Below are 57,671 nucleotides of genomic sequence, written 5' to 3'. Positions count from 1 at the left end.
AATGTTACAAATTCTCTTTGTCTATGTTTCAAGGTTTAGATCCCCCCCAGCCCCCCTTAAAAATGGGGGAGAATTTTCTTCTTCCCCATTTTTAAGGGGGATTGAGGGGGATCATTCTTATTTTCTTTGGTGGGGAATTGTGAATGAAAACGTACTTCCTTCTGATAATTTACTTTCAACCCATATTTTGCCACCATGTTGCTGCACAATACTTTGACAGATAGCTAAACCTAATCCTGTGCCTCCCATCTGTCGAGAATCGGAAGCATCGACTTGATTAAAACGCCCAAAAATACTTTCTAGATGCTCTACGGGAATGCCCCGACCTCGATCGCTGATATGAAAAATAATTTCCTCCGCAAGAGATTCTATTCGGATTTCCAGTTGGCTTTGTGGTGGTGAGAACTTAATCGCGTTACCTAGTAAATTAACAAGGGTTTGGACAAGGCGATCGCTATCAGCAAAAATTTGGAAGGATTTACACTCAGCTAAGATTTGGATCTGGCTTTCGGTGGCGATCGCTTGCATGGTTTCGGTGGCTTGGCGACATAGCGCTGAGGTGTCATACCATTGGCGATCGAGGTTTACCTTGTTAGATTCTAAACGCTCTAAGTCCAAAATATCATTGACCAGACGGACTAACCTCTCGATGTCGATCGCTGCGATATCAAGCATATTCTTGGCAACTTCGGGTTTGTTGGCTAATACACCCGAAGAAAGCAGACCCAACGCGCCCCGAATCGATGATAAGGGTGTGCGGAGTTCATGGCTAACGATGGAAATAAATTCATCTTTGACTCGCTCAACCTTCAACTTCTCCGTAATATCTTCACCAATGCCTAGTGTACCAATGATTTGATGATCTTGATTGTGAAGGGTGGTATTGTTCCATGCGATCATTCTTTCTTCACCTGTCTTCGTCAAAATCGGATTTTGATAGTGGGACTGAAAATTATTGATTAGTGAATCTGAAAAAGCCTCTCTGATCTCTTCTTGCATAATTTGGGGCAGAAAGAGAGAGAACCAGTCTTTGCCGATCACTTCCTCTGATTCGTAGCCCGTGGAGGCGAGAAAAAAGGGATTGACATACTCCACTATACCCTCACAGTTCAGACCCACAACGATTAGATGCACATTATCCAGTAACGATTGCCAACGACGATTTGATTCTTGGAGAGCGCTTTGACGTTTAAAAAGTTCGGCAGTGCGCTCTCTAACGCGATTTTCTAATTCCACATTGCTAACTTGCAGATCGTGATAGAGTTCAGCTTGTTGGATAGCGATCGCTAACTGTACGGATAATTGCTGAAGTAAGCTAACCTCGCTCTGTTGCCAAATACGTGGATGAGAACATTGGTGGACAATCAACAATCCCCATAATTTTGGAGTTTTGTCGTTGATGGTCAAGATCGGTAATACTAGATTTGCCCAAACCTGAAACTGTTCCATTAATTGCAAATGGCATTCAGTTAAGTTTGCCTTATAAATATTAGAAGTTGCAAAAACACGACCTTCTGCATATCTCTCTCCGAGATTACCTTGAAAGCAGTATTCGTCAATATGCTGATTTAGACAGGTTTTCCAAGGCGATAAAACCGACTCAGCTACGACTATGCCACTAAAATCAGGGTTGAACTGATAAACAACGGTGCGATCAGCTTTTAAAAAATTGCGTACTTCATGGACGATCGCATTTAAAATTTCTTCTAAACCAATGTATTGCCGAATATATAGCGAGATTTTGGCAATCAAAAGTTCCTGCTCTTGCGATCGCTTTAGTTGATGGGTAAGCATGATGTGATCGCACACCTGTCCAACACGGTTACATAAAGATATAGCGGTAACTTCTCTCTTAATCAGATAGTCGGCAGCTCCTAACCGCATTGTTTGGAGGATAGCCTGTTCATTGCCGTCATGTCCAGTTAAAATAATCGCCGCTAGCTTTGGCACAAGATCGCCCTCTCCCATTGCAGCTAAAAACTCCCAGCCTTCGCCATCGGGTAGAAAATAATCAATCAGGAAAATATCGGGATGTTGCGATCGCCATAAATCTATCCCTTCTGCTAGGGTTTCCGCTTCCAAAAAAGTATAGGGACGAGTATCCGATCGCAAATAGCGAATGTAAGTAGCGCGATCTTCTGCCGAATCATCGACAATCAAAATGCTAATGGCGGAGTCTAAGGGAGATGATGTCGAGATCATAAGATTTCAGGCAGAATTTAAGGCGAGATTTCAGATGGTGAACTGTCCGTAGCTAGGTAGCACCGCAACTTGAAACCAATGCTGAAACAAGGTCTGAATAGTTTGTTGCATAGCGGTAACGCCCATCGGTTTGAGTGTATAGCTGTTGGTTCCGTTCTCGTAACAGGTTTTAATATCGCGTTGACTGCTGGATGTGGTCAAAACGATAATTGGTAGAGTTTGTAAATGGGTAGTTTGCTTTACTTGCTGAATGATGTCTCGACCATCGGTTCCTGGTAAGTTGAGATCGAGCAACATAGCAACGGGTAAAGGAGCCTTGAGGTTTTGATATTCCCCTCGTCGAAATAGATAGTCAAGAACATCATCGCCATTGTCAAATCGTAAAAATCGATAAAGCGATCGCTCTAATGCATCGAGATTTTGGGTAGCTCTCATAAACATATAGAAGTCTTCATCGCTATCTTCAACGATGAGAATGATGGGATGGGTGAGGTCATCCCAAGGAGAAGTTAAGAGATTATTCATTAATGGTCATAAAAACTAATATCTAAATAGCAGTATTGAGATCACACGCAGGGAGGGTAAAAGAAACGGTGGTTCCTTGTCCATAGATAGATTGTACTTGAATATTACCTTTGTGCCTTTCCACAATCTTTTTGACAATGGTTAACCCAGCGCCCGTACCACCACCATATTTGCTATGTGAATTCAATCGTTTGAAGATTTGAAAGATTGATTCCAAATGCTTCTCTCGAATGCCAATACCATTATCATGCACATAGATCATCACCAAGGGGGATTTAGGCTGCTCCACATACCAATCAATCTCCACCAATTTCTCAGAATGGTCATTGTATTTAAAGGCATTGGTAATTAAATTAATAAAAATCTCTTCGATCAAAAGGCGATCGCCCCTTACCAACGGTAGCGATCGCGGGATTTTAATCTTGCTGTTCTGCCATTGCGGATTCATCGCAAATAGTTCTCTCACATTTTGCAATAAGTGATTGAGATCAAGCGGTTCCATTTGTAACTCTTGACGACTTAGCCGTGAGAATTTCAGCAAAGATTCGATCAATGATTCCATCCGTTTAGTCAGTTTTACCAATGTATGCAGCTTGTCGGCTCCTTCTCCCTTGAGGATTTCGCCATAGTCTTCCAACAAAAAAGTGGCATAGTTATGAATCCCGCGCAAAGGTTCCTTTAAATCATGGGAAGCAATGTAGGCAAAGGCATCAAGTTCGCTGTTACTAAGTTCCAAATCTATGTTGATTTTGGCAAGTTTATCGGCTTGACGTAAGACAATATCCACAATTATCTGTCGCAGTTCGATCGCGCTATCTACTTCACAGGGTAACCAAGGATTAGATTTACCACATACGATTTCTTTCCAAGCGGAAAAGGATTGACGAGGCAGAAGACGAATACTGCCATCTTCAGCAACTTGCGTTGGTTTATCGCGATCGCCTGCCCAAGTCACAGTTTGCAGTTGCTCAGGACGAAACCAAAGAACATATCGATGCTGGATTTTAGAAATGGTGATCGCCATTAAGCCACTAGCGATCGCTTGATATTCCACCGCCTCAGCATAGACACTGGGTAAAGCATCGGTAACAAAAAGATCCTGCTCTAAGTGAGCCTCTAGCCAAGTTAGCAAAGATTTCACGGCTAGCTCATCAGGAGTTTCACCAATCAAAATCAGGCGATCACCATCGCAAATAGCCACACCTTGAGCAGACGTAAGATCTAATAATGCTTCGTGATCATAGCCGAGTTCCTCCACAAAGCCCGTGGCTTTGGTCAAACGTTCCACAAACTGACCTTGAATTGTTTTGAGATGGAGTTTGTAATCCAGATTTTCGTTAGCTTCTTTATTGACTAATTCCGTAGACATCAACTGCCCCAAAAATTCACAAACAGTCCGAGTCTCATAGGGAACAAATTTAGGGGTGTAATGGTGACAAGCAATCAATCCCCACAACTTTTTGTTTTGAATTAGAGAAACAGACATCGAAGCTGTCACCCCCATATTTTGCAGATATTCAATATGGATTGGTGAAACCGATCGCAAGGCACAGTAACTCATGTCAAGGGGTGCTTTTTGAAGGGGTGATTCCGCCTCTGGGAGTCTATGACTGACTAACCTTGTTGGTTGATAATTCACGTCTGGAATTAAGCGCAACCAGTTGAGAGTGTAAAGATGTTTTGCCTGTTTCGGAATATCTGAGTCAGGATATCGCAGCCCCAGAAAAGCCTCTTGATCAGGCTGTTTCGTTTCCGCAATCACCGTTCCATCCCCCTGCTCACTAAAGCGATAGATCATGACGCGATCAAATCCCGTTAGGGCTTGGACTTCCTGTACCACGAGATCGCATAATGCGCTTAAGTCTTGGGCGGTCTGGATTTTGGCAAGATTATGTTTGATTTGGTGATAGAACTGAAAAAAATCACTTCCCGCCAATGATTCCCAAGGCTCTAATTCTAGGACAATTTCACCTGTGGGAGCGCGATGCACAATACCATTAAAAACTAGAGGCAAGCGATCGCCCAAATCCGCAAACTCAACACGTAGAGGATTAGGGTATTCAAAATTGTGATCGAGACAAGCTTGAATCGATTTAATCAGTTCGTCACCTGCAAATTCTCCCAAGGGGCGATCGAGTAAATCATCGATCGCTATTCCCAAAATCTCAAGGGCATTGGCGCTTACTTGAGCAATCCGCAAATCTGGCTCGGTAAGTATCATCAATAGTCCGTGGGGCTGAATCAAGCTAGGAATATGAATCGGCTCGCGATCGCAGTTAGTCAGATTAACCACTTCAGATTCATCGAAATTATGAGCGAGCTGACGTAAGAGTGTATTCATGACCAACCTAATATCTGAGAAATTTTTGAACCAAGGGTGAGTGGATTGAAGGGCTTACTATAGGCGACTGCGATCTAAACGACTGAGAATGCGCGTGTATAAATCGCTTTCCGTAAATGGCTTACTCAGATAATCATCAGCACCCGCAATAAATAATTGCCGAATTGTTTCGCGATCGTTATGAGCCGATAAAAACACAATCGGTAAATTATGCCAGAGAGAATCCGTCCGCACCGCTTTACACAAATCAATACCGCTATAGTCTGGCATGATCAAATCTAAAATCAAGAGATCGGGTTCAGTTGATTCCAATACTTGCCAAAATTGGTGGGGATTCTGTAAAGTAACCACTTCAATGTCCCAATTTCCAAGCGATTGCCGCAGAATTTTGAGCATATTTGGATCATCATCGACAATCATCACCTTAGAGCGATCGCTACAGCGTTGATACAAGACCCGTGACACTGTCTTCAGAATTTCTTCCGTAGAAGCAGGCTTCTCGATAAATGAGCAACCACCCTTACGCGCCGCCATCACGCGAGCGCTCAACCCACTCGTCGCCGTCATCATCACCGTCGGAATTTTCGGCTCCCTCTGAGACAGTTCATCCAACAAAGCCAGTCCCTTCTCCGTAGAACTAGGAAACATAATATCTAGCAAGATCACATCAGGTGGTTCCTTCGCAATTTTTTCCCTAGCAGTTGTCAGATCAAACGCCGTTTGAACCCGCATTCCCCAAGTTTCTGCTTCAAGCTGAATAGCCTGTGCTAACAAAACATTATCATCGATAACTAATAATAGAGGTAGTGGCGAATAAGCAGGATGGGATGGAAATAAGGTCGGCTCAGTGGAAACTGTTGGTGAAGGATTGAAGGTGATCTGTTCGAGATTAGTAATCAATTCCCACAATGAGTCCACATCGAAGGAAATCAGAGGGAAATCTCTATGTAGCATCTCCTCAATCTGACGGGAGATCGCCGATCCTTCAGGAAATCCCAAAGAGCCCAAAGAGCCAGTCAGTCGATGCGCTTGCATATATCCGTCATAACGCAAATCCGCACCCAGTTCGTCCTGCTTTAAAGCGATCGCTATCTGTCGAAACATGGCGATCGTCTCTGGTAAACCCTTGATTAATTTCTGAGCTATAAGCGCCATTACTTTCTGTATTCGCGTCTTATCTGGCAGTGATATATTTTCGTCAATTACAGATTTGTTAGCTAAAGGACTGCTCACCGCAGGCTCAGCAGGTGCTTGCACAGATACATCTACAGGAGCAGGTTTGAGCCGATAACCCAATCCATACAAAGTCTCGATGGGATCGGTCTGCAATCCCGCCGCCTTCAACTTCTGACGTAATCCCTTAATATGTGTAGTCACCGCCTCATCACTGGGAAACTCTCCCGCCGACCACACCTGATCGATCAAAGCACTACGACTAAATATCTGTTGTGGATGTCTAAGAAATATTTCTAATAATCCATATTCCTTTTGAGTTAACCGTAAGGGTTGTTGCTTATAAGTAATAGTATTCGTCTTGAGATCCAGCCGCAAGCCATCCCACCCAAATTCTTGAATGAGCGTATCACTCTCATGGTGGCGGCGTAATAGCGCCCGAATTCTGGCTATTAATTCCTGAAAGTGATAGGGTTTAACCACATAGTCATCGGCTCCTGATTCTAATCCCATCACGCGATCGCTCGTACTATCCTTCGCCGTCAGCAACAACACAGGAGTAGTGTAGCCTTCGTTGCGAAGCTTGGCACATAGACCAATACCATCACTATCAGGCAGGATCACATCGAGAATGATCAGGTCATAATCGTAGGTTTCCACATATTGCCAAGCCGTTTTTGCATCGGCTACCGCATCAATGGCGTAAGGAGATTCTGCGAGTAGTTGTAAGAGTATTGCCGCAGAGTGCAAATCATCTTCAACCAATAAAATCTTCAAGGTTCTCTCCTATCAAAATGATAAATTTAATTGATGTTGATGTTAAGTGGAACCCTCACCCCCCCAGCCCCCTCTCGCAAAAGGCTAGGGTGTACACACAATTTATCAGCTATAGCGTGAGTTACTAATGATCCCCCCCAGCCCCCCTTAAAAAGGGGGGAGAACTTTCTTCTTCACCCTTTTTAAGGGGGATTGAGGGGGATCTAAACTTTCAGACGTAGACAGATTGACTTGTTTGTACACCTTAGCTTTTTGGGAGATGGGCTAGGGGTGAGGATCTTAGAAACTTCCGTGTAACATTCAGATGTAATTAGAGATCAGCCAATCCTTCGCTCCTAAGTTTATCTATTGGCTAACTCAAAATTATAAACAAAGAAAATGGGGAAATAATGAAGATATGATTTGGTACAGCAAACCCAAAAGTGAAGGCGCTTCGCGCCTTCACTTTTGGGTTTGCTAGGTTTGGCTTTTAATTCACTAAAATGTGTCGATACTTTTGTGATTTTGTATAGCTTGTCCACACTATAGCAAAGCAAGTTTTGCTTAGGACATAAAACCAGAATATGAGTGGCGGCGCTTCGCGCCGCCACTCATATTCTAGGGTTTTGGTTTGTACTAGCTAGCTTACTGTTTGATGTTGCAGTCGAGAGAGTATACTCTAGTTGGCAATAGCATGAGCCTGTTAAGAATTATGTCTTCCAATTATTCTGAAACTTCTTTGGAATGGATACAAGAGCGATCGCAGGTTTTGCAGCCCTATCTGATTACCAAGGCTGAACGGGGAATTATCGGCAAGAGTCGCTATGCCACCAGATTACGGCAAGAGATTAAAAAGGCTAGTGAAGATCGACAATCAGTATTGATTCTGGGCGAACCAGGACTGGATAAAGACAATATTGCGGCTCTGATTCATTTTAATTCGGCACACCGACGAGAAGCGATCGCAAAAGTGAATTGTAGTGTTATCCAAACTAGTGGCGCAGATTTATTTGGGCGTGCAGGTGGAAATCATTGTTTATTAGCATATTTGGGAAAGGGAACTCTCGTTTTAAATAATATTCAAGAGTTGCCGAAAGCCCTGATACCCCAAATCATCCAACTTCTAGAAAAGGGAACCTTTAGGCAAGTCAGCAGTAATGAAACTGATCCACCTCTGACCTGCGAAGCAAGGATCATCATGGTTTCTGAAAAACGTCAATCGGCTTGTGCTTCCCATATTAAACATTCGATTAAAGTTCCATCCTTACGAGTGCGGAAAGTCGATATTAAACCCCATGTGGAATATTACATCAGTCTGTTTTGTCGCGATCTCGGCATTCCTAGACCCACGATCACTGCCGAAGCTCTACGCAGTCTCCAAAGCCATGATTTCACAGGTAACCTCAAAGAGCTGCAATTATTGGTGGAACGGGCGATATTGCAGTCGCAGGGTGCGCGATCGCTGGATGAATCAGTATTTTGGGCAACCCAACCCAAGGGCAAAAAGTTTCGGTTTAATCTGCTCAATGCCTTTCCTAACCTGCGCCGTTTTTTACGCAGTGACTGGTTTCCTGACCGCATTAACTATGGATTTACCTTCACCTTTTTTGCAATCGTTGTCGCAACCCTGTTTTTAGCACCCCAAACCCGCGATCGTAATATTGCGCTTAACTTTTTTTGGGCATGGTGGTGGCCATTAATCTTAATTAGCTTTCCCTTTGTCGGACGGCTATGGTGTTCCATTTGTCCATTTATGATTTACGGAGAAGTTGTGCAGAAGCTCTCTTTATGGCTGTTTCCCCGTCAACTTAAATCTTGGAATCGTGATTGGGCAGAACGTTGGGGAGGTTGGTTTCTTTTTGGTTTATTTGTGTTGATTTATCTCTGGGAAGAACTTTGGGATTTACAAAATACAGCCTATCTCTCGGCATATTTATTACTATTGATTACGGCTGGCGCAATGATCTGTTCCCTGATTTTTGAGCGTCGGTATTGGTGTCGCTATCTCTGTCCGATTGGTGGCATGAATGGATTATTCGCCAAACTCTCAATGACAGAATTACGCGCTCAGCAAGGAACCTGTTCAGCCGAATGTACAACCTATCAATGCTATAAAGGTGGCATTCAAAAAGGCGAAGGATTAGAAACCAATGGATGTCCGCTTTATTCCCATCCTGCTCAGTTGCAAGAGAATCGTGACTGTGTTTTATGTATGACCTGTCTCAAAGCCTGCCCCCATCGATCAGTGGAGTTCAATCTCCGACCTCCTGCGATCGAATTATGGACAACCCATGTCCCGCGTACCTATGAAGTTGCGCTGCTATTGTTATTGCTGGGTGGTGCTTTTTTGCATCGATTGCCAGAAATCGAAATAGCGTTAGGTGTGCCGACTAGTAACGAATTTCTCTTGCCCCATTTAGCAGTATCATTACTCATTTTAATTGTGGCGGCGCTAATTCCCTTAGCTGCTCACGGAATTATGCGATCGCTCTATTGGCTCACCATCATCTGGAAAAAGAATTGCGAAGGTTATCAACTTCCCTACGGTATTACTACCTACAAGCCTAGACCATTTATCCAACTTGCCTATGGATATTTGCCCTTAGTTTTGGGAGCAAATCTGGCGCATTATTTACGCTTGTTTCTGCAAGAAGCGGGGCGCATATTGCCAGTTAGTTGGGCAACTTTTGGACTAGATGGCTCGAATCTACCAATTTTTATCGCTCACCCTGCGGTAATTGAGTTTCTGCAAGGAACAACGTTAATTTTCTCCGTGCTGTTGACATGGGCTTTGACCCAAAAGATTGCACGACAAACTTGGCGATCGCTACTTCCTCAGCATTTGAGTACCTTAGTTTTAGCGATCGCCTTATGGCTAATTATTGTTGTCCCTACTTAAAGAATCCATTTAAGAATCACTTTCTGCGGTTAAAAGCTCTAAGAGATCCCCCTCAATCCCCCTTAAAAAGGGGGAAGAATTTAATTCCCCCCCCTTTTTAAGGGGGGCTGGGGGGATCTAGACAATTCTTAAATAGTTTCTAAGAATTACTTTCTGCGGTTAAAAGCTCTAAGAGATCCCCCTCAATCCCCCTTAAAAAGGGGGAAGAATTTAATTCCCCCCCTTTTTAAGGGGGGCTGGGGGGGATCTAGACAATTCTTAAATAGTTTCTAAAGATGAGAGATGATGCGAAGCATCATCTCTCATCTTTTTTATTTCTCGATCATCTGATCGTATAGTTCAGCAGTTTTTTCGAGCATGATTTCATTGGAGAAAAGTTGACGATAGCGACTGTAACCATTCTTCGCAAACCGATCGCGTAAGTCTCGGTCAGCAATCAATTCCGCAAGCTTAACTGCTAAGCTAACAGGATCACGGGGCATGACAATAAACCCTGTTTGGCGATCGCTGACCTGCTCAGCAATGCCTCCCACACAAGTACCAACTACAGGCTTTCCTTGAGACATCGCTTCTGCACAGGCAAGACTGCAAGCTTCTTGAAGAGAAGGTAGTACAAAAATATCAAATAGTTTCATCAAGTTGGGTAAGTCTTCCAGATAGCCTGTGAAAATCACGCGATCGGCAATCCCTAAATCCTTCGCTTCCTGTTTAAGAGAAGTTTCTAAATCACCATTTCCAGCAATGACTAAGCGGAGGTTATCTCCTTGCACTTTAGCAAAAGCCTGAAGTAAATAGGTTAAGCCCTTTGCCTCATCTAGACGTGCGGCTGTTCCCAGAATGATTTGATTAGCAGGGTCTAGCTGAAACTTTTGAGCCAGTTCTAATGACTTGTCAAAATCGAGAATCGGCTCTTGGACTCCGTTATAAATTAAATGGAGCTTCTTTTTACTTAATCCTAATTCGCATAAAAGATTATATTCAGCTTCACAAACACAAATTACGCGATCGGCTAACCAATTACTAAACCAGCAGGACATCTGATAACTAAATTTTGCTCCTGCTCCATGATAGCCATGCACCGTAAAGAGAATTGGAACTTTGCTTAGTGCTAAATGTACCGCTAACATTAATTCATGAGCGCCATGAATATGCACAAGATCGATCGCTTGTTCTGTTTGGATTTCCTTAATAGCTGAGATCAGTTCGGGAAAACCTTTAAAAAAATTGATCTCCCACTTGGTATAGGCTCGCTGCAAGATTGATAAAGCTCGAAATTGTGGAGCGCCTTTACCATCTGGGGCTAATAGCGATATTTTGTAGCGATCGCCAAGTCCTTTAATCAAACTAAGAGCTTGCTTTTCTGTGCCACCTTGATTCAGGTAAGGCAAAATGAATAAAATGTGTTTTTTCACTGTCTGTTTTGTTATATTTTTCGTCATGACTACAGTAATACCAATTCCCGAAAGTGTGGTCACACTTTCGGGAATTAAAAAACAAACCCATTAAGGGTTTTAAAAGCACAAAATTGCGTAGCCATTTTGTGATTTGGTATAAATAGAATCTGTAGCAATTTGCTCTCAGGTATTGCACAGCAGCGATTCTCATTATAAAAACGATTTCGTTGTTTTTAGTGTCAAAGCAACTTAAAACAACAAAATCGTTTTATAGGCACAGTCTATATTTTGACAAAAATACTTTAAGTTGGAACAAGTTCCCCAGGCCGTAGTTTTATCCATTTCCCCATCTCTCGTGAAAAGCTTTCACAACCGACAACATCCCATTCCATTTGAATATCTTCAGAATCGGTGCGGATATTAACATTAATCGTTGGTGAGTTTGCCTCAAAGTCTGGATACTCAGTTAAATGGGATTGCAGATGTAATGATTCGACAGAGTGATAGGTGATGCAGCGATCGACATAGGTGCAATTGATGCAGATGCACATGGCAGTTATACCTAATTCATGGGGCTATCTTAACAAAAAAGCAAAAAGAGGAGAGGATGCAATGCGTGTCTCTATTCTTCTTTTTACTTTTTTGACAAACCGATATGTTGTTTTCAGGACTTATGGTGCTGAAAACAACATATCGGTTTGCTATACAATACCTACTAAGTAGCTCACCATAATTAAAATCTAAAATCAGAAGCTGTCCCGCCCGCTACGTGGGCGGGACAGCTTTCTAGGTTTTTAGTTTACTTGAGTCTAGCTACTTAGCAGTTGTAAATCCTTAATAATTTGTTGCGTTAAACATTATGGCACTGAAGAAAGGCACACTCGTTCGCGCTATCCGTGAAAAATTAGAAAATAGCCCTGAAGCAATGGCAAATGATACTCGCTGGTCTTCTTACCTATTTGAAACGTGGGGCGAAGTATTGGAGTTTCGTGGTGATTATGTCCAAATTAAATTTGGTAAAGTGCCAACCCCTGTAATTTGGTTGCACAAGGATCAACTAGAAGAACAAGCAGCTTAATTATCTACAGCGTTTTACGCTGAAATCCAAACCAAGAGAAGTTTACTTGATAAGAGTTCGGCAAGTTAATAAGGAACCGATTTCCCATGGCAAAGCTAATACCAATTCACGAAAATGTGGCAACACTTTTGTGGATTGGTATTAGATAAGACAAGTCAAAGCCCAAAATACAATTAGCGGCACAGAGCGCCGCTAATTGTATTTTGGGTTTTATGTCCTAAGCAAATCTTTGATTGCTATAGCTCAATAACGAGAAAAGTTGCACCTTAAAATAAAAAACACCCTTTTGGTAGCACAGCAAAGCCCTACCATCAAAAAGGTGGTTTTTTATTCTCGTTCCGCCAGTCTCGCTTGCAGCAATGGCACATAGTTGGTATACACATGCCCTAATCTAAATTCCTCATCATCTAAAACCTTCTGATGAAAAGGAATTGTTGTTGGTACACCTGTAATTGCACATTCACGCAAAGCCCGCTTCATCCGTAAAATCGCCGCATTGCGATCGCTACCCCAGACAATCAACTTCGCAATCAGCGAATCGTAATAGGGTGGAATCACATAATCCGTATAAACATGGGAATCCATCCGCACACCAGGCCCCCCAGGAGGTAAATAGCCACTGATCTTGCCGGGATTCGGACGGAAATTGTGATCGGGATCTTCAGCATTAATTCGACATTCGATCGCATGACCGCGAATCTCAATGTCCTTTTGTTGAAATCTCAACTTTTCGCCTTGGGCAACTCGTAACTGCTCAGCAATCAAGTCAATTCCTGTGATCATCTCGGTGACAGGATGCTCAACTTGGATGCGAGTATTCATCTCCATGAAGTAAAACTTGCCGTATTTATCCAGCAAAAATTCAACTGTCCCCACACCGAGATAGTTAATTGCTTTAGCAGCCTTTACTGCCGCATCCCCCATTCTTTCGCGTAATTTCGGATTGACCGCACTGCTAGGCGCTTCTTCTAATAATTTTTGGTGACGGCGTTGGATCGAGCAGTCTCTTTCACCCAAATGCACCACATGACCATGCATATCTGCCAAGATTTGCACCTCAATGTGGCGTGGCTCCTCAATCACCTTCTCCATATAGACCCCACCATTGCCAAAGGCTGCCTCAGCTTCACCTTGAGCCGCACGAAGCAATCGTAGTAAGTCATCAGGATTAGTGACTAGGCGCATCCCCCGTCCGCCGCCGCCTGCAGTTGCCTTGATCATTACAGGATAGCCAATCTCATGGGCAATTTTAATTGCCTGCTCTTCCGACTCAATTAAGCCTTCACTGCCAGGAATAGTTGGTACACCTGCCTTTTGCATCGTCTTTTTGGCGGTGGACTTGTCACCCATCGAGCGAATCGAGTGGGGGCTTGGCCCCACGAACATCAAGTTATGGTCGGCACAAATTTCGGCAAATCTAGCATTTTCTGATAGAAACCCATAGCCAGGATGGATGGCAGTAGCATTATGGGTAAGTGCTGCCGAAATAATATTGGGAATATTTAGATAGCTTTTGCTACTAGGGGAATCGCCAATGCAAACAGCTTCATGGGCTAGTTGTACATGCAAAGAATTGCGATCAACATCAGAATAAACAGCCACTGTCGGAATTCCGAGTTCTTCGCAAGTCCGAATAATTCGGAGGGCAATTTCACCTCGATTGGCAATCAGTAGTTTGGCGATTGGAGCCATGTTTCAGAACGGTAATTGGTGATTGGTGATTGGTAATTGGTAATCGGTGATTGGTTGCTCTGTTTTGGTAGGGTGCAAATCCCGATTGAGCTTTCAGTCATTGATTTACGCTTTTGTTAGTAGACGATGACTTAAAGCTTTTGAATTTTAACTTTTTTTGGGTAGCTATGTTGATTAAGTTTGTGGTTATGTTTGTTTGACCAGCGTATTGGGCCATTCTGTAAATTCCACCTGCAAAAATTTTAGCTCTCTCAGATTTGCTTAACTCGTGAATCAAATCTAAGAGAGCTATTTTTCTGAATGTAATCTGTATGTAAGTGGTTGCATCAAAATCCCAATTTCCTCACATGGCAACTTAAATTGTTAAAGCAGCAACATCTTTACGAGAATTATTGCTGTGAGTTTGGGCAAAAGGAGTGATGCGAGCAGCAATAGGTTGCATTGGTCGAGGCTCTGATGGTAATCCCGGAGCATAGGATTCTAGGACATGTCCACTGCGAGTACACATTACCAATAGATAGTCACAGGCTTCGCATTGGGTTTTAACTTGGGCAAGATATGAGAGGTGGTGACGTTCAGCGATCGCACCGCAATTGGGGCAGCGTATAGATTCAATCATTTTGGTTAGATCCTTAAAATATAGGTAGATTTAAATAAGTATTAATAAAATTTTGAGATAAATAAATAACGAAGGAAGTATAACAAGCTTAGAATTAGTACATTATATTTCTCAATTATTCAGCGTTTGTAATGGGTTCATCACAAGAAAGGCTTAAATTTATTTGAATTTAAAATTTAATTTGGCTTGTTAAAAGTATTTCTAAGGGAATAGTTAGAAATATTTAAATTAATTTGAGGATTTAGATTTAGAAAAGCAAGTGTGAGTTAAACTTTTATAATCAATTTCAAACTTGCTTTGATTATAAGCGTAAAAAATGGGGATCATTGCCAGATAAGCGATCCCCGCTTTGAAAACAACAAGAACTAATTACTAGACCTTGCTTGGCTGTAAGGAGTTGATTGATGATTAAAAAATAATTAAAGATCAATCGTCAACACATAATCCTTATAAATCTTTACAAGATTCTCTGGGTTAAATAAATATAAATATATTTAAAGTAGTCTCAATATCTTTAAATATATCTTCATAATATAGCCGTTTTATTTAATTTAAATCTAAGAACAATTCATGAATTGCCCCTAGATATATAGCAATCCTAAATAGGTTGTGAGAGTGCGCCCCTTCGGGGCGCACTCTCACAACACTCAAAATCTTACAAATCATTTAGGAGCGCTATATAGGTTTAGTGAGTTCTCCAAAATTGAATTACAGTGCTTTGCGCTAAATAACCTCAGTTCGGGTTAATTTCAAACTAGCTCCTAGAGAGGGTTCGAGCTGCGAACCCTCTCTAGGAACCAAAACAGTAAAAGCCTCGCGAAGCGAGGCTTTTACTGTTTTGGCTTTTAAAATTTTGTAGCTTATCTCGAACTCACGTTAAATGAACGCCAGTTCGACAAAAGCGAAAAATGGTAAGAATCGCTAAACGATTCTTACCATTTTTCGCCATTTGCGGCGTGCGAAGCACGCCGCAAATGGCTATATCGAACTCACGTGGTTTTATAAACTTTGATCCGATCGCCATATAATTCCTGTGCTTTTTCTTCGGATAAGCCAACGGTAGTGGCTTCGGGTTGCGAGAATAATGCGGAAGGGATGTTGGTATGACTGAATAAATCTGGGCGCATGTCCGTAAACTGTTTCGGCAAAGGCGCGACCTTCAGCGTTTTATGGCTAAACAGTTTCGCCTGCTTCTGGCTCAGGCTGCCTATATTCTCATGTTAACGATTCGACAAGCAGCAGCAGCAACGACAGACATTAGCCAAGGCTCAAGTAATTCGCTTACGTGATTCCTTGCACCTTCTTGGGTTTTATGTCCTAAGCAAAACTTGCTTTGCTATATTTTCACAGCGATCCCAAAGAAATTGCTAAAAGATTACAAACAATTGCCCCTCATTCTGGAAATAAATGACAAGATAGACCGTATGTCAATCTGTCCTGATTTAGAAATGAGCTGCTAGTAAGCTCCAATTGACCCAGATCCACTATATAGGAGCAGCAAGATAGGGCAACCTAGTCATGAAAAAAAACAACTTAATTTCAGTGGTCGTAATCATTGGGCTGATTTTTGCAGCTAGCATTTGGTACGCACGCAACAATGGCTTACTACCAGTTGCCGCAGGTGACGAAGCGGTTTTATATGACGGGCTTTTTAATACGATCTTAGCGATCGCCTTCGGATTTTTCCTGATTGTTGAGGGCGTTTTACTCTATTCGATCATCAAGTTTCGTCGGCGTAAAGGTGATGAAACCGATGGTCCCGCCATTCATGAAAACTTAAGCCTTGAAATCGTTTGGACAGCCATTCCCACAGTGATTGTGATGTGGGTAGCTATTTATAGCTTTGACGTATACACCGCAATGCAAGGTACACAAGACCTTGGTGGTATGGCTCACGGCGGTATGCATCAACATCAAACTGTTGCAAATGCTAATCATGAAAGGGGGGGAATGCCGATGTCAAAAGCAACTCTCGCATCGTCCAATAGTGATGGTGTGCTAATGGCAGGGACATTACCTGCTGGAAGTGATGATGTTGTCGCAATCAATGTCAGTGCCATGCAGTTTGCATGGATTTTTAACTATACCGACGAAATCGCAACTGCTGAACTCCATGTGCCAGTTGGCAAAAAAGTACGCCTAAACATGAATGCTGTGGATGTACTTCATGCTTTTTGGGTTCCCCAATTACGCATCAAGCAAGATGTAATCCCCGGTCGTGAAACCTATCTCGAATTCACGCCGCGTGTAGTTGGCGAATATCCAGTAGTCTGTGCTGAATTATGTGGCTCGTATCATGGTGGTATGCGTACCACGATGGTAATTGATACCCCTGAAGACTATCAAGCATGGTTAAAGGAGCAGCAAGAAATTGCCAGTAATGATCCCGAAGCGATCGTGGCAACAAATTCAAGCCCTTCAGTCTCGCAAATGTCTGAACAAGAATATCTGACTGGGAAAGTTGCTCAACTCGGCGGAGAACATCAGCACATGATGATGAACCATTAATCAATGTGGCTAAGTCCAGATTGTTAAATACCAAAACAGCAATTATTTTACAAACATTCTCCTATGACCCAAACCCTTATCCCAACCGAAAATTCGGGCGCATCGGGACTAGAACCCCAAAAAACTCTTTGGTGGGAATTTTTTACCTTTAGCGTCGATCACAAGATTATTGGGATTCAATATCTTGTTACGTCTTTTGTGTTTTATTTAGTCGGTGGGGCGCTTGCCTCTGTAGTACGTGCAGAACTAGCCACACCCGATTCCGATCTAGTCGATCCTGCCTTTTATAACAGCTTATTCACAATGCATGGCACGGTCATGATCTTTTTGTGGATTGTGCCTGCGGTAACTGGTGGTTTTGGTAACTATCTCATCCCCTTGATGATTGGGGCGCGTGACATGGCTTTCCCTCGCTTGAATGCGATCGCCTTTTGGTTGACGATTCCTGCGGGATTATTGCTAATGAGTAGCTTCTTTTTTGGTCCTGCTTCGACAGGTTGGACAGCCTATCCACCTTTGAGCATTTTGACTAATGAGCATGTCGGACAAGCGATCTGGATTGGCAGCATTCTTTTGGTGGGAACCTCATCAATCTTGGCGGCAGTAAATTTCATTGTCACCATCTGGGCGATGCGGATGCCCGGTATGGATTTGTTTACCATGCCCCTGTTTTGTTGGGCGATGATGGCAACCTCAGTACTTGCTCTTTTGGCAACACCTGTATTAGCAGGAGCAATGGTGTTATTAGGGTTCGATCTGTTGATTGGCACAAACTTTTTTAACCCTACAGGTGGTGGTGATCCCGTCGTGTATCAACACTTATTCTGGTTCTATTCTCACCCTGCCGTCTATGTGATGGTTTTGCCTGTATTCGGAATCATTTCTGAAGTTTTGCCTCCCCATAGCCGCAAACCGATTTTTGGTTACAAGGCGATCGCCTATTCCAGCATGATGATTTGTGCTTTGGGCTTGTTTGTATGGGCGCACCATATGTTTACCAGTGGCACACCTGACTGGTTGCGCGTTTTCTTTATGGTGGCTACGTTGCTAGTTGCCGTACCCACGGGCATTAAGGTATTTAGCTGGGTGGCAACACTTTGGGGTGGTAAGTTGCGATTAGAGAGTCCTTTGCTATTTGCGATGGGCTTTATCTCCACCTTCCTAATTGGTGGGCTTAGTGGCGTGATGCTCGGCTCGGCTCCCATTGATATCCATGTTCACGATACCTATTTTGTAGTTGCTCACTTCCATTACGTTCTTTTCGGTGGCAGTGTATTTGGCATTTACGCAGGGCTATATCACTGGTTTCCCAAAATGACGGGTCGGATGTTGAATGAGTTTTGGGGCAAGGTACATTTTGTGCTGACCTTTATCGGAATGCACTTAACCTTTGGTCCGATGCATATTCTGGGTTTGCAAGGTATGCCGCGCCGCGTAGCTCAGTACGATCCTCAATTTGCGCCTATCAATGTAATTTGTACAATTGGTGCTTTTGTACTGGCAATTTCTACAGTTCCTTTCGTAATCAATGCTGTTTATAGTTGGTTTAAGGGCGAACAAGCACCTGATAACCCTTGGAATGCATTGACTCTAGAATGGACAACCTCTTCACCACCAATCCCCCATAACTGGGTGGGTGAGCCTGTTTTATCAACTGGGCCCTATGACTACGGTGAAGAATATAAAGATGCTCGCAAAGAGGCGATCGCTGCCTCTCAAGCCGCAACTTAATTTCAATTTCTATCGAAGTTTCCTAAACAAGGGGCTTAAGCCCCTTGTCTGCCATACTATCCATTTATCCAAACATTAATCTATGCAAGGATCGATCGCTCCAGTTACAACTCAAGATGAAGCAATTCATGCTCATACCGCCGAAGCTGGTCATGCTGAACATCCAGATCTAAGGGTGTTTGGCTTGATTGTTTTCCTGATTTCGGAAGGAATGCTTTTCTTTGGTTTGTTTGCTGCTTATTTGACTTTTCGCTCCGTTGCCACGTCTTGGCCGCCTGAAGGCACTCCCGAACTCGAACTTCTCTTACCAGGGATCAATACAATTATTCTGGTATCCAGTAGTTTCGTGATTCATCAAGCTGATCACGCGATTAAAGAAAATAAAGTTAAAGCGGCTCAGTTATGGTTTCTCGCCACATTTATCATGGGTGCGATCTTCATTGCTGGACAGATCTATGAATATCAGCATTTAGAGTTTGGGCTAACCACGAATCTGTTTGCTAGTACCTTTTATGTCTTGACAGGTTTTCACGGCTTGCACGTAATTATTGGCTTGTCGCTAATTGCCGCAGTTTTAGTGCGATCGCTTAAAACTGGACATTACAGCAACACGAGTCATTTTGGCATCGAAGCTGCCTCTGTATATTGGCACTTTGTCGATATTGTCTGGATTGTTTTATTTTTATTGCTTTATATTCTGTAGACATCAAAAAAGAGGCGACGCATTGCGTCGCTTCTTTAACCTTTATAGAAAAAAAGAGTTAGCTAGTACAAACCAAAACCCAAGAAGTAAGGGGAGGCGCTTTGCGCCTCCCCTTACTTCTTGGGTTTTATATCCTAAGTAAAACTTGCTTTGCTATAGCGCCTGAGGCGCTAGAAGTTTTGGAATTTATTTCTCAATCTTGAAAGAGGTAATAAAGCGATCGACATCGGATGCAGCAATTTTATCAGCAGCCCCTAATGCAAATACTTGATACAGACGATTGTCTGCAAGACAAAATCTTCCTTTCATCGATACATCAGTGGTTTGAACTTTGCCACTAGCTTCAAAATCACGGCAGGGAATATCACCGAGTAAGTATTCTTTTTCTGACTTGATTTCGCCTTTGAGATTAGCAACCGAACCTTTGACTGAATCTGCTAACCCTTTTTGAATAGCCGCAGGATCAGCAATTTTGTTAGGGAAGTCAGCATACCCCACAAAATATCCTGATTCATTGGCTTCAGCAATCACCATATTCAGCTTAATTGTTCCCACATCAGTCGGTTGGTCTTGAGATTGTTCCTGTGGCTTACTAGGTAATTGCACACTAAATTTCCCAGTCGATGATTTGTAGTCTTGCCAAGCATTAGTGGTTACAGGCTTATCGTCTGTTTTAACTTCTGGTGCGGTTGTAGGTTTGTCAGTGGGTTTTTCTGGTATAGGTGTTGCTGTAGCTGTTGGGGGAGGTGTATTCTCAGCTACAGGCGTAGATGGTGTGCAAGCACTGACTGCAAATAAGACTAAACCAGCAGCAAGGGAAATATACTTTTTCATGTGTGATTAAGATACGACCTTCGATTGGGCAATAAGCTTGAAGCTCGTTAGATACTATATCGTGACTTGGAATCGCGTGATGATTAAATATAGACGAGCTAAGCTCGTCTATATTTAATCATCATCGGTGTCCAAATTTTGATGCTCACTGCGCCGAGACTCTCGGCGATAGCGCTTTTTCAGTAACCTTGGCTCCTGTTGTTGCTTACCATCACTAGTGTCTTTAACTTTGACTGAGGCATCGGCGCTAGCTGTATTTTTTAGTTTTTGCTGATAGACGATCGCCTCTTCTAAATATGCCAAGTAATGCTCATAGCGTTCCCAATCGCCGCGCACCACACAATCAGGTTCATCGCGACGATGCCAACAGTTATTAAAATGACAAAGGTTGCCTGAGGCTAATCTCTGTCTGGCTTCAGGAAAACAATCTGTTAATTCTTGAGGTGTAACTGTCAAATTAGGTTGCATAAATCCTGGGGTATCCGCAAGATATCCTCCCGCAGGCAATGCAAATAGCTCGACATGGCGGGTCGTATGTTTTCCATGCCCTAAGCGTTGCGAAACTTCACCAACACGGACTTGTAAATTCGGGATTAATAGGTTAATTAGGCTAGATTTGCCAACCCCTGACTGTCCCGCTACAACGGTTACACCAGTTTGTAAATGTTGCGCTAGTTCGTTAATACCTTCCTTGGTATAGGTGCTAATCGCGATCGGTGAATAACCCCACGACTCTAAGCGATCGCACCATGTCGCCCATACTTGATCATTTACCAAATCTCGTTTATTTAGGCATAACAAAACGTCAACTTGAGTGCTTTCAGCTTTGACTAAAAAGCGACTTAGTTGATGTGGGTCGAGAGTGGGTTCTGCTAACGCAAAAACTAATAAGATCCGATCAACATTCGCCACAGTTGGACGATCCAGCAAATTACGGCGCGGCGACACCTCTGATATCGCTCCCCGCCCTCCTTGCCAATCTGGTTCTTCAACCGTAACGCGATCGCCTACACAGATCTGCTGTCCAATTTTTTTGAGTCGCGCCCGCCGAGTGCAGAGTAACTCACACACAAGCTGGCTAAATTTCTGTCCCGATTCATCAAGCAACTCTAGACTGAAAGCTTGATCCAGCATGACGCGATAATAGTTGGCTTGTACAGCCAAGACTGTACCTGTTATAGCCAACATAGGATCATTTGCATCATGCTTTTTGGACTGTCAAAGCAAAAAAGCGATCGCGTTCTTCAATCCCTTTGACCTGATGACCGTCAGAGATCAGGCTATTAGGAACTTGCTCAATTGGTTCACCCCCATCCAGCCATACTTCCAGCAATTGCCCAGTCTCCAGCTTTTCGAGGTGCAATTTTGCCCGCACAAAGCTAAGCGGACAGGGAACGCCGCGTAAATCGATGGACTTAATAGCCTGAATGCACATATATCTTTGTCGTAAGCTTTAAAAGAATATTATATAGATAAACTTGAAAAAGCCTTGCAAAGCAAGGCTTTTTCAAGTTTATTATTTATTTTTGGTTGCCGAATATACCGCCTAAAATGTCACCAATACCACCTTTAGCAGCATTACCAAATTGTTTTTCCTTAAGTTTTTCAAGGACTTCGCGTTCTTCACTACCGATTTTAGTGGGAATATCGATTTTGATTCTAATTAAATGATCACCACGAGCGACGGGATTGCCCAACTTAGGCACACCCAATCCCTCCAGTGTCAAGACTGTATCAGGTTGTGTGCCTACGGGAATTGTGAGAGGCTTCTTGCCATCTACAGTATTAATGGCAATTTTGTCGCCCAAAATTGCTTGTAGATAGCTAATCTTGATCTCTGATAAAACATTGATACCTTCACGCTCAAACTCATTGTCTGCTTGCACAAACAAGTAAACATAAAGATCACCCGAAGGACCACCACGCTGTCCCGCATCACCTTCACTGGATACCCTTAGTCTGGTTCCACTATCGACACCAGCGGGAATCGTAATTTTTAGCTTTTTGGTAACTTGATTTAGTCCTAGCCCATTACAGCTTTCACACTTGTCCTCAATGGTTTGACCAGTGCCGTTACAGGTTGGACAGGTAGAAACTTGTGTAAAACTGCCAAAGGGGGTACGTGTGGCTCGACGCACTTGCCCAGTACCGCTACAGGTTCCGCAAGTGCGAGGACGTGTCCCCGGCTTTGCACCCGTACCGTTACATGTTGCACAGGTTTCTAGGTGAGAGATTTTAATTTGCTTCTCTCCACCAAAAACAGCTTCGCGAAATTCTAATTTCAGATCAAATCGTAGATCTTCGCCGCGAGTGGGTCCACTACGGCGGCGTGCTTGTTGTTGCCCCGTATTTGAAAAGCCACTAAAGAAGCTCTCAAAGATATCGGCAAATCCGCCCATATCACCCATATCAGGTGAGCCACCACCACTTGATACGCCAGCTTCGCCAAAGCGATCGTATCTTGCACGGGTTTCTGGCTCTGAGAGAACCTCATAAGCACGGTTAATTTCTTTAAATCGTTCATCTGCCCCCGCTTCTTTATTGACATCGGGGTGATATTTTCGAGCTAAACGTCGATATGCTCGTTTGATTTCCTCTTTGTCAGTATTGCGATCGACTCCAAGGATTTCGTAATAATCACGCGCCATAGGGGGTTTCTCTGTCGCCTAAAGGATTCATAGACAATTATTCTAGTTTAACGTAGCACTTAATCGTTGGTTCGGACACACAAGTAGGAGTACGTTTTACCGCACATCTTTAGCTAATAGCGGTTAGCGATTAGCTTTTGGCTATTGAATTTCTTCCTAAGTTTTAGTTATACAGCCTAAAAGCTAAAAGCCAAAAGCTAATAGCAAAAAAACTATGGTTTGGTCTTTACACTTACATTTCCTTGATTGACCAAAGTTTGACAAGCGAGACGATAATTATTGGGTTTGTTTTTAAGCTTTTTTTCTTCAAAGTCAGTTTTTGGTGATAGGTTTTCAAGCCCATCGACAATCTCAACGACACAGGTGGCACATTGTCCATAACCATTACAGTTAGTGAGCTTCGCAACAAATTTATAGATGTCGATGTTGTTTTCGAGAGCTTTTATGCGAAGGTTTGCGCCGTCCATCGCGATCGCCTCTTTTCCTTCATTCACAAACGTAATGTTTGCCATAGCTGAGTGTTAATTTTTTGTTAATTTTTATTACTTACTTATTATCCTATCAAAAGGCGAACAATAAACATTAGGGCTTAGCCGTAAAATAAAGAATCGATTTTTGATCGCAAGGCAAAGCCACACCATCAAAAATAGAGAGGGGGTAATTACATGCCAAGCGCGGCTTAATATTAATCTATATGGCTAAAATTCCTTCAAGTTCAGACATCGAAGCTCTTTCTCATGATTTACATAAGCTCGTTGATAGCCTTGAATCAACTGAGCATGGAGAGCTAATTTACAGCGCCTTAAAAGCAATTACCCAATTGAGTCAAGCCGAGGCAGAGCGGTTAGACTGGAAAATTCTGGCGGGTTCTTTGCAGGATATGCAAAAAGCGATCGCTATGTTTTATCCCCATCGCTTTAACCGAAAAGTGAGTATCTTTGGCTCAGCACGTACTGATGTGAATGCCCCTGAATATCGTCAGGCTTTTGAGTTCTCCGAGAAAATCACCAAGCAAGGGTTTATGGTGATTACTGGTGCTGGGGGCGGCATCATGGCGGCAGGCAATGAAGGCGCAGGTAATAATTCCTTTGGTTTAAATATTACTCTGCCCTTTGAGCAATCAAGTAATGGATTTCTAGCTGAAGCCTCACGACTAGTCAGATTTCGTTATTTCTTTACGCGCAAATTGTATTTTATAAAAGAAAGCGATGCGATCGCGCTTTTTCCTGGGGGCTTCGGCACACAAGATGAGTTTTTTGAATGTTTGACACTTTGCCAAACAGGAAGAACAACGCCGCGCCCGATTGTATTAATGGATAAAAAGGGTGGTGACTATTGGAATGACTGGGATGTATTTGTCCAGAATAATTTGCTCGAAAGAGGTTTGATAACGAAAGAAGACCGAAGTTTATATAAAATCACTGATGATATTGATGAAGCTTGCCAATTTATTGCTTCGTTTTATAGTGTTTATCACTCTTGTCGATGGGTTGGGGATTTATTCGTAATTCGGTTGCATGTTGAAATTACTGATGAACATTTAGAGCGCCTAAATGATAATTTCAGCGATATTTTAATTCGTGGCAGGATCGAACGTAGTGCAGCTCTTCCTAAGGAGGCGAATGAGCCACACATTATTGATTTGCCGCGTTTAGCGATGCACTTTAATCAGCATGGGTTTGGACGTTTATATGAGTTAATCGCCGCAATCAATGACACTTGTGATAGCGGTAATCCGCTAATTTGTCATCCCGAACAACGTTAACTATTGAGAAAACAAGCAAAGCTTGTTTTCTCACATAAAAGCTATGTATTTGCCCAATTTTGAATGTTTTTTTAGTCTTCTACAATGGCAAGTTATCTTAACGACAGCAAAGATCGCCCATGATTTGAATTTACGAGCTTTTGCAGTTGGTGGAATTGTGCGCGATGCCATTGTTAGGCAAAATCAAAAAACACTACCTTTCCCTAAAGATCTAGACTTAGTTTTCGATGGAGCTGAGCAAGCGGGGATAAAGGTGGCGATCGCTTTGCATGAGCTTTTTCCTGCATCAAAATTACAAATCCATGAAAAATTTCAGACAGCAGCATTGATTTGGCAAGATGATGCTCAAGACTTTGAAATGGACATGGCGACAGCACGGCGAGAGATTTATGCCTATGCTGGCGCAAATCCACAGGTGATCGCGACGACTCTCGAAGAGGATCTGTGGCGACGTGATTTTACGGTGAATGCCCTAGCTATAGAGCTAGATTCGCAATTGGGAATTAAAGGCGAAGTAATCGATCGCTTTAATGGGCTAGCAGATTTAGTCAATAAACAGGTACGCGCCATTCGTGTAGGTAGCTTTGCCGAAGATCCGCGTCGATTATTTCGGGCTGTGCGTTTTGCTGTGCGCCTAGATTTGGCGATCGCCCCAGAAACCTATAGAGAAATTATCAAGACTACTTCTAGTGGTCTTCATGATGCGATCGGTGGCGCTAGACTGCGATCGGAGTTGCTTTATACTCTTGGTGAGCCTAGGGCAGGGGAAATGTTTGAACTGTTGCAAAAATTGGGTGCATTGCGATGTATTCATCCAGAGTTAAAACTACCCGCAGATTTAGCTAATTCGTTTAAGCATCAATGGCGGCGATCGCAATATTGGCTCAAGTTGCTCAATCGATTAGAACTCAAAAGTTATGCACCGATGCAACTAGGCTTGGAGTTATTGTTATCCTATTTGCCCCATCAGATCGCGACTCAACTGGATCTTGGGCTAACCCCTGAACAAAAAACAAGACAGCAGAAATTAGCAGATTTAACAACATACTTGCCAGATTTAACAAAAGTTGGTTTAAAAAAGTCAGATATCACCCAAAGTCTGCAAAAATTTGATACTCAGTCGTTAATCTTGGCGGGTGTAAAAAGTGAACCTGCTCAACGGCAAATTATTTGGCACTATCTTAGCCAATGGCAACTAGTCAAGTCTCCCTTAACAGGTGCGGATCTCCAGCAACTTGGATATGCAACAGGTAAGCAAATGGGCGAAATATTGCAACGCCTAAAATTTGCCATGATTGATCGTGAAATTCATACTAAAGAAGAGGCGATCTCTTATCTTCATATCCAAGAATAAAGGCGTTAATATACTTGACACACCGCTCAAATTTTCGCCCCCCCTCAGTCCCCCCTTGGAAGCTACCGTGTACACACAAGTCAACTGCCTACGTTTCGACTGATCTAAGCCCCCTAAATCCCCCAATTCTGGGGGACTTTGAAAGACTTTTAACTGATGTTACGTGGAAGGAATTCCTGTCATAGCAAAGGTCTAGGGCTGGCACGGGGGCACAGCCCCTACAGTAACCTCTAAATTTTGAGGTAGGGGCAATGCCCCCGTGCTTGCCCTGCTTCGCTAGCAGCAAGAGGTCTACCATCTAAGTTCTACGTAACATCAGTTTTAATTTCTTGTTCCCCCAGAATTGCGGGCTAGGGGGCGATTAATTATTGACTTGATTAGGTTTTATGACTTGTGTGTACACGGTAGCCTTGGAAGGGGAGAAGTCTAAGTTCTCCCCCTTCCAAGGGGGAGTTAGAGGGGGTTCTAGTATTTGGTGTGTCAAGTACGCCAGAATAAAGGCGTGCTTCGCACGCCTTTATTCTTAAACATTTTGAGGATTGCGATAAAATGTAATCAAAAGCTTTCAGCGCCAATCAGTACAAAAATTTAGGACAGGCATATCATGAGAGGCGGTATCCGCATCGGCAGCATTTCTAGCATTCCCATCTACATTGATTCATCATGGTTTCTCGTCCTCGGCTTTCTAGCTGTTTGGCTGAGTGCTGCCTATACGAAGTTATCGCCATCTTTTTCTCTAGGCTATGGCGCTATCACCGCCATACTTTTCTTTTTATCGATCGCCTTCAATAAAATTGCCCATGCAGTCATATCTAAGGCTCGTGGCGTAGAAATCAACGCGATCAATATTCAATTCATGGGGGGAGCTAATACTGTTGAACAAGAAGCCAAAGATCCTTTCTCAGTATTTAGTATTGCCATCTCAGGACCTTTGGTGAGCTTAGTTTTGAGTGTGATTGGATTTACGGCAGCTTGGCTAATAGCAGGGGATGTGATTTTTTCTAGCAATCCTAAAACTATTGAAACCTTACCCGATAGTATTGGCAGTATTCGCACTATTTGGACAATGATTGCCCTGAATATTGCCCGCATCAATCTTATCTTTGGGGTGTTTAGCCTTATTCCTGCATTACCTTTTGAAGGTGGTCATATTCTCAAAGCCGTGGTTTGGAAGCTCACAGGCGATCGCTATACAGGTATCCGATGGGCGGCGCGATCAGGGCAGTTTTGTGGGATCTTGACGATGATTTTGGGGGGATTGGTAATGTTTAGCAGTCCTATTGGCGGACTGTTTTTGGTAATTATCGGATGGTTCCTATTTGGGAGTGCAGGTGGCTATCTCTATCTCAACAATTTACAACAGGCTCTACTCGATATTAATGCTGAAGCAGCGATGACCAGAGATTTTCGCTTAGTTGATGCGGAAATCTCATTGCGTGAATTTGCGGATAAATTCTTGTTAATGGAAGATAAAGATGCAAATCCAATTTATATCGCTTCTTCCAATGGTCGCGATCGCGGCATCATTTCGGCCAGTGCGATTCGCAATATTGATAGTAGTGAGTGGCAGGCAAAGTCCTTGCAATCTCTCGTCACAACCTTAAATGACATTGATACAGTTGAGCTTAAAACACCAATTTCCACGGTTGTGAATTTACTCGAACAAAAACAATTGCGTTATGTAATTGTGCGATCGCCTGTGGGTTCAGTTGCTGGGGTAATCGATCACGGAGATATCATCAAGGCTCTAGATCTCAAACTGCTTTGGCGCATTCCTTCGGAATATGTTAAACAAATTAAGGCAGATGGGAAATTTCCTGCTAACTTCCGTTTAGTCGAGATTTGTGAGCAGTTAACAGAAAAACAATAAAAAAGCACAAAATGGCGATGCCATTTTGTGCTTTTACGGAAGAGGATTTGGAGACCAAATCCCTACATATTTGTAAAGGTAGAGGCTTGGTCTCCAAGCCATAATCTCAGCGTTTCATGTAACATCAGTTACTTAGTTTGTTTCTTAGAAACCGATAGAATTTAAGTCTTCTGAAAAATCTTCTAACGTGACAAAATTAGATGAAGATGAAGAATCTGAACCATTGAGGGAAATAGTTTCCATATTGCCTAATATTCTCTCTATGGTCGTCGCTCCTAGATCTGAGGCTAATTTTATTTTGTCTTTCTCAAGTGCGTTGTTAATAGTTTGAGATTGTCCAGTTTGTTCTTCCTCATCCATTAGCTGCAACAATTCGTCTAAATTTTGTTTGGGAATTCTTGATTTAATTGTATCAATATCACTTTCCAACTCAGTTATGTCTGATTCTACAGATGCCACAGCAGTGCGATCGCTTGAGGAGAAATTATCAAACAAATCATCATCTGTATTTGCTGAATTTGTTTCTTGGTTGACTTGATCAATAGATAGATTTTTACTCTCAACATAACTATTTACTGAATCCACATTCATAAAGTCATCGAATAGAGAATCCGAAAAATCAGAGTTCTCAGTTATATCATTAATGATTTGCACTGGTTGAGAACTTGAGCGTAATGGCTCTGGAAAATCATCAAATAAAGAACTTGCTGTAATTGAATCTCCATTATTATTTATGCCAGATTCTGAAATTGACTGATTCTCTTCAAACCTTGGTGATGATGTTTCTGGAAAATCATCAAACAAAGAATCAGTCGTAACTGGTGTCAAGTTGGAATCTGAGTCGAGATTATCTATTGGATTAGAAGAATGATCTGGAGAAATTTCTGGACTAGGACTAGCTAAATCTAACTCTGGATCATTATCAGTAATAGGCTCAGGCTTGCTTTCTGCCAAATCCAAGGTGATGCCTTGGTGTGGGACTTCTGGCTCATCTTGATCTTGAACAAGGTCAGCAGGCTCTAAAAATATCTTAGTAACTAGACGGATTTTGGCTTTTTGCCATTGTTGGCCGGGTTGCAATATCGATAGATTGGTAATTACTTGATCGCCATGCTGATCAGTCTTACTAGATTCGGCGATCGTATCAAGCAAACTCCGTAAATTAGGATTAGAAGCCACCGACGCAAATAAGAAACTTGGCTGGCTAATTACCTGAATTAATTCTGTAAGTGTAGTCAAGCAACGCACAGTACCCACCTGCTCATCGGTAAAGCGCACAATAATATCTTGATATTCTTGGAGGTTTTGCTGAATTTGAGACAACTTCTGCACGAGGATGACTCCTTTGGGATTACTGACAAGATCCATATTTTGACCCTGCTCGACGTTAATATCCTTAGCAATCGGTGGCTTTGGTAATGATTGTTTCGGTTCGTCGCCTAGATCATGCTCTAGATCGATTTCATGTTGCCAAGCTAAGTAGTGATTATCAGAGCGGTAGGTCAAAATTTTGACACGCTTGATTTGCTTGACCTGTAAAACGATCATACCTCGATGAATAATTGTCACAACCGCTTTTTGATTCGGTACTTGGGTTGCTTGCAAGGAAATTTTTAGACATTCTGCCTCTAGCTCAGCTTCAGCATGAATGCCTTTAGATGCTAGCGATCGATTGATCAAAGCCGCGATCGCATGGGGATCGCCTTGCTTTGCCAAGTCCATAACGCTTAGTTGTGTCATACCCTATTCCCGATTGGCTACAAATTTCTCTAGCAACTATAGATGTTCCACATCAATACAATTCTCTCATTGAAAATTGCCATATTTCCAGAGTGTTTTGCTACTTTACAGGTGCTTAAACTAAGTTAAGACTTTGCGATTAAATAAATAACTAGATTTTTAGTGATGCGGCTTCACCGTGCTACTAAAAATCGGTTCTTTATTTAATCGTGCGTCCCTTACTCTAAATGTAACTGACAATCTTGTAAATTTGCGTGCTTAGAGACAAATTTTAGTGTTTCATATCAAACATAGCAAAGGGGGCGCTTTACGCCCCCTTTGCTGTATAAAAAACTAAAACCTTTGCCCCACGCTACGTGTGGGGCAAAGGTTTTAGTTTTTTCTCAAATTTTTAGCAATTAATCTTCGTAAAGGCGACACTCAGCAGCATCAGGATTATCGTCACAATAAACTTCGAGGGAATTTTTACCCTTTGATTGCTTTTGATGTGACGACTCAGCTTGGAGTTCTTCAACTGCATCCCATGCAGCTGCACATTCTTTGGAACCAGTACCGCTAACTTCGCAGGTCTCTCTGGCTTGCTGTACTTCTTCTAGGATTTTCTCTTTAATATTGCTCATGTATTTTTTCTACTATCTATAACTTAGATACTAACAGACTGAGGCTAGCTAGACATCATGCGTCAGGAGTATGAGACTGGGTAGTTAAGCTCTCTTAACCGATGCTTAAAGCTGAAGGTAGCATTCCCGCAAGGATAATAAAGCCGATCCAGACATTTTGACCAAAGGCTTTTTGATATAACTCGCTAGGAATTTCAGTTTGGCTCAGCCTGTTACATTGCCATATCCATATTACTCCTGCCGTCAAGCAAGCAAAGTAGTGTGCGTAACCAAGTTGAATCTCCCAACCTAACCAAATCAAGCATCCAAGGGCGATCGCTAAAAATATGGAGATCGCAAATGTTACATATCTTCCAAAAAAGAGGGCGCTAGACTTAACCCCAACCTTAAGATCGTCGGTGCGATCGCTCATGGCATAGATTGTGTCAAAGCCCATTGTCCAAGCGATCACGGCTGTCCATAGCTCCCAAGCATAACGATCAAGCCCACCAGTAACTGCACTCCAAGGAATTAGTACCGCAAAACCCCAAGCGATCGATAAAACCAGTTGTGGTACTGGGAAAAAGCGCTTGCAAGCAGGATAAATAGCAATTACAGGTACGGCGGCAAAGCACAGCCCAAAGCTTAGGGGATTGAGGTAGGTTGACAATAAAAACGCACATAGTCCCGCAACTAGTAAAACTGCAATTCCTACTTGGATTGACAGAGAGCGTTCGGCTAGAGGACGGGTTTTAGTGCGATCGACTTGTGGATCAATATCGCGATCCCAGAGATCATTAATCACACAGCCTGCGGCACTGGTCGCTAAACTGCCAAGAATCACTACACCCAATAAATCAAGGGGTGGTAATTGGTGTTGAGTTTTGGCTGCTGCTACTGTTGCCCACAGTGCAGGCAACATCAAAATTAATCTTCCTGCGGGTTTGTGCCAACGCAAAAGACGCACGATCTTTTGAAATGTTGATTCGTTGTTAGTGAGGCTCGTGGTCATAGTGAATGCATGTCAAGTCTTTGGGATTAACTATAGCAATTTCTCCCGATCAGAATGAAGGCGCAATGCGCCTTCATTCTGATCGGGAGTTGAGAAGCAAGACTAGCTATAGCCACCAACAGAGGGTTGCGGCGCTTTGCGCCGCAACCCTCTGTTGGTTTTTAGACTGACTAAAGTTATAAAACACAAAATGGCTATGCCATTTTGTGTTTTGGGATTAGGCAAAGTAGCTGATTACAAAGGTTTTCAGTATCGTTACAGTAATATCTGGGCAACGAGCATCTCTGCACTTGCAAATTGCAAAAGTATGAGGTTATGAGATGCGTTTAATTAAATCTATTTTCCAAAAATCCTTGACGACTCTGCTGGTGAGCTTGTCTCTGTCCGTATATGCTGGGATCGATGGTAACAAGGCGATCGCCGAGAATTTAACTACTGGCTTAACCGATGAGCTAATCAATGACAAAACCTGTGAAGGTACTGGGGGAATTCTTGCCTATGCAGAAACTAAAGACTTTGGGCTATATGTTTGTGCGGATATTCGAGATATTTCTCAACCTCGGTATTATCGCAGTGTGAATAAAAATGGTACTAAGGGAGTAAGAGTTACTGCAAGAACTTACAATCCGAACCAAGGAAATTATTTTGAATTTCATAATGGTGATTATGTATACATGATCCAGATCCCATCTGAAAATATTAAAAATCCTGTACTAATGGTTGAGTTTCCCGATGGCTCAGGATATGAGCAGAAGATCACTCGCTTTTTGATGAACGATGAAGCGCGATCGCCAATATCTAACAAATAAAAAAGGCGGCGCGTTGCGCCGCCTTTTTTGTCAAATATGCTAGTATATATACCCTGTTGGGGAATTAGCTCAGTTGGTAGAGTGCTGCGATCGCACCGCAGAGGTCAGGGGTTCGAGCCTCCTATTCTCCATTTTTTATAAACTAATTTGCCTATCAAGCGTAATTCCTGACAGGGCTAATTTTCGTGCTTGTGGACTTCCTCTTAAAATATTATTACCACCTGAACTAATCCAGTAAAAACGCTTCTTTTGCTGTTGATTTAATTCAGGAGCATCTGTCACTAAAAAGTCTTTTAACCATCTAAATTTTTTTAAAACTGATGCAACCTCAGATGTATCAGCGCTATGCACCTCAATAAAATATGTTATTCCGTCATAGCCAATTGCATAATCCCAACGGGAGTCATTAGGATAAATTGCCTTAACAGCATTATCAATATCGACACTGCCTTCACATTTTTTTGTGTCAGATGGTCTGACTTTGTTACTATAATTTCCTAATGCTTGCAACCCATTTCTATAAGCACTTTTTAGTAAAGGTGTTGCAAAAACTGCTTCTTTAAAACTCATTTTTAAAATTTAAAGTGTGTCTTGAATTGCTTGAGAAACAACTTCAGATGCTCTACTACTAAAACCAGTTAAACCACCCCAATCAGCCGTTGACAAGTCTTCATCAAATGGATCTAATGATGAAATATCACGCACCTCAACACCATCTTCTTTTTGGTCGAAATAATAGGTGGAAAATTTCTTGTTTTTGAGGATATTTTCAAAAAGTTCAGTAATAGATGGTGATGGTTTCAAATCAAAAAGCTGATAGAGATATTTAACATCAGAATTGTTATTTTGTAAGTTACGAATTGCCCAAACTGCTTCTAAAAGAACGGGTGAATGTGTAGAAATAAGTAAACGGTAGCCTCGGTGTAAGAGTTCTAAACAAACTAAAATAACTGATAAAATTGCACGGGGATGTAAACCCATTTCTGGTTCTTCAATAACTACCCAGTCGATATCTGATTTCTTAGAATCTTCTGCTACAGGCATTAGCCAATAAAGTCCTAAAAGTAAAGGCATAAACTCCCTTTGACCAGCCGACCAAGCCATAAATGGCAACAAATTACCATTAACATTAATTTGAATACGTTTCCGCATTTCAACTGTATTTAATTCAACTTTAGCACCGTGAAAAATACTGGCATCAAGAGCATCACTTATCTCTTTCCTGAGTCTTCCTATTTGAGGAAAAATAGCATTGTCTTTATCTTTATTCATAAACCCTTGTTGCATTAGTAAACGAAGATGTTCACTAAATTTACAAACAACGTAGGGATCTCCAATTTCAAAACTAGTAAATGCTCGTGGCCATCCTTTCTCAATAGTTAGAACTCGTTGAGCAGGTATAAAAAATATTTTTTCAGGATCACCTAAATACTCATGTTCTGCTAACTCATCTGATAGTTCTACATAAGGCAATATAGTATCTAGATATATTTCTTCATCATCAATAATTACCTCTGTATTAGCGCTCCACAGATTACGCATTCCTTGACCGAAGTAAAGCTCATTGAAATTGGATACATCTTCTTCCCAATGATATCCATGTTTCATAAGAGTTTCTCCAATATTCTCGCCATCAACTAACAACTTTATGAGTTGCAATAATATACTCTTGCCAGTAGCTTGAGACCCGACAAAAAGAGTTAGATCTCCAAAATCTATATTTGCACTTTTGATTTGACCTAAATTTTTAATATTAAGCTGTGTCATAAAAATAAGCTCATAAGCCAATTAGAAAAGTCTAAAGAATGGATAACAGATCAATTAGAGCTTGATTTTGTTCGTCAGTGCCAACTGTAATGCGTAGCTTATCAGCTAGCCCTGTTTGATTGAAATAGCGGACTAAAATGCCAGATTCTTTGAGTTTTAAATAAATCTCTTCAGCATTACCCTTTGGGGTAGTTGCAAGCACAAAATTACCGTGTGACTCTAGCACTGTATAGTCAAGGTTTTTGAGAGCTAAAGTAAGTTTAGTCCGTGAGATTTTGACTTTTTCAGCATTCGTATTTTTGGATTCTTGATCGCGCATCGCCGCAGTCCCTACAGCGATCGCTACGGCATCAATGTTATAGCTATCCTTAACCTTAAATAGCCCTGATAGTAGCTTGGGATTGGCAATACCAAAGCCTAGACGCAACCCTGCTAAAGAATAACCTTTGGATAAAGTGCGTAATACGATTACATTTTCAAATTCTTGAACCAAAGGCAAAGCCGAGTATTCTGCAAAATCGACATATGCCTCATCGATCGCCACAATACCTGAAACTCTTTTTGCCAATTGACGTAAATCATCGAGAGGTACGATATGTCCTGACGGACTATTGGGTGAAGCAATAAAAGTTACAGCACCATTGGCGGCAACAAGTTCATCAATGGGCAACTGAAAATTGTCACCATAGGGGATTTCTACCGTCTCTGATGGCTGCATTGCTGCTAGGGTGCGATAAAGCACATAGGTCGGCATTGGATAAACCACCTTGCGATCGCCACTTTCCGCGCAAGCCCTGATCAAAATATTTAAAACATCATCACTGCCATTGCCCACAATTACCCAATCCGTAGGCACACCCAGAGCATCACTTACCGCCTGACAAAACTCATGGGCGAAAGGGTCAGGATAGCGCCGCAAAGAATCACCATCAATATTTTGCAAAGCCGCGATCGCCTTAGGCGATGGAGGGTAGGGATTCTCGTTAGTATTGAGTTTAATAACTTTGAGACCCGACTTAGGTTGTTCCCCAGGAACATAGCCAGTCATTGCGTCAATAGCGGGGCGGAAGTAGCTCATGGTGACAAATAAAAAGTAAAAAGTAAAAAGGTAAAAGTAAAAATTTGGCTAGTTTTTTGATTGTATCGCGATCGCCATAAAGCCTCAAAAGTAAAACGGTCGCGAAGAAGCCATGCTAATGAGTCTTTTCCCGAAATATTGGCAAGACTTCATTACAAAACGCTTCCGTCGCCTTTGACCGATAACGATTAGGATTACGAATTTGTAATAACATGCGCTTGATTACTACTCCATCAATACGGACTTGCTGCAAAGCACCCATTTGCAACTCTTTTTCGATCGCCGTTACCGACAAAAACGCAGCCCCTAAACCAGCCTGTACCGCATTTTTAATCGCCTCAATCGAATTTAACTCCATGGCGATCGTTAACTGACGTGGATCAACACTACTATCAAGTAGTACCCGATCAATCGCTTTGCGGATCGTTGATTGAGAATCAAGGGTAATGAATTGTAACTTATACAATTCCTCGATTGGCAAGGCTCCCACCTGAGCAAGGGGATGAGAAGTTGGTAGAATTAGCGCTAGTTCATCTTCGGCATAGGGTGTAATCTCTAAAGAGTCTAGTAAATCCGCAGGAATTTCACCGCCAATAATCGCCAAATCCACCTGTCCATTGGCAACACTCCAAGCCGTTCGCCTTGTAGAATGAACATGGAGTTGAACCGAGACTTCTGGATATTTCTTGCGAAATAAGCCGATCATTTGCGGCATTAGGTAAGTTCCAGTAGTTTGACTAGCACCTATAATTAGAGTCCCACCATTTAAATTTTGTAAATCATCAATGGCGCGACAAGTTTCTTGGCAAAGGCTTAAAATGCGATCGCCATAGGAAAGTAATAACTGCCCTGCCTCTGTCAACTGTGCTCTTCTGCCTCCGCGATCAAATAAAGGCACATCTAGCTGTCGCTCTAGGTGCTGCACTTGCAAACTAACGGCGGGTTGGGACACATAAAGACTATCGGCGGCGCGTTTGAAGCTACCCTCAGCGGCGATCGCCTTGAGAATGCGTAATTGGTCTAGGGTGAACGGTATGTCGATCATAGAAGCAGCGTGAGAAAAGATGAGTCGGGAGGTTATTCAAGATTTTTTGCATTCAGCAGGAGTTGTGGGGATTGCCCTCACAAACCGCCGTATGCGTCCTTATTTCTACGGCTTGAATGCCGTAGAAATAAGGACTAAGCAAGCATTAGGTCAAGGAGTACTGCAAGTTGTTGAGAATGTACCAGAAGGATTTGAGTCCTTTGAGTTTCACTTTTCTGGTCATGTTGTTTTTATTTACAAGTTAACGCATGGGCTAGTACTACTAGTACTTACAGATAGTGACCTTAAAGTGGTTGACTATAGACGGGGCATTACTAAAATCAAATATTTGATCGAAACAGATACATACAACACAGTCGCATACTTTAAGCTCTTATTAGGTTCGGTAACTCAGCATTCTTTGCCAAGCTCAAATTGGAAGGCTAGTGAAGCCAATGCAAATATTCAAGCAACAGGGCAAGAGTCATCAACAATACAGAGCTTTACTAACCCTACTGTCCATCCAAAGTCAGAGGATATTCCTAGCACAGTCAACGCAAGAACCCAAACCGACAAACAGCACAAAGCTATCTCTAATACAAGGGCAAGTACGACCGCTAGCAATACAAACTTAAGAGCTAGCTCAACTGCAAGTACTACTGGGCAGTCTCAATCAAACCCAAATAAGCCCCAAACACCTCCTACATCTGCTGCCACATCTTCTGTCTCAACACCTACGAATAGGGCTGGAGTTAACAATAACCCGACAAAAGTTACTGATAGTCCTACTAAGTCAGTATCAGCGAAAACTGACCCGCAAGAGTATAAGTTAGATGAACTTTTATCTGCTTTAAATAAACTAAGTCACTTTACAACCCAATATTTAGGTAAAGTCGTAGTTACAAATTATTGGAAATCTACTCGTCCTGCTTCATCTTGGTTAGCCGAATTTGAAGTTGATCGCAGTGGGCAAATATCCTATCCAAAACAAGCAGCGATCGCCTGTACCCCAGAGCAAATTCAACAAATTCAAGCATGGGTATCTGCTTATATAAAGCGTTGTAAACAAGTAATTCGTAATTTCGATCAAATGCTAGAACAAGACTGTCTGAGCGATCGGCAGCGACAAATCCTACTCTAATGCGAAGCAAAGCATCGCATTAGAGTAGGCAATTTGGCGGGAACTACTCTACGCATACACCTTAAATGAGTTAAACTGATCTTTAATATTAAGGGGAACAATTGTAGAGGCAAGCTAATAATGGCTAAGCGTGTAAGGATTGAGCCTATTGCCCAAGTAGCAGATATTGCAACGAATGGTGCATTATTGTCTGGCTTAATGGGAGACGAGCTAAGTATTTTAAAAGAATGTGGTGGTCGTGGCATGTGTGCGACCTGCCATGTTTACATCCAAGATGGCATGTCTTCGCTTAGCCCTATGGGTAAACGAGAGCAGCGCACCTTAGAGGTTATTACTACTTGCAAACCTAACTCTAGACTTGCTTGTCAAGCCAAAGTTATGGGCGAGGGCATTGTCGTTGAACTACCAGTCGGTATGTATGTTCAATCAATTCAAGATATCGAAGCTTTAATTGGACGACGTTGCGAAAAACCATTGCTTAGCCCGATTACTGGTCAGACATTAGTTGAAGTTGGACAATTAATTACGCGATCAGTTGTTCGTCAACTAGAAAATACCAATTTCAGTGTGGGTGAACAATTGGCAAACACGAAAAGAGCCGATGTCTTTGAGTAGAAAATTAGATTAATAGCCTATAGATAAATAGCTGGATTAAAGCCGAAAGCCAGTTTCTAATCTATATGTTTATCAGTTGCATATTCTCAAGACTAGCTTTGAATTCAATAATTTTTTTGGATAGGAGTATTTACTTATGACTGTTGCTGTAGACCGTCCAAATAGCGCAACCAGAGCGAAAAGAAAAAATAATCACTATAGTCTGCAAGATTTTTTTCAACCTGACCTTGAGAAGGGCATCATCGAAGACTGGAATGGCTCTCGAAATATTCTTACCAGCGAAGATTTTATCATTGGGCTACAGGAAGGATTGGAAGATGAAGTGGGAGAAGCTTCGGCTGCTGTCATGTATTCGATCGGTTGCGAATGGGGGTTGCAAGATGCATTGTTTTTTACAAAATGGTTTGAACGTGATTTTGGTCGGAGTATTCGTCAAACTAATTTGCCTTTCTTGCTAGAAACTTGGTGGTGGCCCTTTACATCACAGGGTTGGGGGCGCTGGCAAGTAGATATGAGCGATCGCAAACAAGGCTTTATGTTCATTAGTGTGTTTGACTCGGCGGTGGCTCGTAGCCTTGGCGATGTTGGCAAACCTGTTTGTCACCTATATGCAGGTTTGTTTTCAGGTTTCTTTACGCACTTAGTTAATAAAGAGCTAGAGTGCATTGAGATTCAATGCTATTCGATGGGCGAAAATTACTGTAAATTCCTGCTCGGCGGCAAAAATCGCATTGATGCAGCTTCTTTCTGGCTGAATGAAGGGGCGACGACTCGTGACATCGAAGGACGTTTGCGAAATGGAGAGTTCCTGAAATGAGTAGCTCAGATTGGCAGTTACAGCCATTACGTAGTTTTTGGCAAAGTGTAAATTGGGACAATCGTGCGATCGCCCCTGTATCCAGCAATAACGGTAAAAGCGCTCCAGCACTGAGCTTTTTAATGTCCGTTAGAGAGTATTTTCGGGCAATTTCTTGGACAGGGATTCCTGAGATTGCTTCTACATCAGTAGAAGTCAAACCCATCAGTACCCCTATTGATGAAAGCAATGAAACCCTTGAAGACTTTCTTGATGATATTTCTAAATTCTTCTAAAGCGATATAAGAACTATGATGATGCCGAAGATTCAAGAACTAATTAACCAAGCCCAAGATCGCTATCTTGCGACCGATGAGTTAGGGCTAATGGAAAGTTACATTAGTTCATTGCCTGATCGCCTAAAGCTGTATAAACTAATTCGCGATCGTGAAATTGACCTTTTGCAAGCTGTCGCTGACCAAGTCCCCGCCGAGTTACCAAATGTAACCGATGCAGATTTGGAAACTGGAATTAAAAATTTAATTCTTGTGTTGCGCTATAGCTCCATGGCAATGCTACTTAACGATGAAAATTTTTTAAAGCAAAGATTGCTTAATTGGTTGGAAGGGATCATGTCTATGCGTGATATGCGCCGCCTCAATGAAACTCTCTATAAATTACTAAACCAAGGATTGCGCCAACAGTTTAGCCCCCCGCAACTTGCTCTGATCCAGCCTTTGATTACTGCTGCACAAGTTACACTCATCTACTAGAGACAAACCACTATGATTTCTGTCGCCGATCTCATCAAGGAAAATCGCATCCCTTCTAACTTTTTTGACTATAACTCCTACGTCAAAGGGGATCTAGAAATTGGGCTGCTAGAAAATCGACGTGGCGATCGCTTGATAGCAGTTCCTGAAACATTAATCTCGTCGCTTTATGCGGGGCTAGCCAAAGAAACTGGTCAAGCATCAAGATTGGTTCTATTTAACTGTGGCAAGTGGTGGGGAAAAAACTTCTATACCCGCTTTACCGAGTCGCTTGAAGAATATTATTCACTGTCACTTGCCGAAATGGATATGATTACCTTTATTCAAAGTTTAAAGGAATGTTGGCAAACCCATGGCTGGGGCAAATTTGAATTCGACCCTCAATATCAAGCCCAAGGTTTTATTCTAATTAATACCTACAACTCTCCATATGTGCGAGCCATCACTGGCAACACATTACCAACAGGCTATTTAGAGGCGGGGATTCTCACTTCATTCTTTACACGCCTAACAGGTCGTGAATTATTAGCAGTCCAAACAACCTGCGAGTCGTTAGGTGCTACTGGTAATACCTATATCATTGGCTTACCCGAAAGGCTCCAAATCGTTGATTCATTTCTTGCCGAAGGTTTAACCCACGAGACAATTTTGCAGCGAGTACTTAAATAAAAAAGAGACTCGCACAGCGAGTCTCTTTTTTATTTTGGTTTTACTTTGTTTTTATTTTTTATTGGTTTTGACTATTTGTTTCTGGGCTTTCCAAGCTTCAGATAAGTAGCCAAAATTTTTCTTGAATTCTGCGCTGCCCCACCAACTACCAATCCGTCCTTCATCCCAAGACGCAGAGATAGCTCCGTAGCTGAGTCCCACAACTCCAATTCCTAGAAACAACATACTGAGTAAAACAACTGCTGAAGTTGGTAAATCTACTATGTGTCTGCTCACAAGAAAGTAACTAACAATAAATGTTGTTAGCCCCAAGCCTGTGGGAATACCACAGAACAGAGCGGCGCGTCGAATTATGCGACGATTCACCTCATCAGGTATGCCTAGAGAATTACCACGTTTGACATTTGATGAGGGTGTGACACTACTTTTTTTCGCAACTATAGGAGGAGTAGGTTGAGGCTTTTTAGCCTCTTTTACTTTCTTATTGCGATTATTTGGCTCAAAAGGAATACGTTCTGTGGTCGGTTTACTCACTGTTGCTCCTTAACTCTAGCTTCTTCTTTTCACCTTTTGACAGTGCGAAGCAAGTCGCTCCTAAACTTTAAAGTCTAGCCTCTTACACCTAGGCTTTGGATTAGCTGTTTGTAATGAGCGCGATCTTGACTACGAACATAGGCGAGTAAACGCTTACGTTGACCAATGATCTTGAGCAAACTACGGCGAGATGAAAAATCTTTAGGGTGTAGCTTGAGGTGGGTAGTCAACTGGGTGACGCGCTCGGTCAATAATGCAACTTGAACATCTGAGGAGCCAGTGTCTGTAGGGTGCTTTTGATATTCGGAGAAGATTTCTAGTTTGCGTTCTTGCAAAAGTGCCATGATAAAAACTTTAAACGTGTTTTGAGGTGTACGTGACATAAACCCGACACTAAATGCCAAATTGTTGAATTTAGGCTTTACCGTGCGAGCTTCCCAACCTCACGATTGGGCATTCCTAGTTGTTCCCATTGCTGGAATTTCGCCACTTATCTAAAAAAGTAAATACTTAACTTAGTTTTTAGATAGCCCGACTGCATAGGCGGTTTCCGTTTCTCAGTAGTCTCTGAGTACATTGTATGGCGATCGCCACATTTCTTGAAGGTGTTAGCTTTTAGACAGTCTAGCCTAACATATTGATCGCATATTTTTATACACAAACAAAAAATAAAGCGGCGCGATGCGCCGCTTTATTTTTTAATGAGCAGATCCATTGCCATGATATTTATCGGTGTCGTAAAAGCCATTACGAGTGCCGAAGAACAAACAACTAACTGTAAACAAGATGGTCAAGATCGGCAGAATTACTTTGAGATCGAGCATGTTTTAATGGGTTTGGATAAAATAACGCTGATATATATATTTTAGGCACAAAAAAAGCTCAAGAAAGTAACCTGAAAGGGCTTTCTTAATATTTAGTGCCAAAACATAAAACGGCGTAAGGAATAAAAATTAATTAAAACCAAAATTTGTTGTGGCGGGCGAAGCCCGCCACAACAAATTTTGGTTTTAATTGCACAAGTTAATTAATTTTCATTCCTAACCATTTTTTATTTTTAAAACCGCGATTCAGATTGATGTGTAATTCACAAAAGTGCGGTCACACTTTTGTGAATTGGTATAAGGCTTATTTTGAGAAAAAGACAATGTTTCACATTGCCTTTTTCTTAGGTTTGTCTCAGGTTTAATTACTACTGCCATCCGTGTTGTCAGCGGTATCACCACTAGGACGATAACTTTGCTCAAAGGCATAGCGCACAATCTGTGAACGATTCTCCAGATTCAGCTTAGTCATAATGCTGCTGAGGTGAGTCTGCACCGTCCTTGGACTGATTTGTAGACGTTTGCCAATTTCTTTATTAGTAAAGCCTTGGACAACTTGCCAAAAAACTCGCTCTTCAGAAGGGGTAAGCGTAGTGCGAGAAACAGGAGCCGTGGGCTGCTGAAATAGGCGCATATGCTCAGTAGTAGGGCGATGTGGTTCGCGTTTGTGGGGCGAGAAAAAGTCTATATCTGTTTTGCCGATGGTCATGCGATCGCCACTTTTTAACAAAATGGGAAAGGTGATCCTTTGTCCACGCATGAAGGAACCATTGCGGCTGCCAAAATCGACTAGGTAGAAGCTGCCAGACTCGTTGTTAGTATTACGAGCCTTGGGATCTCCTTTCATAGAGGATTCAAAGCCATCATTTTTGGACGCGCCCACGATTTGCAATGTGGCGTGGTAGCGTGAAACCCATTTATCTGTAAGTACAATTGAGTTGTCGTAACCCCTCCCAATTGTCCAGAAATCTGCGTTTGTAAGTGGAATCATTTGCTGCCCCTCATCTGCATGAACGATCAGATAGGGGTGTGGGTGTAGAAGTGTCACTGAACTATTAGACAACTTTGTTGTGTGCATCTCAATCAATTGCCAATATAACTTATTTATATATTGTGAGACGAGTTTAATAAATTTTGAGTTCCTTTTTTGGATTCATGGCTTTTGCTGACATATTCTGTCACGATGTTTTTTGCATAAATTGTGATGGGGCAATCATCAGGATCTCTTCCAAACTATAGCTATAGAAACTCTTGTCAAGACACAAAACCCAAGAAGCAAGTGGCGGGAATTCGTGCAGCCACTTGCTTCTTGGGTTTTGGCTTGTCCTAATACAAATGACTACAGCTATATTTAAGATCAGGAATGAATTAGGATTGTCATAACAGTGAAAACTTTTATCAATGTTTAAGTGTGAACTAGAGAAAAATGAAGCATGTGTTACTTTTCTCTCGACATTACAAATCTTAAAAATTCTATGATTCCTTGCTAAAAAACAATGATTTGGATTGCGATCGCCATACAGTTAATACTTAGTGCAGGGCTGCTGTGGGCTTCATGGCAAGTCTGGCTACTCCGCAACGCGCTCGAAGCGACAGTAAAAACCGTAGATGGATGGACAGAAGCTTGTGAAAATGGCTTACAGGGATCTACCCCTGGTATTAAAGTTACTCGTGGCGGTGTGGGTTCAGCGCGAAAGCAATATCAGATATTGCAAAGCCAATTAGAGAAAACTCGTAAATTGCTGTCTGTACTTGTACGTGGTGTATCCTTTTTAGGGAGTCGCTGGCAACAGTCGCGGAAAAGCGCATCGAAAGGTGTGGCAAACACTCTAAATAAAACAACTGTCAATTCAAATAAAAAGTCGTCAGGCAGCAAGTCGTCAGGGAGCAAGCATAATGTCAAACGGCGCAGGTAAGTTTTTTGGTGGATTAATGGTAGGTACAGCGATTGGTGCAGCAGTAGGTATTCTGTTCGCGCCGCGATCGGGCAAAGAAACTCGTCAAGTTTTGAAGCGATCGGCTCAAGATCTACCCCAACTAGCCGAAGAATTAGGTTCTAATGTACAGTATCAAGCGGATCGCTTTACTGAGCAAGCGCAACGTACTATCGACGAAGCACTAGTCCGCTTACAGGAAGCGATCGCTACAGGACAAGAGGCTAGTCGTAGGCTCCAAGAGGAATTAGCACTCACAATGGGTGGTTCTTCAGCAAGTAATTCACTCATTGAAGATGAAAGCTCTATTGTCGATGAAGAATAAGTCTCTAAAAAAGTCTGTGAAAGAGTAAGTACATATAGGAAATTATGTCAGAAGCGATCTTTCTGCTGGGTTTGTCATTTTTATTAGTAGTCGTTTGTCTGACGATTCTTTTGCTGACAGCTATTCCTGCTTTTCAGGAATTGGCAAAAGCAGCCAATAGCATTATTCGTTTGGCGGATACCTTAACGCGGGAGTTGCCTGCAACACTTGAAGCAATTAGGATGACAGGACTAGAATTAAGCGAGCTAAGTGATGAACTCAATCAAGGGGCAAAAAGTGCTGGTGAGGCAGTCAAGCAAGTAAATGATGGAATTAAAGGAGTACGTCAAGGTGCTTCTAATGCGACCATCGCTACCAGAAGTGCATTTGCTGGCTTTAAAGCTGGGTTGCAATCCCTTGGTCGTCCCCGCCGCAAAAAGCGATCGCCTTCAGAGTTGTATCAAGAAAATTTACGCTCTGGTAATTTACCGTCTGAAGAGTTAGATGAAAGTGAAGATCTACCTAACCAAGAACAGCGAGTTACGCCTGATGAAATGAGATCTGAGGGTTTTATGGGAGATTTGACATCAGAAGAAGACTAAAAAAAGGATTGAGGAATTAACCTCAATCCTTTTTTTAACGTGAGTTCGATACAGCCATTTGCGTCGTGCAAAGCACGACGCAAATGGCGAAAAATGGTAAGAATCGCTTAGCGATTCTTACCATTTTTCGCTTTCGTCGAACTTACATTTTTTTAGTCTTGGCAGCGATCGCAAATACCACTGACAGTGACTTCATAGCTATTGACTTTTAAACCTGTGCGGATTTGCTTAAAACCTAATCCTTCAAAGGCATTCCAAGCAATGTCCTCGATTTCACCACAACAGCTACAACGAAAGTGGTGATGAGGCTCCACATTGGCATCATAACGACAAACCCCCTGCTCTAGTAATACCTCACGTACTAAGCCCGCATCACGTAGGGTCTGAAGCGAGAGATAAACTGTTGCTTGAGAAGAAGTAGGTGCATTTTGATTGAGATCACTCAAAATTTGCTCTGCGGTTGGATGATCTTGGCGATCGAGTAAATTTGCATAAACAGCAAAACGCTGGGGCGTGACCCGCAACCCTTTGGATTTTAAGATTTGGACAACCCGATCCGCTTGTTTCTGCATATAAACTTCCTCCTGATTCTCGCCGAATTTTCTGATCAAGTCCTTATGGGCTTGATTTGCAGCTTTGAAAATTTGGTGATCGGCTTTTAAAAATTTCTTTAAGCGACGAGTCTGCTTAATTACTTGGATTGTCACTATATCATTTCTATCTAAGAACTACAAGTTTATTAAACTTTTTATAAGTATTAAGTAATTATGGCTATTGACTAATTTGTAAATAAGAATTATTCTTAGATTTGTTCAGATAAGTATCAAATCCAGAGAAAAATATGGCAGCTATCGAAACCGTACCAAACGTTGTTTTTAAAACTCGTGTACGCGATGAGTCCGTAGAAGGACCTAACCCTTATCGTTGGGAAGACAAAACTACTCAAGATCTATTTGCTGGTAAGAAAGTTGTAGTTTTCTCCCTACCCGGTGCATTCACTCCTACCTGTTCATCTAATCACTTGCCTCGTTATGAAGAACTTTACGAAGAGTTCAAGGGATTAGGTGTTGATGCAGTTATCTGTGTATCTGTTAACGATGCTTTCGTTATGTTCAAATGGGGCAAAGAAGTCGGTGCTAAGAATGTATTCTTGTTGCCCGATGGTGCTGGCGAATTTACTCGCAAGATGGGAATGCTAGTTGATAAGTCTAATATCGGCTTTGGACTTCGTTCTTGGCGCTATTCGATGTTGGTTAATGATAGTAAGATCGAAAAAATCTTCGTAGAACCTGGTTTCTCTGACAACTGTCCTACCGATCCTTTTGAAGTCTCTGATGCTGACACTATGTTGGCTTACCTCAAAGGTTCTGAGTCTACAGGCGTATCTGCACCACGTTTAGCATTTGTTGGCTAATTTTTAAGAATAGCTATTCTCAATAATGCGAGAATAGCTATCCTTGCGTACTTAACTTAATGGGGTGGCTATGAAACTTTCTAGCAAAAATCTAAATGAACGCCTTGATACGCTCTACGATGCGATTGTCGTTGGTGGTGGTATGGGCGGCTTATCGGCGGCGATCTATTTAGCTCGCTATGGACTCAAGTGCCTAGTTATCGAAAAAGGTAAAGGGCGATCGCTATGGATGCAAGACTTGCGTAACTATGTCGGACTCGATCCGCACACCCCCGGACGCGACATTTTAAATCATGGAACGAAAACATCCTTAGATTGGGGAGCCGATCATTTACGTGGCTATGTAGAAGAAGTAACCGATGAAGGCGAAACCTTTGCGGTGAAAGTAAAAGTCGGTAAGACTAATAGTATTTATCCTATATTTCGCAGTAAGTATGTGATTGCAGCTTCGGGAATCATAGACAATTTGCCACAATTGGAAGACATGCAGAATGTCTATGATTATGCAGGTTATACGCTTCACGTCTGCATGATCTGTGATGGTTTTGATATGTGGGATCAAAAGGCGGTTCTGATTGCAAATACAGAAGGACAAATTGGTGCTGCCTTTGTGTTGAACTGGTTTACTCCTTACATTTCTGTTTTGACTCATGGTTTATGTGAAGTGAGTGATAAGACCAAACAGAAGTTAGCAGAGCATGGCTATCCATTGTATGAAGCCCCGATCGCTAAATTTCACGGTGAAAACCATCAACTAAGTGGCGTGGAACTAACCGATGGCACAATTGTGGAAGCAACTACTGGTTTAGTTGGTATGGGTTCGACCTACTTTAATCACTACCTCAAGGGTATTGAAGGTTTGGAATGGGATGGTCAGAATCTGGTCACTAATGATATGTGCAAGACTAGCCACGATCGCATTTTTGCCCTAGGTGATTTAAAGAAAGGGTTAAATCAGGTGTCGATCGCTGTAGCTGATGGCACTCTAGCAGCAACCCAAATCTGGAGAAATATTCGTCGAGCTAGTCCACCACGTAAATGGGAAGAGAATATCAAAGTTCCAGTTAAAGTTTAAAAAGGAAGTCTCGCAATGCGAGGCTTCCTTTTTAGCTTGACCAAATATTTTCTAGGTTGAGCATAAATCCTTGTAAGACATCTTCACCCGAAAGATTGGATGGCGTTTCGAGGACTTCTACTGGCTGACCGATGCGATAAATGGCAACGCGCTTATTTTCGGGATCGATTAGCCAGCCCAACCGACAGCCGTTATCCATATATTCTTGCATCTTTAGTTGTCCCTTAAGCCATGAATCACTGGGAGAAAGAAGCTCCAGTGCGAAGTCTGGACATATAGGCAGAAATTTTTTGCGCTGTTCTGGGGTAAAGGCATTCCATTTTTCGATAGGAATCCATGCAGCATCGGGGGATCGATCAGCCCCATTGGGTAACGAAAAACCCCCTGAAGAGTCAAAAACCTTTCCAGTAAGATTTTGCCGATTCCAAATATTGAGATCGGTAGTTAAATCTGAGTTCCAAGAACTGGTTTCACTGCCTGTTGGCGACATAATTACGAGTTCTCCACTAGCATTACGCTCTAGTTGCAGATCAGGATTGTTGGCACATATTTGATAAAACTGTTCTCTAGAAACTTGGACTACGGGATCGAGGGTTAAGGTTAATGCACTCATAGATTTATGGTCTCCTGTGTGAGAGCTAGATCGATTATAAAACCAGCCCTACAATAAATTGCGGTCTAAAAGCTTCAGCTTGTTTCAACAGGTTGACTTGATATTTTCTTTAACGCGATGCGTAACTTACTCAGTGCCAAAGGAGCGATCGCCTGCATCTCCTAATCCAGGGACAATCCATCCTTTCTCATTCACAACTTCATCAATGCAACCTGAATAAATTTGTACGTCAGGAAATTGTTGATTGATTAGTTGCAGTGCTGGAGGAGCGCAGAGAGCATTAATAATCCGAATCAAGGAGGTATCGGCTCCTCTGTCAGTTAATATTTTCAGCGTGGTAATAATCGAGCCACCCGTAGCCATCATCGGCTCGACGATGAAAATACGTGTCTGTGGTTCAAGTCTCTCTGGCAAACGATTGAGATAACAACTAGCCTCAAGGGTTTCTTCATTCCGCACTAAACCAAGGTGATAGATATTTGCTGTTGGTAATAGGTTTTGACAACCTTCGAGCATGGATAACCCTGCTCGTAAAATTGGTACAATGGCTAGAGGAATGGAACCATCGATCAATTGTCCTGAGGCATTTGCTAAGGGAGTTTCGACATTTACTTCTTGTACAGGTAAAAATTCGCGAACTGCCTCATAGGTTAGCCATTTACCCATTTCAACCATTGCCGTCCGAAACAGGGGAACTGGAGTATGTTTCTCCCTTGCGATCGTGAGCCAATGCCGAATAATGGGATGGGGTGGAACATATACGCGCAGTTGGGAAGCCATTGATTTGCTCTAGTAAAACTACTACAGAAGGCTCGTAGTCCTGTCTGTAGTAAACATCCTACAGCCCTTTGGATAATACTGCACAAGGTAAGTCGCATTTTCTAACTAGTTGAATCGTAAATTTGATCTTGTTGATTTTCTTCCATGTCAGGTGGAGGATCAATTTCTGGAGTCAAAGCTCTAACATGGGGTAATGATGCACCTGCTAAACCCTTAGCAATGCGGGCTGGTGAATAATCAAGCGTGACAAAGAGAGGATAATGATATTCACCGCGATCGCTAATAATACTGCGATGCTTCCAAGGTAATAGCCAGTAATATTCTTCACCGAGGGTGACTTCTACTTGTCGCCAACGTTTTAAGAGAGCCGAAAAGTCTTCATTAGGACGATGGATAAACACAAAAATTTCTTGACCAGTTTTTACTTTCCAGTCAGGGTCACACATGATCAAAGCAAGATCACATTCCAACTGCACATGACTTTGGGTTAAGTTGGGGCTAGTAAGCTGGACGACAGGGAATGGAATGGAAATTAAGCTATCACTGGGACGACGTAAGCTAGGAATTAGCTCAAAATAAGGACGATATTCTCGCAAGAGGGCGATCGCTTCGAGCGGGTTACTGCAATGACTGAGGAGCGTATCATAATGAAGTTGAAGGGTACTCATGACGTAATGGTTGGCAAATGCACAAAGAATGTAGAACCTTTTTGAGAGTCTAGGTTAGGAGATTTGACTAAGATTTTGCCATTATGGGCATTGATAATATAGTGCGATAGATATAAACCTAAACCACTACCTTGTTTTTGATGGTTGCCTTGGCGAAATCTTTGGAACAAAAATGGTTGCTCATCTAGTGAAATCCCTGCACCAGTATCGGCGATCGCCATAATTGCCTCGGATTCCTCTAATTTTAAGCTAACATGGACGCTGCCAGATTCGGTAAATTTAAGGGCATTACCAATCAAATTATTAAATACGCGCAGTAGTTCTAGGCGATCGCCTTTAACCGTGGCAATATCATCAAGCTCAGCAGTAAGTTCTAAATTTTTAGAAATAGCGATCGGTTTAAGTTCTTGCACCACTTGATTGAGCAATTCTTTTAAGTCTAGCGGCTGTAAATTAATGGTTTTACTGCCCGATTCATAACGGTAGACATCTAAAAGCTTATTGACCATCTCCAGCAAATTATGATTGCTGCGCCCCATAATCGTTAACGCTTCACGAATTTCTGGCGATATCTCTCCCAATACCCCATCTTGCAAAAGCCCCAACATCCGATCCGCCGCCACTAACGGTGTTCTCAGATCATGGGTCAAGCGTGAGACAAAATCCTGTCTCTGGCGATCAATGCGATCGCGCTCGGCAATACTATGTTTTAAACGCAGTAGCGATCGCACCCTTGCCAGTAGCTCATCAGCCTCAATAGGCTTACGAATAAATTCATCTGCACCAAGATCTAAGCCTTTGACCGCATTAGCGCGATCGTAAGCTGTAATTAGCAAAATCGGAATAAAGGGCAGATCCTTCATGCCCCTCATACGGCGTGTAACCTCGTAGCCATCCATCAGGGGCATCATTACATCCAGCAAAACCAAGTCTGGTGGCTCTGACTCAATAATCTTCAAAGCGTCATGACCATTTGATGATGTGATGATCTCATATCCCTCATCTTCGAGAATTGTGCGAACAAGAAATAGGTTGTCTGGCACATCATCAACAATTAGTAAACGGTCAGGAGATTTCATTCAAACGCTCAGGCAAAACAGAGTATCCATATTAGATGTTGTCACGAAACCGCAATCAATGCAGTCATCCTGATGATAGAAATATGGTCATCTCCACCCTATAAAACTTAGAATTGGTACAAAATGTCCTTTGCAATTTGTGGGTTTTAGGTAGCGCTTATTATAAAATCAGAGTCCTAGCGCGTAACCGAAATTACCATTCAAGTGAAATATGCGTCATCATCTAGTCCTATCTCTCAGTACACTTGTCCTAGCTAGTAGTGGAATCTCTATGTCGTGGGCTGAGGAGAGTCAACCCGTTAAACAAGAGAAGTTTGAATATCCCCAAGAGGTAATCAAAACTTTTATGAAAGGTTGTGAATTTACCAATAGTAAAGAATTCTGTACTTGTAGTTTAGACAAACTGCGATCGCAATATACCTTTGCTGATTTTCTCAAAATTGACACCGCCGCCAGAGAAACTAAGCAAGTACCTCAAGAAGTAATCAATATTTTTCAATCTTGTCGAAATGGTAAAATCTAAGATAGGCAGTGCTATGCACTGCCTATCTTATTAGGAATTAAGCATGGCAAGTACAGAAGTTGTAGTAATTGGTGGCGGGGCAGCAGGTTTCTTTGGGGCAATTCATGCAGCGCAAGCACCACATACGCGGGTAACTTTATTAGAGGCAGGACGACAACCGCTTGCGAAGGTGCGAATTTCAGGTGGAGGAAGGTGCAATGTTACGCATCACTGTTTTGAACCTTCACAATTAGTACAAAACTATCCCAGAGGCGGCAAAGCTTTGCGGGGTGCATTTTCTCGCTTTCAACCATTGGATGTAGTGCGCTGGTTTAATGCCGAAGGCGTAAAGTTAAAAACAGAATCTGATGGTCGTATGTTTCCTGTTACTGATGATTCAGAAACGATTGTGGAAGCTTTGATGTTTGCGGCTAAAAAAGCTGGTGTTTTTCTTCGCAATAATGTTTTAGTGCAGAAGATTGAGCATCTCGGCGACAGCAAATTTGATGTGATTCTTAAAAATGGTGAAAATCTAGTTTGCGATCGCCTATTATTAGCTACAGGTAGCAGCCCATCTGGTTATGCGATCGCGCGATCGCTAGGTCATGAACTAGAGCCTCCTGTACCTTCACTTTTCACCTTTAATATCAAGGATTCTAAACTACATGAACTCGCAGGCGTAAGCATAAATCCCGCCACAGTTAAGCTTCTAACTTCAAATCCTAGTAATGAGAAGAAAAAGTCTCGCAATCAATTAGAACAATCGGGAGCCTTGTTAATTACGCATTGGGGATTGAGTGGACCCGCCGTTTTGAAGTTGTCGGCATGGGCTGCGCGAGAATTACACGATTGTAACTATCAAGCCAAATTAGCTGTTAATTGGATTCCGACGCTCAAAGTAGAAGCAGTGAAGCAAATTCTCTTAAATGCAAAAAACGATCAGCCGAAAAAGTTTATCTCTAATTATTGTCCCGTTGAGATCTCGCTACGTTTATGGGAATATTTGCTAGATAAAGCAGAAGTGGAATTAGAGAAACGCTGGGCAGATATTTCTAATAAAGCAATTCAGCAAATTGTAAATGTATTAACCGCTAGTGAATATGCGATCGCGGGTAAAGGTGTATTTAAAGAAGAGTTTGTCACTTGTGGCGGTATTCGCTTGCAAGATGTTAACTTTCAGACGATGGAAAGTAAGATTTGCTCAGGTTTATTTTTTGCAGGAGAGATATTAGATATTGATGGTGTGACGGGTGGTTTTAATTTTCAAAATGCTTGGACTACAGCATGGATCGCTGCACAGGGTATAAGCAATCACTCAATCTAATTTCTAACAACATGGGATAAAATAAAATATATAGGAGCAAATTTATGTCAGCCCGTGATCTATTCCATCAAATTGTAAAAACTGCTTTACAGAAAGAAAACTGGCAAATAACTCACGATCCTTATGCATTGCAAGCAGATAGCTTTGATCTCGCCATTGATTTGGGAGCAGAAAAAATCATTGCTGCTGAACAAGGAGAGACTAAAATTGCGATAGAAATCAAAAGCTTTTTAAGTCCATCAAAAATATCTGAATTTTATGGAGCGTTAGGACAATTTATCACCTATCGCCTAGCACTCCAAAAAATTGAACCAGACCGTATTTTATACCTAGCTGTTCCAGACAACCTATATGACAAATTTTTTGACACTACATTAGTACAAGAGCTTATGCAACAAAACACTGTTTATCTAATTACCTACGACATTGATCAGGAGACTATTGCCAAATGGATACCATTACCCAATACCGTCAATACATTCAAAATCTATTAATAGAAAGAGCTAGTCTTGCGTGGGATCAACGTATTCAAGCTCAAACTATTTTTGATACTGAACGAGACCATTACCAACTTATTTATGTTGGCTGGCGAGCATCTAAACGAGTCTATGGTGTTGTTCTTCATCTTGACATTATTGATGGCAAAATTTGGATTCAGCAGGATGGAACAGAAATTGGCATCGCAAATCAATTAGTGGAATTAGGTGTTCCTAAAGAAAATATTGTTCTTGCTTTTGATCCACCTAACCTACGCAAGTATACTGATTTTGCGGTTGGCTAGATCTCATGGAAAATAGGAGTTTATACGGTGACTACTCTAGTAGAAAATTTATCTCAAGTTATTAGTAAATTAAAATTGCGATCGCATTTATCAATACTCGGTAATTGGCAAAGACAAAATAAACAAGAAGTTTGGGAGGATTTAGCAACGGTAAATTCTAAGCAAAATAAACCAATGCTATCTTTCTTGCAAAGGGAAGAAAATATTTGTTTAAGACAAATTTGGCTAGTTCCAGAAAATTATGCAGGATTATCAACAGTAGGTGCAACTATTCGCTTAAATCTAATTTGGTGGGCAGATATTTGTGAGATATGGGTTAACAATCAAAAAGTCCAAGAAGGTGATTTGTTTGATCAGAAATGTCGAATTTTATTAACTGATCATGCCAAACCTAGTGATGAATTTACTCTAGAGATCAAGCTTAATAGTCCTAAGCATGATATTGGCGCTTTACAGCTTTCAGAACTAGTTTTTGAGTATCCTGATCAAGCCTGTGACCCAGATCAGTTTGCTACTGAATTAGAGGTTCTCCAAACCTATATTCCAGCTTTTACTAAACATCAAATGGATTTACAACCATTAGAAACTGCTACTAGGAATTTAATTGCTTTATTTGACTTGTGTGAAGCGATCGCAAGCGATCGCTTCTTCGAGAAACTAGCCGAAATTCGCGAACCACTTTTGCAATATAGCGAATTTCTCAAACAACGCCAAATCTATATTCTTGGTAATTCACATATCGATGTGGCTTGGTTATGGGCGATCGCTGAAACTAAAAATGCGATGCAGCGTACTTTTACGTCAGCATTGAATTTGCAAGAGCAGTATCCAGAGCTAATTTTTAATCAGAGTACGGCTGTTTCCTATCAATGGATGGAGCAGGAATATCCTGAATTATTTACTCGTATTCAAACAGCAGTGGCAGATGGTAAATGGGAACTCATTGGTGGGATGTGGGTAGAACCTGATGGGAATTTGCCGAGTGGAGAGTCTTTAATCAGGCAGATTCTCTATGGGCAGGAATATTTTCGAGAGAAATTTAATCAAGAAGTCAAAATTGCGTGGTTACCTGACACCTTTGGCTTTCATTGGCAAATGCCACAAATCCTTTTAAAAAGTGGTTTTGAAGCATTCGTTACCCAAAAGCTTTTGTGGAATGATACCAACAAATTCCCTCATCAAATCTTTTGGTGGGAAGGCGTGGATGGAAGTCAAATTTTCACTTATTTTAGTAACGAAATTGGTCAGGGATTGGAACCTGTCGCGATCGCTAAATATCTTGCCAACCAAGAAGAAAAACACGATATCCCCGAAACTGCATGGCTCTATGGAGTTGGCGATCATGGTGGAGGACCAACTGCAGATATGCTCAACCTAGGACGTAAGTGGGCTGATTCGCCAATCTTTTTTAAGATGCAACCTAGCACATTAGAAGATTTTCTGTTAGGGGTGAAAGCAAAACTACCCACAGATTTACCAGTTTGGCAAGATGAACTGTATCTAGAGTTTCATCGCGGCACTTTTACTACTAAAGCCGATCAGAAGAAGCAAAATCGTCAAGTGGAAGTTCTCCTAGGTAATGCCGAAAAATATAGCGCGATCGCTTCTCTAGTCAATAAAATTACCTATCCTCAAGCTCAATTAGAACAAGCATGGCAAGGATTATTACTCAATCAATTTCATGATATTTTGCCAGGGACATCGATTCCAGAAGTATTTGCTGATGCCGATCGCACTTGGACTGAAGTAAGGGAAATCTGCGATCACCTTCTCCCTCACACAATTTTAGAAAGCACAAATCTGCAAGCATGGAATTTCCTTAACTGGCAGCGATCTCAACTCATTAGAATGCCAGATAATTCCTTGTGCTGGTTAGAAAATATTCCTAGTTTTGGATTTACTGAGCTTGAATCTGGCATCACTGAGACTGATGCATTTTTGAAGATTGATTCTGACAGTGATAAATACTATCTAGAAAATCAATATCTTCAAGTAGAGATTGATCTCAAGACTGGGGCGATCGCGCAAATATTTGATAAGCGATCGCAAAGGTCAATACTCAGATCAGCTAGTGAATTGCAGTTTTTTGAAGACAAAGGACAATATTGGGATGCATGGAATATTGATCCAGATTACGAAAACAAAAAATTAGAATCTGCAACCCTTGAATCAATTGAGATCGTTGAAAATTGTAGTTTACTAGTATCCTTACGCATTATTCAGAAATTCCGTAATTCAACCTTTATCCAAGAGATTCAACTAACTGCCTTTGAAGCATTTATTACCGTACAAAATTGGGTTGATTGGCAAGAGGAATATACTTTAGTCAAAGTTGCTTTTCCTGTAAATTGGCAATCAACCTACGCAACTTACGAAATCCCAATGGGAACGATCCAGCGTAGTACTTTAGGTGAAACATCTGTAGCCAAAGCTAAATGGGAAGTTCCTGCTCAATATTGGGCAGATATTGCATTTTCCCCAAACCAAAAGGGTATTCTCCCGCTTTCGTCGGGAGAATACCCTTTTGGTTTGGGTTTAAGCATTCTCAATGATAGTAAGTATGGATATGACGCTAAGCCCGACTGTCTGAGGCTTACGTTGCTGCGTAGCCCTAGCTGGCCGACTCCAAATAGCGATCGCGGCAAGCACGAATTTACTTATCGACTAGTTCCTCACCAAGGAGATTGGCGCGAAGCAAATATTGTTCAACTTGCTCAGGAATTGAATAATCCACTGGTTCTCCAAAGTTCACCAATTCAAGCAAGCCAACAAAGCTTTTTGCAAGTTTCTGCTCCAAACATCATTCTCTCGGCTTTTAAGCGATCGCAAGATCAGTCAGGTTGGATTATGCGATTTTATGAGTCCCATGGTAAACCCACTGAAACCAATATTGAGATTTCAGATCTACTTTTGCAAACAGATAAGATTTGGGAATGCAATTTAATGGAAAAGAGGAATACTATAATTTCACGAGATAAAACTACTTTAAACTACTTTACAATCACATTTAAACCATACGAAATTAAAACTTTTTTCTGTATCACCAAATGAACCACAAGAAAAACATTGAAAGTGTTGCAAAGCAACACTTTCAATGTTTTTCTTGTGGCTTGTTTGATCAGTAATTGCTATAAGATAGGCTGCATGAAGCAAGGAACTTTTTATTTATTAAACATGTCCAAAGTTAGCAAGTTTAACTTCATCCCCAAAAAATTATGCCGTTTTTTTCAGTTCTTATTGAGTTACTTAGCGATCGCGATCAGTTTATTCAAGAAATCTATGATGGCATTAAGATCAACACCAAAATATTTGGTTTGTTGGTCTGTAGTTCTATATTTTTAGCAATTTATGGTGGACTAATTGGTGCAGTTAGCTCTTGGATGCAGGTTTTGTCATCCGCAGCTAAACTACCGTTTCTATTTCTAATCACCTTGGCAATTTGCCTGCCTGCACTCTATTTCTTTAATGTTTACTTCGGTGCAAAAACTCGTCTGAGTCAATATGCGGCTATTTTGCTTTGTGCCGTGACGATTACCAGTACTTTACTATTTGGCTTTGCGCCAGTCACCTTGTTCTTCTTGATTACAACGGATAATTATTCCTTTTTTCTGTTGTTAAATGTTGCTATATTCACATTAACAGGAATTATTGGAGTTTACTTTCTTTATCAAGTTTTGCTGCCAAAGGTGGAAACCATTGCCTCAGATAAAGAGTTGATGATAGAAGATACAGCCATTGACAAAAATCGCAAAGTTCGGATATCAATTTTAAAGTTCTGGCTGGGACTTTATGCTTTTGTTGGTAGTCAGATGGCTTGGACGCTCAGACCATTTTTTGGGTCTTTTGGCTCTAAATTCGACCTGTTTCGTCCTCGCGAAGGCAATTTCTATCTATCGGTCTGGAATTCCATTAGGCACTTGTTTTTTCAATAAATCTGAGTTTCTCTAACAACTATGCATCCTGACATCAGAAATTTGCAAATTACAGAACAGGATTTAGAAAGGATCACAGGAAAAGAAATTAGCCTGTTATCCATTGGAAGTGCTTATCGAATTACTAGATTTAAAAACCCTAGATATTTAGTTCCTTTCCTACTGAGTGAAGCTATCACTTTATTCTTAATTTCAATTTTTAGTTTGCCAATTAGTATTTTGATTTTTCAATATCTTGGTAGACCCATCAACAATCGTCAGGCTCAAGTTGGATTTGCTGTTTTTATATTTACGCTTACATTGGTTCTATTTATAGTTTGGAATCTATTCGCTTGGACAAGATCTAAAAAAATGACTTGTTTATCCCATCTTCTCGATGAAGTGGATAAATATAATCAAGTACTTGTCGCTGTTGATATTTGCGATCGCCTAAAGTCTGTTGGTAATCAATCAGCAAACCTCAATCATCGAGAGGATATCCTGCAAGCCCTAGAACTAACTAGGGATAGCCTAATTTGTGGTTTGACTACTGAAAAAATTCTGCGAGAGCATCAGGTCTTTTTCAGTGGTGATCGTCAGCTTTTTGACAATATTGAGCAGAATCTGATCACCTTACAATCATTGGAAATTCAAAATCAGGCTAATCAGTATAGTTCTCTATTGAGAGATGCCTTAATAATTGGAATGCATGTGCAGAGAGAAATGTTGAATTTACAAACAAATGATACTCCCTTCCCACCCAAGAATTAGTGATGCGGCGCGAAGCGCCGCATCACTAATTCTTGGGTAAAGGTAAGTGGCAGCGCGAAGCGCCGCCACTTACCTTTTGGTTGAATTTAAGGAGTGAACTACCAGACGCTGACCGCTTAGGCGGTACAGAGCTGGCTTCCTGATTCAACGGGGATAGCGTCCAACAAAACCGAAGTTTTACCAGATCGACTTACATCTCCTCCACAGGCAGACTCGCTAGTTCCTAACGAGATAACTCGTACTGAGCCGAGTCGAAGTATCCGCAAGGCTTCATTTCTAATGTTTATCGCTGCATTTACATCACGGTCATGGTGAGTACCACAATGCTTACAAGTCCATGCCCTAACATCAAGAGTGAGGTTATCAACTCGATTTAGGCATACATGGCAAGTTTTAGAGCTAGGGAACCATCGATCAATCTCGATATATTGCCTTCCTTC

The 57,671-nt window shown here is 41.8% G+C and carries 58 protein-coding genes and 1 tRNA gene; 28 read left to right on the top strand and 31 right to left on the bottom strand.

Annotated features, from left to right (window positions below):
• Positions 1–117: 117 nt before the first annotated feature.
• The 4 genes from VB775_RS04245 to VB775_RS04230 are packed head-to-tail and all read right to left on the bottom strand — an operon-like array spanning position 118 to position 7,018.
• Positions 118–2,202, bottom strand: coding sequence for an ATP-binding protein (locus VB775_RS04245; RefSeq protein WP_281007879.1), 2,085 nt, complete (start codon positions 2,200–2,202; stop codon positions 118–120).
• Positions 2,203–2,232: 30 nt separating this feature from the next.
• Positions 2,233–2,727: a response regulator gene (locus tag VB775_RS04240; protein WP_281007878.1), complete on the bottom strand. Its 495-nt coding sequence runs from the start codon at positions 2,725–2,727 to the stop codon at positions 2,233–2,235.
• A gap of 22 nt (positions 2,728–2,749) precedes the next feature.
• Entirely contained in the window at positions 2,750–5,068 is a 2,319-nt protein-coding gene (locus VB775_RS04235) for an ATP-binding protein (protein WP_281007877.1), read from the bottom strand.
• A gap of 57 nt (positions 5,069–5,125) precedes the next feature.
• Positions 5,126–7,018, bottom strand: coding sequence for a response regulator (locus VB775_RS04230; RefSeq protein WP_281007876.1), 1,893 nt, complete (start codon positions 7,016–7,018; stop codon positions 5,126–5,128).
• 673 nt (positions 7,019–7,691) lie between these two features.
• On the opposite strand from VB775_RS04230, the gene VB775_RS04225 reads away from it, so the two are divergent.
• On the top strand, positions 7,692–9,896 hold the full coding sequence (locus tag VB775_RS04225) for a sigma 54-interacting transcriptional regulator (protein WP_407072944.1): 2,205 nt from the start codon (positions 7,692–7,694) through the stop codon (positions 9,894–9,896).
• Positions 9,897–10,207: 311 nt separating this feature from the next.
• On the opposite strand, the gene VB775_RS04220 is transcribed toward VB775_RS04225, so the two are convergent.
• A complete protein-coding gene (locus tag VB775_RS04220; protein WP_281007874.1) occupies positions 10,208–11,308 on the bottom strand; it encodes a glycosyltransferase family 4 protein in 1,101 nt (366 codons plus the stop codon).
• Between the two features lie 284 nt (positions 11,309–11,592).
• The gene (locus tag VB775_RS04215; RefSeq protein WP_281007873.1) at positions 11,593–11,841 is read right to left on the bottom strand and encodes a Ycf34 family protein; all 249 of its coding nucleotides are present in this window, start codon (positions 11,839–11,841) and stop codon (positions 11,593–11,595) included.
• 308 nt (positions 11,842–12,149) lie between these two features.
• Here VB775_RS04215 and ndhO point away from each other — a divergent pair, with 308 nt between their 5' ends.
• A complete protein-coding gene (gene ndhO, locus VB775_RS04210) occupies positions 12,150–12,368 on the top strand; it encodes an NAD(P)H-quinone oxidoreductase subunit O (RefSeq protein WP_281007872.1) in 219 nt (72 codons plus the stop codon).
• Positions 12,369–12,695: 327 nt separating this feature from the next.
• Here ndhO and accC read toward each other — a convergent pair whose 3' ends face one another.
• From accC to VB775_RS04195, 3 genes are all read right to left on the bottom strand, one after another.
• Positions 12,696–14,060, bottom strand: coding sequence for an acetyl-CoA carboxylase biotin carboxylase subunit (accC, locus tag VB775_RS04205; protein WP_094528436.1), 1,365 nt, complete (start codon positions 14,058–14,060; stop codon positions 12,696–12,698).
• A gap of 355 nt (positions 14,061–14,415) precedes the next feature.
• Positions 14,416–14,679, bottom strand: a complete 264-nt coding sequence (locus tag VB775_RS04200; RefSeq protein ID WP_281007871.1) for a hypothetical protein — start codon at positions 14,677–14,679, stop codon at positions 14,416–14,418.
• 989 nt (positions 14,680–15,668) lie between these two features.
• Positions 15,669–15,827 carry a hypothetical protein gene (locus VB775_RS04195; protein ID WP_281007870.1) on the bottom strand — a complete coding sequence of 53 codons (159 nt, stop codon included), beginning with the start codon at positions 15,825–15,827 and terminating at the stop codon, positions 15,669–15,671.
• Between the two features lie 370 nt (positions 15,828–16,197).
• Here VB775_RS04195 and VB775_RS04190 point away from each other — a divergent pair, with 370 nt between their 5' ends.
• The 3 genes from VB775_RS04190 (at position 16,198) to VB775_RS04180 (ending at position 19,621) form a co-directional block, all read left to right on the top strand.
• Positions 16,198–17,187 (top strand): cytochrome c oxidase subunit II, encoded by a 990-nt coding sequence (locus tag VB775_RS04190; protein WP_281007869.1) that lies wholly within the window; start codon positions 16,198–16,200, stop codon positions 17,185–17,187.
• 63 nt (positions 17,188–17,250) lie between these two features.
• Positions 17,251–18,918, top strand: a complete 1,668-nt coding sequence (gene ctaD, locus VB775_RS04185; protein WP_281007868.1) for a cytochrome c oxidase subunit I — start codon at positions 17,251–17,253, stop codon at positions 18,916–18,918.
• 82 nt (positions 18,919–19,000) lie between these two features.
• Positions 19,001–19,621: a cytochrome c oxidase subunit 3 gene (locus VB775_RS04180; protein WP_094533058.1), complete on the top strand. Its 621-nt coding sequence runs from the start codon at positions 19,001–19,003 to the stop codon at positions 19,619–19,621.
• A gap of 186 nt (positions 19,622–19,807) precedes the next feature.
• Here VB775_RS04180 and VB775_RS04175 read toward each other — a convergent pair whose 3' ends face one another.
• The 5 genes from VB775_RS04175 to VB775_RS04155 form a co-directional block, all read right to left on the bottom strand.
• Positions 19,808–20,455, bottom strand: coding sequence for a hypothetical protein (locus VB775_RS04175; RefSeq protein ID WP_281007867.1), 648 nt, complete (start codon positions 20,453–20,455; stop codon positions 19,808–19,810).
• Between the two features lie 114 nt (positions 20,456–20,569).
• The gene (gene rsgA, locus VB775_RS04170) at positions 20,570–21,643 is read right to left on the bottom strand and encodes a small ribosomal subunit biogenesis GTPase RsgA (protein WP_281007866.1); all 1,074 of its coding nucleotides are present in this window, start codon (positions 21,641–21,643) and stop codon (positions 20,570–20,572) included.
• A 13-nt stretch (positions 21,644–21,656) separates the two neighbouring features.
• Positions 21,657–21,890: a sulfurtransferase TusA family protein gene (locus VB775_RS04165; protein ID WP_281007865.1), complete on the bottom strand. Its 234-nt coding sequence runs from the start codon at positions 21,888–21,890 to the stop codon at positions 21,657–21,659.
• Positions 21,891–21,975: 85 nt separating this feature from the next.
• Complete coding sequence (dnaJ, locus tag VB775_RS04160) at positions 21,976–23,103, bottom strand: molecular chaperone DnaJ (RefSeq protein WP_281007864.1); 1,128 nt, start codon at positions 23,101–23,103, stop codon at positions 21,976–21,978.
• A gap of 212 nt (positions 23,104–23,315) precedes the next feature.
• Positions 23,316–23,615: a 2Fe-2S iron-sulfur cluster-binding protein gene (locus VB775_RS04155; protein ID WP_281007863.1), complete on the bottom strand. Its 300-nt coding sequence runs from the start codon at positions 23,613–23,615 to the stop codon at positions 23,316–23,318.
• Between the two features lie 182 nt (positions 23,616–23,797).
• Here VB775_RS04155 and VB775_RS04150 point away from each other — a divergent pair, with 182 nt between their 5' ends.
• The 3 genes from VB775_RS04150 (at position 23,798) to VB775_RS04140 (ending at position 28,092) form a co-directional block, all read left to right on the top strand.
• A complete protein-coding gene (locus tag VB775_RS04150; RefSeq protein WP_281007862.1) occupies positions 23,798–24,868 on the top strand; it encodes an LOG family protein in 1,071 nt (356 codons plus the stop codon).
• Positions 24,869–24,911: 43 nt separating this feature from the next.
• The gene (locus tag VB775_RS04145) at positions 24,912–26,222 is read left to right on the top strand and encodes a CCA tRNA nucleotidyltransferase (RefSeq protein WP_281007861.1); all 1,311 of its coding nucleotides are present in this window, start codon (positions 24,912–24,914) and stop codon (positions 26,220–26,222) included.
• Between the two features lie 604 nt (positions 26,223–26,826).
• Positions 26,827–28,092 carry a site-2 protease family protein gene (locus tag VB775_RS04140; protein ID WP_281007860.1) on the top strand — a complete coding sequence of 422 codons (1,266 nt, stop codon included), beginning with the start codon at positions 26,827–26,829 and terminating at the stop codon, positions 28,090–28,092.
• A gap of 144 nt (positions 28,093–28,236) precedes the next feature.
• Here VB775_RS04140 and VB775_RS04135 read toward each other — a convergent pair whose 3' ends face one another.
• The 3 genes from VB775_RS04135 to VB775_RS04125 all read right to left on the bottom strand — a co-directional run bounded on the left by VB775_RS04135 (position 28,237) and on the right by VB775_RS04125 (position 31,443).
• The gene (locus VB775_RS04135) at positions 28,237–29,832 is read right to left on the bottom strand and encodes a hypothetical protein (RefSeq protein WP_281007859.1); all 1,596 of its coding nucleotides are present in this window, start codon (positions 29,830–29,832) and stop codon (positions 28,237–28,239) included.
• A gap of 398 nt (positions 29,833–30,230) precedes the next feature.
• Positions 30,231–30,452 (bottom strand): Calvin cycle protein CP12, encoded by a 222-nt coding sequence (locus tag VB775_RS04130; RefSeq protein ID WP_094532186.1) that lies wholly within the window; start codon positions 30,450–30,452, stop codon positions 30,231–30,233.
• 94 nt (positions 30,453–30,546) lie between these two features.
• Positions 30,547–31,443 (bottom strand): 4-hydroxybenzoate solanesyltransferase, encoded by an 897-nt coding sequence (locus tag VB775_RS04125; RefSeq protein ID WP_281007858.1) that lies wholly within the window; start codon positions 31,441–31,443, stop codon positions 30,547–30,549.
• 320 nt (positions 31,444–31,763) lie between these two features.
• On the opposite strand from VB775_RS04125, the gene VB775_RS04120 reads away from it, so the two are divergent.
• The gene (locus tag VB775_RS04120; protein ID WP_281007857.1) at positions 31,764–32,252 is read left to right on the top strand and encodes a hypothetical protein; all 489 of its coding nucleotides are present in this window, start codon (positions 31,764–31,766) and stop codon (positions 32,250–32,252) included.
• 58 nt (positions 32,253–32,310) lie between these two features.
• Positions 32,311–32,383 (top strand) — tRNA-Ala (locus VB775_RS04115).
• Positions 32,384–32,387: 4 nt separating this feature from the next.
• Here VB775_RS04115 and VB775_RS04110 read toward each other — a convergent pair.
• From VB775_RS04110 to VB775_RS04095, 4 genes are all read right to left on the bottom strand, one after another.
• Positions 32,388–32,822: a hypothetical protein gene (locus tag VB775_RS04110; RefSeq protein ID WP_281007856.1), complete on the bottom strand. Its 435-nt coding sequence runs from the start codon at positions 32,820–32,822 to the stop codon at positions 32,388–32,390.
• Positions 32,823–32,831: 9 nt separating this feature from the next.
• Complete coding sequence (locus tag VB775_RS04105) at positions 32,832–34,019, bottom strand: AAA family ATPase (protein WP_281007855.1); 1,188 nt, start codon at positions 34,017–34,019, stop codon at positions 32,832–32,834.
• 31 nt (positions 34,020–34,050) lie between these two features.
• On the bottom strand, positions 34,051–35,097 hold the full coding sequence (hisC, locus tag VB775_RS04100; protein WP_281007854.1) for a histidinol-phosphate transaminase: 1,047 nt from the start codon (positions 35,095–35,097) through the stop codon (positions 34,051–34,053).
• Positions 35,098–35,212: 115 nt separating this feature from the next.
• Positions 35,213–36,142 carry a LysR family transcriptional regulator gene (locus VB775_RS04095; protein WP_281007853.1) on the bottom strand — a complete coding sequence of 310 codons (930 nt, stop codon included), beginning with the start codon at positions 36,140–36,142 and terminating at the stop codon, positions 35,213–35,215.
• 19 nt (positions 36,143–36,161) lie between these two features.
• Between VB775_RS04095 and VB775_RS04090 the strand changes: the two genes are divergently transcribed.
• The 6 genes from VB775_RS04090 to VB775_RS04065 all read left to right on the top strand — a co-directional run bounded on the left by VB775_RS04090 (position 36,162) and on the right by VB775_RS04065 (position 40,115).
• A complete protein-coding gene (locus tag VB775_RS04090) occupies positions 36,162–37,262 on the top strand; it encodes a hypothetical protein (protein ID WP_281007852.1) in 1,101 nt (366 codons plus the stop codon).
• Between the two features lie 120 nt (positions 37,263–37,382).
• A complete protein-coding gene (locus VB775_RS04085; RefSeq protein WP_094532174.1) occupies positions 37,383–37,877 on the top strand; it encodes a 2Fe-2S iron-sulfur cluster-binding protein in 495 nt (164 codons plus the stop codon).
• 136 nt (positions 37,878–38,013) lie between these two features.
• Positions 38,014–38,694: a V4R domain-containing protein gene (locus tag VB775_RS04080; RefSeq protein WP_190576023.1), complete on the top strand. Its 681-nt coding sequence runs from the start codon at positions 38,014–38,016 to the stop codon at positions 38,692–38,694.
• Positions 38,691–38,969 (top strand): hypothetical protein, encoded by a 279-nt coding sequence (locus VB775_RS04075; RefSeq protein WP_281007851.1) that lies wholly within the window; start codon positions 38,691–38,693, stop codon positions 38,967–38,969. The genes VB775_RS04080 and VB775_RS04075 overlap by 4 nt, the downstream gene beginning before the upstream one ends.
• A 15-nt stretch (positions 38,970–38,984) precedes the next feature.
• Positions 38,985–39,446 carry a hypothetical protein gene (locus VB775_RS04070; RefSeq protein WP_281007850.1) on the top strand — a complete coding sequence of 154 codons (462 nt, stop codon included), beginning with the start codon at positions 38,985–38,987 and terminating at the stop codon, positions 39,444–39,446.
• Between the two features lie 12 nt (positions 39,447–39,458).
• The gene (locus tag VB775_RS04065; protein WP_281007849.1) at positions 39,459–40,115 is read left to right on the top strand and encodes a V4R domain-containing protein; all 657 of its coding nucleotides are present in this window, start codon (positions 39,459–39,461) and stop codon (positions 40,113–40,115) included.
• Between the two features lie 51 nt (positions 40,116–40,166).
• Here VB775_RS04065 and VB775_RS04060 read toward each other — a convergent pair whose 3' ends face one another.
• The 4 genes from VB775_RS04060 to VB775_RS04045 form a co-directional block, all read right to left on the bottom strand.
• The gene (locus VB775_RS04060) at positions 40,167–40,649 is read right to left on the bottom strand and encodes a PAM68 family protein (protein WP_281007848.1); all 483 of its coding nucleotides are present in this window, start codon (positions 40,647–40,649) and stop codon (positions 40,167–40,169) included.
• A 74-nt stretch (positions 40,650–40,723) separates the two neighbouring features.
• On the bottom strand, positions 40,724–40,993 hold the full coding sequence (rpsO, locus tag VB775_RS04055) for a 30S ribosomal protein S15 (protein ID WP_094532188.1): 270 nt from the start codon (positions 40,991–40,993) through the stop codon (positions 40,724–40,726).
• Positions 40,994–41,347: 354 nt separating this feature from the next.
• Positions 41,348–41,473, bottom strand: a complete 126-nt coding sequence (locus tag VB775_RS04050; protein WP_094532164.1) for a hypothetical protein — start codon at positions 41,471–41,473, stop codon at positions 41,348–41,350.
• Between the two features lie 361 nt (positions 41,474–41,834).
• Positions 41,835–42,551, bottom strand: a complete 717-nt coding sequence (locus VB775_RS04045; protein ID WP_281007847.1) for a LuxR C-terminal-related transcriptional regulator — start codon at positions 42,549–42,551, stop codon at positions 41,835–41,837.
• Between the two features lie 418 nt (positions 42,552–42,969).
• Between VB775_RS04045 and VB775_RS04040 the strand changes: the two genes are divergently transcribed.
• From VB775_RS04040 to VB775_RS04030, 3 genes are read left to right on the top strand one after another with little or no spacing between them, the layout of a single operon-like run.
• On the top strand, positions 42,970–43,389 hold the full coding sequence (locus tag VB775_RS04040) for a hypothetical protein (RefSeq protein WP_281007846.1): 420 nt from the start codon (positions 42,970–42,972) through the stop codon (positions 43,387–43,389).
• A complete protein-coding gene (locus VB775_RS04035) occupies positions 43,370–43,732 on the top strand; it encodes a YtxH domain-containing protein (RefSeq protein WP_281007845.1) in 363 nt (120 codons plus the stop codon). The genes VB775_RS04040 and VB775_RS04035 overlap by 20 nt, the downstream gene beginning before the upstream one ends.
• Before the next feature lie 44 nt (positions 43,733–43,776).
• Entirely contained in the window at positions 43,777–44,313 is a 537-nt protein-coding gene (locus tag VB775_RS04030) for a DUF948 domain-containing protein (RefSeq protein WP_281007844.1), read from the top strand.
• Positions 44,314–44,465: 152 nt separating this feature from the next.
• Here the strand turns inward: VB775_RS04030 and VB775_RS04025 are convergent, their stop codons facing one another.
• Positions 44,466–44,885 (bottom strand): Fur family transcriptional regulator, encoded by a 420-nt coding sequence (locus VB775_RS04025; RefSeq protein WP_281009358.1) that lies wholly within the window; start codon positions 44,883–44,885, stop codon positions 44,466–44,468.
• 269 nt (positions 44,886–45,154) lie between these two features.
• Between VB775_RS04025 and VB775_RS04020 the strand changes: the two genes are divergently transcribed.
• Together VB775_RS04020 and VB775_RS04015 are read left to right on the top strand one after the other, a co-directional pair.
• The gene (locus VB775_RS04020) at positions 45,155–45,727 is read left to right on the top strand and encodes a peroxiredoxin (protein ID WP_281007843.1); all 573 of its coding nucleotides are present in this window, start codon (positions 45,155–45,157) and stop codon (positions 45,725–45,727) included.
• Positions 45,728–45,797: 70 nt separating this feature from the next.
• A complete protein-coding gene (locus VB775_RS04015; RefSeq protein WP_281007842.1) occupies positions 45,798–46,802 on the top strand; it encodes an NAD(P)/FAD-dependent oxidoreductase in 1,005 nt (334 codons plus the stop codon).
• Positions 46,803–46,833: 31 nt separating this feature from the next.
• On the opposite strand, the gene VB775_RS04010 is transcribed toward VB775_RS04015, so the two are convergent.
• From VB775_RS04010 to VB775_RS03995, 4 genes are all read right to left on the bottom strand, one after another.
• A complete protein-coding gene (locus tag VB775_RS04010) occupies positions 46,834–47,415 on the bottom strand; it encodes a Uma2 family endonuclease (protein ID WP_281007841.1) in 582 nt (193 codons plus the stop codon).
• A gap of 126 nt (positions 47,416–47,541) precedes the next feature.
• Positions 47,542–48,195, bottom strand: a complete 654-nt coding sequence (gene upp / locus VB775_RS04005; protein WP_281007840.1) for a uracil phosphoribosyltransferase — start codon at positions 48,193–48,195, stop codon at positions 47,542–47,544.
• Positions 48,196–48,296: 101 nt separating this feature from the next.
• Positions 48,297–48,863 (bottom strand): hypothetical protein, encoded by a 567-nt coding sequence (locus VB775_RS04000; protein ID WP_281007839.1) that lies wholly within the window; start codon positions 48,861–48,863, stop codon positions 48,297–48,299.
• Entirely contained in the window at positions 48,860–49,942 is a 1,083-nt protein-coding gene (locus VB775_RS03995) for a sensor histidine kinase (RefSeq protein ID WP_281007838.1), read from the bottom strand. The genes VB775_RS04000 and VB775_RS03995 overlap by 4 nt, the downstream gene beginning before the upstream one ends.
• Positions 49,943–50,153: 211 nt before the next feature.
• Here VB775_RS03995 and VB775_RS03990 point away from each other — a divergent pair, with 211 nt between their 5' ends.
• From VB775_RS03990 to VB775_RS03960, 7 genes are all read left to right on the top strand, one after another.
• On the top strand, positions 50,154–50,465 hold the full coding sequence (locus VB775_RS03990; RefSeq protein ID WP_281007837.1) for a hypothetical protein: 312 nt from the start codon (positions 50,154–50,156) through the stop codon (positions 50,463–50,465).
• 43 nt (positions 50,466–50,508) lie between these two features.
• Entirely contained in the window at positions 50,509–51,768 is a 1,260-nt protein-coding gene (locus VB775_RS03985; protein WP_281007836.1) for an NAD(P)/FAD-dependent oxidoreductase, read from the top strand.
• 44 nt (positions 51,769–51,812) lie between these two features.
• Entirely contained in the window at positions 51,813–52,262 is a 450-nt protein-coding gene (locus VB775_RS03980; RefSeq protein ID WP_281007835.1) for an element excision factor XisH family protein, read from the top strand.
• Entirely contained in the window at positions 52,217–52,549 is a 333-nt protein-coding gene (locus tag VB775_RS03975; protein ID WP_281007834.1) for a XisI protein, read from the top strand. Before VB775_RS03980 ends, VB775_RS03975 begins: the two co-directional genes overlap by 46 nt.
• 27 nt (positions 52,550–52,576) lie before the next feature.
• Positions 52,577–55,600: an alpha-mannosidase gene (locus VB775_RS03970; protein WP_281007833.1), complete on the top strand. Its 3,024-nt coding sequence runs from the start codon at positions 52,577–52,579 to the stop codon at positions 55,598–55,600.
• 164 nt (positions 55,601–55,764) lie between these two features.
• Positions 55,765–56,481 (top strand): actin-binding WH2 domain-containing protein, encoded by a 717-nt coding sequence (locus tag VB775_RS03965; protein ID WP_281007832.1) that lies wholly within the window; start codon positions 55,765–55,767, stop codon positions 56,479–56,481.
• A 21-nt stretch (positions 56,482–56,502) separates the two neighbouring features.
• Positions 56,503–57,231 carry a hypothetical protein gene (locus VB775_RS03960; protein WP_281007831.1) on the top strand — a complete coding sequence of 243 codons (729 nt, stop codon included), beginning with the start codon at positions 56,503–56,505 and terminating at the stop codon, positions 57,229–57,231.
• Positions 57,232–57,347: 116 nt separating this feature from the next.
• Here the strand turns inward: VB775_RS03960 and VB775_RS03955 are convergent.
• A partial coding sequence (locus tag VB775_RS03955; RefSeq protein WP_323216649.1) for a zinc ribbon domain-containing protein occupies positions 57,348–57,671 on the bottom strand: 324 nt, incomplete at its 5' end.

The sequence above is a fragment of the Pseudanabaena sp. CCNP1317 genome (genome assembly GCF_034931345.1).
Taxonomy (GTDB): Bacteria; Cyanobacteriota; Cyanobacteriia; order Pseudanabaenales; family Pseudanabaenaceae; genus Pseudanabaena; species Pseudanabaena galeata.
This window is presented reverse-complemented; position numbering and strand designations above follow the sequence as displayed.

Coding starts and splice junctions, on each gene's coding strand:
- VB775_RS03965 (WP_281007832.1), top strand. CDS start 55,765: ATGCCGTTTTTTTCAGTTCTTATTGAGTTACTTAGCGATCGCGATCAG.
- VB775_RS04105 (WP_281007855.1), bottom strand. CDS start 34,019: ATGACACAGCTTAATATTAAAAATTTAGGTCAAATCAAAAGTGCAAAT.
- VB775_RS04065 (WP_281007849.1), top strand. CDS start 39,459: ATGATTTCTGTCGCCGATCTCATCAAGGAAAATCGCATCCCTTCTAAC.
- VB775_RS04080 (WP_190576023.1), top strand. CDS start 38,014: ATGACTGTTGCTGTAGACCGTCCAAATAGCGCAACCAGAGCGAAAAGA.
- VB775_RS04020 (WP_281007843.1), top strand. CDS start 45,155: ATGGCAGCTATCGAAACCGTACCAAACGTTGTTTTTAAAACTCGTGTA.
- VB775_RS04120 (WP_281007857.1), top strand. CDS start 31,764: ATGCGTTTAATTAAATCTATTTTCCAAAAATCCTTGACGACTCTGCTG.
- VB775_RS04125 (WP_281007858.1), bottom strand. CDS start 31,443: ATGACCACGAGCCTCACTAACAACGAATCAACATTTCAAAAGATCGTG.
- VB775_RS04240 (WP_281007878.1), bottom strand. CDS start 2,727: ATGAATAATCTCTTAACTTCTCCTTGGGATGACCTCACCCATCCCATC.
- rsgA (WP_281007866.1), bottom strand. CDS start 21,643: ATGTTGGCTATAACAGGTACAGTCTTGGCTGTACAAGCCAACTATTAT.
- upp (WP_281007840.1), bottom strand. CDS start 48,195: ATGGCTTCCCAACTGCGCGTATATGTTCCACCCCATCCCATTATTCGG.
- ctaD (WP_281007868.1), top strand. CDS start 17,251: ATGACCCAAACCCTTATCCCAACCGAAAATTCGGGCGCATCGGGACTA.
- VB775_RS04040 (WP_281007846.1), top strand. CDS start 42,970: ATGATTTGGATTGCGATCGCCATACAGTTAATACTTAGTGCAGGGCTG.
- VB775_RS04245 (WP_281007879.1), bottom strand. CDS start 2,202: ATGATCTCGACATCATCTCCCTTAGACTCCGCCATTAGCATTTTGATT.
- accC (WP_094528436.1), bottom strand. CDS start 14,060: ATGGCTCCAATCGCCAAACTACTGATTGCCAATCGAGGTGAAATTGCC.
- hisC (WP_281007854.1), bottom strand. CDS start 35,097: ATGAGCTACTTCCGCCCCGCTATTGACGCAATGACTGGCTATGTTCCT.
- VB775_RS04145 (WP_281007861.1), top strand. CDS start 24,912: ATGTATTTGCCCAATTTTGAATGTTTTTTTAGTCTTCTACAATGGCAA.
- VB775_RS04000 (WP_281007839.1), bottom strand. CDS start 48,863: ATGAGTACCCTTCAACTTCATTATGATACGCTCCTCAGTCATTGCAGT.
- VB775_RS03980 (WP_281007835.1), top strand. CDS start 51,813: ATGTCAGCCCGTGATCTATTCCATCAAATTGTAAAAACTGCTTTACAG.
- VB775_RS04180 (WP_094533058.1), top strand. CDS start 19,001: ATGCAAGGATCGATCGCTCCAGTTACAACTCAAGATGAAGCAATTCAT.
- VB775_RS03960 (WP_281007831.1), top strand. CDS start 56,503: ATGCATCCTGACATCAGAAATTTGCAAATTACAGAACAGGATTTAGAA.
- VB775_RS04165 (WP_281007865.1), bottom strand. CDS start 21,890: ATGTGCATTCAGGCTATTAAGTCCATCGATTTACGCGGCGTTCCCTGT.
- VB775_RS04200 (WP_281007871.1), bottom strand. CDS start 14,679: ATGATTGAATCTATACGCTGCCCCAATTGCGGTGCGATCGCTGAACGT.
- VB775_RS03985 (WP_281007836.1), top strand. CDS start 50,509: ATGGCAAGTACAGAAGTTGTAGTAATTGGTGGCGGGGCAGCAGGTTTC.
- VB775_RS03975 (WP_281007834.1), top strand. CDS start 52,217: ATGGATACCATTACCCAATACCGTCAATACATTCAAAATCTATTAATA.
- VB775_RS04135 (WP_281007859.1), bottom strand. CDS start 29,832: ATGACACAACTAAGCGTTATGGACTTGGCAAAGCAAGGCGATCCCCAT.
- VB775_RS04090 (WP_281007852.1), top strand. CDS start 36,162: ATGAGTCGGGAGGTTATTCAAGATTTTTTGCATTCAGCAGGAGTTGTG.
- VB775_RS04070 (WP_281007850.1), top strand. CDS start 38,985: ATGATGATGCCGAAGATTCAAGAACTAATTAACCAAGCCCAAGATCGC.
- VB775_RS04085 (WP_094532174.1), top strand. CDS start 37,383: ATGGCTAAGCGTGTAAGGATTGAGCCTATTGCCCAAGTAGCAGATATT.
- VB775_RS03990 (WP_281007837.1), top strand. CDS start 50,154: ATGCGTCATCATCTAGTCCTATCTCTCAGTACACTTGTCCTAGCTAGT.
- VB775_RS04030 (WP_281007844.1), top strand. CDS start 43,777: ATGTCAGAAGCGATCTTTCTGCTGGGTTTGTCATTTTTATTAGTAGTC.
- VB775_RS04095 (WP_281007853.1), bottom strand. CDS start 36,142: ATGATCGACATACCGTTCACCCTAGACCAATTACGCATTCTCAAGGCG.
- VB775_RS04155 (WP_281007863.1), bottom strand. CDS start 23,615: ATGGCAAACATTACGTTTGTGAATGAAGGAAAAGAGGCGATCGCGATG.
- VB775_RS04225 (WP_407072944.1), top strand. CDS start 7,692: ATGAGCCTGTTAAGAATTATGTCTTCCAATTATTCTGAAACTTCTTTG.
- ndhO (WP_281007872.1), top strand. CDS start 12,150: ATGGCACTGAAGAAAGGCACACTCGTTCGCGCTATCCGTGAAAAATTA.
- VB775_RS04110 (WP_281007856.1), bottom strand. CDS start 32,822: ATGAGTTTTAAAGAAGCAGTTTTTGCAACACCTTTACTAAAAAGTGCT.
- VB775_RS04175 (WP_281007867.1), bottom strand. CDS start 20,455: ATGAAAAAGTATATTTCCCTTGCTGCTGGTTTAGTCTTATTTGCAGTC.
- VB775_RS04130 (WP_094532186.1), bottom strand. CDS start 30,452: ATGAGCAATATTAAAGAGAAAATCCTAGAAGAAGTACAGCAAGCCAGA.
- VB775_RS04015 (WP_281007842.1), top strand. CDS start 45,798: ATGAAACTTTCTAGCAAAAATCTAAATGAACGCCTTGATACGCTCTAC.
- rpsO (WP_094532188.1), bottom strand. CDS start 40,993: ATGGCACTTTTGCAAGAACGCAAACTAGAAATCTTCTCCGAATATCAA.
- VB775_RS04190 (WP_281007869.1), top strand. CDS start 16,198: ATGAAAAAAAACAACTTAATTTCAGTGGTCGTAATCATTGGGCTGATT.
- VB775_RS04075 (WP_281007851.1), top strand. CDS start 38,691: ATGAGTAGCTCAGATTGGCAGTTACAGCCATTACGTAGTTTTTGGCAA.
- VB775_RS04150 (WP_281007862.1), top strand. CDS start 23,798: ATGGCTAAAATTCCTTCAAGTTCAGACATCGAAGCTCTTTCTCATGAT.
- VB775_RS03995 (WP_281007838.1), bottom strand. CDS start 49,942: ATGAAATCTCCTGACCGTTTACTAATTGTTGATGATGTGCCAGACAAC.
- dnaJ (WP_281007864.1), bottom strand. CDS start 23,103: ATGGCGCGTGATTATTACGAAATCCTTGGAGTCGATCGCAATACTGAC.
- VB775_RS04045 (WP_281007847.1), bottom strand. CDS start 42,551: ATGCACACAACAAAGTTGTCTAATAGTTCAGTGACACTTCTACACCCA.
- VB775_RS04235 (WP_281007877.1), bottom strand. CDS start 5,068: ATGAATACACTCTTACGTCAGCTCGCTCATAATTTCGATGAATCTGAA.
- VB775_RS04035 (WP_281007845.1), top strand. CDS start 43,370: ATGTCAAACGGCGCAGGTAAGTTTTTTGGTGGATTAATGGTAGGTACA.
- VB775_RS04215 (WP_281007873.1), bottom strand. CDS start 11,841: ATGTGCATCTGCATCAATTGCACCTATGTCGATCGCTGCATCACCTAT.
- VB775_RS04025 (WP_281009358.1), bottom strand. CDS start 44,885: ATGCAGAAACAAGCGGATCGGGTTGTCCAAATCTTAAAATCCAAAGGG.
- VB775_RS04050 (WP_094532164.1), bottom strand. CDS start 41,473: ATGCTCGATCTCAAAGTAATTCTGCCGATCTTGACCATCTTGTTTACA.
- VB775_RS04010 (WP_281007841.1), bottom strand. CDS start 47,415: ATGAGTGCATTAACCTTAACCCTCGATCCCGTAGTCCAAGTTTCTAGA.
- VB775_RS04140 (WP_281007860.1), top strand. CDS start 26,827: ATGAGAGGCGGTATCCGCATCGGCAGCATTTCTAGCATTCCCATCTAC.